The 46,490-nt window shown below is 48.0% G+C and carries 43 protein-coding genes and 1 pseudogene; 17 read left to right on the forward strand and 27 right to left on the reverse strand.

Annotated features, from left to right (window positions below):
- Positions 1 to 293 precede the first annotated feature (293 nt).
- The 8 genes from NG792_RS25100 to NG792_RS25135 all read right to left on the reverse strand — a co-directional run bounded on the left by NG792_RS25100 (position 294) and on the right by NG792_RS25135 (position 8,289).
- Positions 294 to 710 carry a GPW/gp25 family protein gene (locus tag NG792_RS25100; protein ID WP_261201447.1) on the reverse strand — a complete coding sequence of 139 codons (417 nt, stop codon included), beginning with the start codon at positions 708 to 710 and terminating at the stop codon, positions 294 to 296.
- A 136-nt stretch (positions 711 to 846) separates the two neighbouring features.
- Positions 847 to 1,146 (reverse strand): PAAR domain-containing protein, encoded by a 300-nt coding sequence (locus NG792_RS25105; RefSeq protein ID WP_261237198.1) that lies wholly within the window; start codon positions 1,144 to 1,146, stop codon positions 847 to 849.
- A 96-nt stretch (positions 1,147 to 1,242) separates the two neighbouring features.
- Positions 1,243 to 3,402 carry a VgrG-related protein gene (locus tag NG792_RS25110; protein ID WP_261237199.1) on the reverse strand — a complete coding sequence of 720 codons (2,160 nt, stop codon included), beginning with the start codon at positions 3,400 to 3,402 and terminating at the stop codon, positions 1,243 to 1,245.
- Positions 3,403 to 3,468: 66 nt separating this feature from the next.
- A complete protein-coding gene (locus NG792_RS25115; protein ID WP_261237200.1) occupies positions 3,469 to 3,747 on the reverse strand; it encodes a hypothetical protein in 279 nt (92 codons plus the stop codon).
- 13 nt (positions 3,748 to 3,760) lie between these two features.
- Positions 3,761 to 4,240 (reverse strand): CIS tube protein, encoded by a 480-nt coding sequence (locus NG792_RS25120; RefSeq protein ID WP_261201450.1) that lies wholly within the window; start codon positions 4,238 to 4,240, stop codon positions 3,761 to 3,763.
- Positions 4,241 to 4,270: 30 nt separating this feature from the next.
- The gene (locus NG792_RS25125) at positions 4,271 to 5,086 is read right to left on the reverse strand and encodes a hypothetical protein (RefSeq protein ID WP_261237201.1); all 816 of its coding nucleotides are present in this window, start codon (positions 5,084 to 5,086) and stop codon (positions 4,271 to 4,273) included.
- 10 nt (positions 5,087 to 5,096) lie between these two features.
- Entirely contained in the window at positions 5,097 to 5,657 is a 561-nt protein-coding gene (locus NG792_RS25130) for a phage tail protein (protein WP_261201452.1), read from the reverse strand.
- Between the two features lie 130 nt (positions 5,658 to 5,787).
- Positions 5,788 to 8,289 (reverse strand): substrate-binding domain-containing protein, encoded by a 2,502-nt coding sequence (locus NG792_RS25135; RefSeq protein ID WP_261201453.1) that lies wholly within the window; start codon positions 8,287 to 8,289, stop codon positions 5,788 to 5,790.
- A gap of 87 nt (positions 8,290 to 8,376) precedes the next feature.
- Between NG792_RS25135 and NG792_RS25140 the strand changes: the two genes are divergently transcribed.
- Positions 8,377 to 8,586: a Nif11-like leader peptide family natural product precursor gene (locus NG792_RS25140; RefSeq protein ID WP_261201454.1), complete on the forward strand. Its 210-nt coding sequence runs from the start codon at positions 8,377 to 8,379 to the stop codon at positions 8,584 to 8,586.
- Between the two features lie 36 nt (positions 8,587 to 8,622).
- Here the strand turns inward: NG792_RS25140 and NG792_RS25145 are convergent, their stop codons facing one another.
- Entirely contained in the window at positions 8,623 to 9,444 is an 822-nt protein-coding gene (locus NG792_RS25145) for a hypothetical protein (protein ID WP_261201455.1), read from the reverse strand.
- Between the two features lie 119 nt (positions 9,445 to 9,563).
- Entirely contained in the window at positions 9,564 to 10,313 is a 750-nt protein-coding gene (locus NG792_RS25150; protein WP_261237203.1) for a pentapeptide repeat-containing protein, read from the reverse strand.
- A 184-nt stretch (positions 10,314 to 10,497) separates the two neighbouring features.
- Between NG792_RS25150 and NG792_RS25155 the strand changes: the two genes are divergently transcribed.
- Together NG792_RS25155 and NG792_RS25160 are read left to right on the forward strand one after the other, a co-directional pair.
- Positions 10,498 to 11,400: an ADP-ribosylglycohydrolase family protein gene (locus tag NG792_RS25155; protein ID WP_261237205.1), complete on the forward strand. Its 903-nt coding sequence runs from the start codon at positions 10,498 to 10,500 to the stop codon at positions 11,398 to 11,400.
- Positions 11,401 to 11,701: 301 nt separating this feature from the next.
- Positions 11,702 to 14,242 (forward strand): HD family phosphohydrolase, encoded by a 2,541-nt coding sequence (locus NG792_RS25160; protein ID WP_261237207.1) that lies wholly within the window; start codon positions 11,702 to 11,704, stop codon positions 14,240 to 14,242.
- A 32-nt stretch (positions 14,243 to 14,274) separates the two neighbouring features.
- Here the strand turns inward: NG792_RS25160 and NG792_RS25165 are convergent, their stop codons facing one another.
- The gene (locus NG792_RS25165; RefSeq protein WP_261237209.1) at positions 14,275 to 15,135 is read right to left on the reverse strand and encodes a carbohydrate ABC transporter permease; all 861 of its coding nucleotides are present in this window, start codon (positions 15,133 to 15,135) and stop codon (positions 14,275 to 14,277) included.
- Positions 15,136 to 15,315: 180 nt separating this feature from the next.
- Entirely contained in the window at positions 15,316 to 17,223 is a 1,908-nt protein-coding gene (locus tag NG792_RS25170; RefSeq protein ID WP_261201460.1) for a SpoIIE family protein phosphatase, read from the reverse strand.
- Positions 17,224 to 17,360: 137 nt separating this feature from the next.
- Between NG792_RS25170 and NG792_RS25175 the strand changes: the two genes are divergently transcribed.
- Positions 17,361 to 17,486, forward strand: a complete 126-nt coding sequence (locus tag NG792_RS25175; protein ID WP_261237210.1) for a hypothetical protein — start codon at positions 17,361 to 17,363, stop codon at positions 17,484 to 17,486.
- 266 nt (positions 17,487 to 17,752) lie between these two features.
- Here NG792_RS25175 and NG792_RS25180 read toward each other — a convergent pair whose 3' ends face one another.
- The 7 genes and pseudogenes from NG792_RS25180 to NG792_RS25210 form a co-directional block, all read right to left on the reverse strand.
- The gene (locus tag NG792_RS25180) at positions 17,753 to 18,349 is read right to left on the reverse strand and encodes a 5-formyltetrahydrofolate cyclo-ligase (protein ID WP_261201462.1); all 597 of its coding nucleotides are present in this window, start codon (positions 18,347 to 18,349) and stop codon (positions 17,753 to 17,755) included.
- Positions 18,350 to 18,426: 77 nt separating this feature from the next.
- Positions 18,427 to 19,371, reverse strand: coding sequence for a GDP-L-fucose synthase family protein (locus tag NG792_RS25185; RefSeq protein WP_261201463.1), 945 nt, complete (start codon positions 19,369 to 19,371; stop codon positions 18,427 to 18,429).
- 171 nt (positions 19,372 to 19,542) lie between these two features.
- A complete protein-coding gene (locus NG792_RS29105; RefSeq protein WP_353961576.1) occupies positions 19,543 to 20,844 on the reverse strand; it encodes a GDP-mannose 4,6-dehydratase in 1,302 nt (433 codons plus the stop codon).
- Between the two features lie 180 nt (positions 20,845 to 21,024).
- Positions 21,025 to 21,603, reverse strand: a pseudogene (locus NG792_RS25195) (GDP-mannose 4,6-dehydratase); the annotation flags it as partial.
- A gap of 453 nt (positions 21,604 to 22,056) precedes the next feature.
- Positions 22,057 to 22,761: an undecaprenyl-phosphate galactose phosphotransferase family protein gene (locus NG792_RS25200; protein WP_261201464.1), complete on the reverse strand. Its 705-nt coding sequence runs from the start codon at positions 22,759 to 22,761 to the stop codon at positions 22,057 to 22,059.
- 335 nt (positions 22,762 to 23,096) lie between these two features.
- Entirely contained in the window at positions 23,097 to 24,239 is a 1,143-nt protein-coding gene (locus NG792_RS25205) for a glycosyltransferase (protein ID WP_261237213.1), read from the reverse strand.
- A 195-nt stretch (positions 24,240 to 24,434) separates the two neighbouring features.
- Positions 24,435 to 25,541: a TRAP transporter substrate-binding protein gene (locus NG792_RS25210; protein ID WP_261237215.1), complete on the reverse strand. Its 1,107-nt coding sequence runs from the start codon at positions 25,539 to 25,541 to the stop codon at positions 24,435 to 24,437.
- 126 nt (positions 25,542 to 25,667) lie between these two features.
- Here NG792_RS25210 and NG792_RS25215 point away from each other — a divergent pair, with 126 nt between their 5' ends.
- A complete protein-coding gene (locus NG792_RS25215; RefSeq protein ID WP_261237217.1) occupies positions 25,668 to 26,531 on the forward strand; it encodes a DMT family transporter in 864 nt (287 codons plus the stop codon).
- Positions 26,532 to 26,776: 245 nt separating this feature from the next.
- Entirely contained in the window at positions 26,777 to 27,175 is a 399-nt protein-coding gene (locus NG792_RS25220; RefSeq protein WP_261201468.1) for a response regulator, read from the forward strand.
- 28 nt (positions 27,176 to 27,203) lie between these two features.
- Here NG792_RS25220 and NG792_RS25225 read toward each other — a convergent pair whose 3' ends face one another.
- Positions 27,204 to 27,431 (reverse strand): hypothetical protein, encoded by a 228-nt coding sequence (locus NG792_RS25225; RefSeq protein WP_261201469.1) that lies wholly within the window; start codon positions 27,429 to 27,431, stop codon positions 27,204 to 27,206.
- A 240-nt stretch (positions 27,432 to 27,671) separates the two neighbouring features.
- Between NG792_RS25225 and NG792_RS25230 the strand changes: the two genes are divergently transcribed.
- Positions 27,672 to 28,877, forward strand: a complete 1,206-nt coding sequence (locus NG792_RS25230) for an argininosuccinate synthase (protein WP_261201470.1) — start codon at positions 27,672 to 27,674, stop codon at positions 28,875 to 28,877.
- Between the two features lie 568 nt (positions 28,878 to 29,445).
- Positions 29,446 to 29,817 carry an STAS domain-containing protein gene (locus NG792_RS25235; protein WP_261201471.1) on the forward strand — a complete coding sequence of 124 codons (372 nt, stop codon included), beginning with the start codon at positions 29,446 to 29,448 and terminating at the stop codon, positions 29,815 to 29,817.
- A 112-nt stretch (positions 29,818 to 29,929) separates the two neighbouring features.
- Here the strand turns inward: NG792_RS25235 and NG792_RS25240 are convergent, their stop codons facing one another.
- Together NG792_RS25240 and NG792_RS25245 are read right to left on the reverse strand one after the other, a co-directional pair.
- Positions 29,930 to 30,634 carry a hypothetical protein gene (locus NG792_RS25240; RefSeq protein WP_261237218.1) on the reverse strand — a complete coding sequence of 235 codons (705 nt, stop codon included), beginning with the start codon at positions 30,632 to 30,634 and terminating at the stop codon, positions 29,930 to 29,932.
- Positions 30,627 to 31,187 (reverse strand): Npun_F5560 family protein, encoded by a 561-nt coding sequence (locus NG792_RS25245; RefSeq protein WP_261201473.1) that lies wholly within the window; start codon positions 31,185 to 31,187, stop codon positions 30,627 to 30,629. The genes NG792_RS25240 and NG792_RS25245 overlap by 8 nt, the downstream gene beginning before the upstream one ends.
- A 799-nt stretch (positions 31,188 to 31,986) precedes the next feature.
- Between NG792_RS25245 and NG792_RS25250 the strand changes: the two genes are divergently transcribed.
- The gene (locus NG792_RS25250) at positions 31,987 to 32,760 is read left to right on the forward strand and encodes an RNA polymerase sigma factor SigF (RefSeq protein WP_261237219.1); all 774 of its coding nucleotides are present in this window, start codon (positions 31,987 to 31,989) and stop codon (positions 32,758 to 32,760) included.
- 68 nt (positions 32,761 to 32,828) lie between these two features.
- On the opposite strand, the gene NG792_RS25255 is transcribed toward NG792_RS25250, so the two are convergent.
- Positions 32,829 to 32,954: a hypothetical protein gene (locus NG792_RS25255; protein ID WP_261237220.1), complete on the reverse strand. Its 126-nt coding sequence runs from the start codon at positions 32,952 to 32,954 to the stop codon at positions 32,829 to 32,831.
- 6 nt (positions 32,955 to 32,960) lie between these two features.
- The gene (locus NG792_RS25260; RefSeq protein ID WP_261237221.1) at positions 32,961 to 33,419 is read right to left on the reverse strand and encodes a pentapeptide repeat-containing protein; all 459 of its coding nucleotides are present in this window, start codon (positions 33,417 to 33,419) and stop codon (positions 32,961 to 32,963) included.
- 281 nt (positions 33,420 to 33,700) lie between these two features.
- On the opposite strand from NG792_RS25260, the gene NG792_RS25265 reads away from it, so the two are divergent.
- Both NG792_RS25265 and NG792_RS25270 read left to right on the forward strand, forming a co-directional pair.
- Entirely contained in the window at positions 33,701 to 34,552 is an 852-nt protein-coding gene (locus NG792_RS25265) for a hypothetical protein (RefSeq protein ID WP_261237222.1), read from the forward strand.
- 112 nt (positions 34,553 to 34,664) lie between these two features.
- Complete coding sequence (locus NG792_RS25270) at positions 34,665 to 35,189, forward strand: hypothetical protein (RefSeq protein WP_261237223.1); 525 nt, start codon at positions 34,665 to 34,667, stop codon at positions 35,187 to 35,189.
- A gap of 211 nt (positions 35,190 to 35,400) precedes the next feature.
- Here NG792_RS25270 and NG792_RS25275 read toward each other — a convergent pair whose 3' ends face one another.
- Positions 35,401 to 37,095 (reverse strand): ABC-F family ATP-binding cassette domain-containing protein, encoded by a 1,695-nt coding sequence (locus tag NG792_RS25275; RefSeq protein ID WP_261237224.1) that lies wholly within the window; start codon positions 37,093 to 37,095, stop codon positions 35,401 to 35,403.
- A gap of 218 nt (positions 37,096 to 37,313) precedes the next feature.
- Here NG792_RS25275 and NG792_RS25280 point away from each other — a divergent pair, with 218 nt between their 5' ends.
- The 4 genes from NG792_RS25280 (at position 37,314) to NG792_RS25295 (ending at position 42,302) form a co-directional block, all read left to right on the forward strand.
- Positions 37,314 to 38,576 (forward strand): glycoside hydrolase family 10-like protein, encoded by a 1,263-nt coding sequence (locus tag NG792_RS25280; RefSeq protein WP_261237225.1) that lies wholly within the window; start codon positions 37,314 to 37,316, stop codon positions 38,574 to 38,576.
- Between the two features lie 255 nt (positions 38,577 to 38,831).
- A complete protein-coding gene (locus tag NG792_RS25285; RefSeq protein ID WP_261237226.1) occupies positions 38,832 to 40,085 on the forward strand; it encodes a glycoside hydrolase family 10-like protein in 1,254 nt (417 codons plus the stop codon).
- Positions 40,086 to 40,104: 19 nt separating this feature from the next.
- The gene (locus NG792_RS25290; RefSeq protein WP_261237227.1) at positions 40,105 to 40,737 is read left to right on the forward strand and encodes a hypothetical protein; all 633 of its coding nucleotides are present in this window, start codon (positions 40,105 to 40,107) and stop codon (positions 40,735 to 40,737) included.
- Positions 40,738 to 41,363: 626 nt separating this feature from the next.
- Positions 41,364 to 42,302 (forward strand): glycosyltransferase family 2 protein, encoded by a 939-nt coding sequence (locus NG792_RS25295; RefSeq protein ID WP_261237228.1) that lies wholly within the window; start codon positions 41,364 to 41,366, stop codon positions 42,300 to 42,302.
- Between the two features lie 38 nt (positions 42,303 to 42,340).
- Here NG792_RS25295 and NG792_RS25300 read toward each other — a convergent pair whose 3' ends face one another.
- Positions 42,341 to 42,997 carry a hypothetical protein gene (locus NG792_RS25300; RefSeq protein ID WP_261201484.1) on the reverse strand — a complete coding sequence of 219 codons (657 nt, stop codon included), beginning with the start codon at positions 42,995 to 42,997 and terminating at the stop codon, positions 42,341 to 42,343.
- A 111-nt stretch (positions 42,998 to 43,108) separates the two neighbouring features.
- Positions 43,109 to 43,726 carry a PEP-CTERM sorting domain-containing protein gene (locus NG792_RS25305; protein WP_261237229.1) on the reverse strand — a complete coding sequence of 206 codons (618 nt, stop codon included), beginning with the start codon at positions 43,724 to 43,726 and terminating at the stop codon, positions 43,109 to 43,111.
- 821 nt (positions 43,727 to 44,547) lie between these two features.
- Between NG792_RS25305 and rpsB the strand changes: the two genes are divergently transcribed.
- On the forward strand, positions 44,548 to 45,354 hold the full coding sequence (rpsB, locus tag NG792_RS25310; RefSeq protein ID WP_261237231.1) for a 30S ribosomal protein S2: 807 nt from the start codon (positions 44,548 to 44,550) through the stop codon (positions 45,352 to 45,354).
- Between the two features lie 226 nt (positions 45,355 to 45,580).
- Positions 45,581 to 46,240: a translation elongation factor Ts gene (gene tsf / locus NG792_RS25315; RefSeq protein ID WP_261201487.1), complete on the forward strand. Its 660-nt coding sequence runs from the start codon at positions 45,581 to 45,583 to the stop codon at positions 46,238 to 46,240.
- Positions 46,241 to 46,490: the final 250 nt, after the last annotated feature.

Here is a 46,490-nt window from a genome sequence, read left to right on the forward strand (position 1 = left end):
TTGTCCTTTGTCCTTTGTCCTTTGTCCTTTGTCCTTTGTCCTTTGTCCTTTGTCCTTTGTCCTTTGTCCTTTGTCCTTTGTCCTTTGTCCTTTGTCCTTTGTCCTTTGTCCTTTGTCCTTTGTCCTTTGTCCTTTGTCCTTTGTCCTTTGTCCTTTGTCCTTTGTCCTTTGTCTTATGTCTTATGTCTTATGTCTTATGTCTTATGTCTTATGTCTTATGTCTTATGTCTTATGTCTTATGTCCTGATTATTCAGGAATCCAAATGACAAAGGACAAAGGACAAATGACCCCTTTAAGATGACGGCATTAAATAAAACGGATAGACCATGCTACGCGACTCGTAACTGTCTGTAAGACGATATTCAATCCGAACCTCAACCCGACCTCGAACCGGATCCGGTTCGGTGTAAATTCCCTCAATGATAATCCTCGGTTCCCACAATTCCAGAGCCTCTTCAATGTAGACTCGGATGAGTAAAAGGGTTTGAGTATTCATCGGCGCAAACACCAACTCCGACAGGCGCGACCCAAAATTGGGGCGGTAAACGCGCTCTCCGAATTTGGTATTGAGGATAATCCGAATGGATTCCTCCACATTGCGAACATCGGAACTCAGTTGCATTTTGCCCTGGACATTGATCCGTAACGGAAATGAACATCCCGTTCCGATGTAATCCCGAGGCGGTTGGGGGTTGTAATCGTTTGCCATGAAACAGTGAGTCCACAGACTTTAGTCGCTAGTTTACTAAAGTCTACAGACTTAGGAATATTCGCCAAAAGTCGAGTCTAAAGGAATTGTAGCCACTCTGTGAACGCTGACTCCTTCAGGGGTCAGCGTTCCTAATTTACGGAGGCCCAACCAACACCGTCACCCCGGTGGCAACCACAGGTAACGCCAAGGGAACTGGAATCGGTGCCGGGACACTCATCCCTACGGCCATTGTCATCATGTGAGCTACGGGACGGCCCATTGCCAACACCGTCACGGAAGCTGGCATCACCAAGGTCCCGGCTGCCATCGGGGCACCGGCAACCGCATCCCCCATACAAGCAATGGGACGACCCATCACTAAAACCGTGGGTGCTCCGGGTCCTATAATCGGACTCCCCCCCGCTACATCTCCTAATACTGCTACCGGAAACATAATTTTCCTCTGATTATGGCCTGGATCATTTAGCCCCCATTTTTAACGGCCTCACCAGGGACTGACCATTAGCCATAAGTCGCATTCTCGGATATCTCAACAGTTGAGACGAATCAGGGGTGCTAAAATCCCTGCACTGGCACCGGCAGTCACTTGGAATGCAGCACCGGCGGTAATACTCGCGGCACCCCCACTGGTGAAACTCACCGAACCCGCTGCCTGTCCACTTAAGGACCCGCCCGCTTGCAGACCCAAGGAACCCCCCGCTTGAGCGGTCAGGGAGGCCCCGGCTTTAATCCCCACCTGTGCCGCCGATTGCACATTAACTTGTGTTGCGCCACTAATCTCAACTTTAAGTGGGGATTTAATCTCGACTCCGGTTTTTCCCAAAACGTCCACTTTCAGGGCATCAATTTTAATCCCCGAATTGGATATTTCAATACTATTCGGGCCAACTTTCAGCAGGATTTTAGTCATTCCTGTGACTTGAATTTCCCCGGCATCGACTTTGAGGGTGCGGGTTTTTCCCGAACTCCCCGTTTTCACGTTCATGTCCCCGACGGAGGTCACATCTATCTTTTTACTGCCATTATCATCCATTAAGACGGTATGCCCGCCATTGGTTTTGGCTTCCAGTTTCTTTTTTTTATCATCTAACAGCAGGTAATGCGCCCCGCTGGTTTTCATTTCTATTTTTTTGTCTGTATCATTCAGATGCAGTTTATGTTTATCTCCGTCAACGGTCTCAATATAAATCCCTTTTTTACTGCTGCCTTTATCTTCTTCTACAAATTGCAATTTATGGCCGAGGCGAGTTTTAATTGTTCTGAGACGCACTTTTCCACCGACGACGGATTCGGCCACTTTTTCTGGGGGTTTATCTTTGCCATTCCACACGCCCCCGATGATATAAGGTCGATGAATATCTCCATGTTCAAAGGCTACCAGCACTTCATCATTAACTTCTGGCAAGCAGTCAAATCCGCGATTGAGTCCGGCCCCGATCGCCACTACCCGGGCCCAGTTACTTTCATGCTCTTCCGTCAGGGTGGGAAATTTCACCCGCACTCGTCCTAATCCGTCGGGGTCGTTATTATTAGATACTACTCCCACCATCATGGTTTGTCCCGGTTCGAGTCGGCTTTCCGGTGCAACGGTGGTGGAAATATCATCCGATCGCAACCCTCGAACACTAAATTCTGTGGTGTAAATCCCCTGTTGATAAAGGTGGCGGGCTTCGGTAATATAGTATTTTCCGCTATATTTTCCCATGTCGGCAAATTGGACAACTTTGCCGGTGCGGATATCTGGATTTCCTTCGGCTACGCCATCCGCTTGAACGAATTCTCCGCCTAATTCATTACATAAAGATTGGGCGATCGTATCAGCTTCTTTATTACTAAAAACAGGTTTATCCACGACTATCATGGTAGCTTTCGCGGGTTGCCCATTGAATGCAGAACTGGTTTTTTCACCCTCTTGATAGTCGGTTTTCGTTAAGACTGTAGCCGAATTAGCCTTGGAAACAATCGGCTTTTTTAGTTTATAATCCCACCCGCGCACCTCCACGGCGCTCACTTGTTCGGTACTGGAAACTCGCACTCGAAAACTATGGATATCCTGTAACCATTTTAACTCTAAAGTGCTGCCTGCTTTGGGTTTTCTAAAATTAAGTTTTCCATCCTGAACAAACAGTTCAAATCCATTGCGGGTTGCTCGTTCCCGCAAAAATTCCATGTTGGTTTGGTTCTCTTGAAACACATAATCATGGGGAGAACCACTGGAATCAACAGTACCACTGGAAATTCCCACTTCCTTAATCACTTTTTTAAGGATATCGGTATCGCTCATATTTTGAAAGGACCGATTATATCTCCCGCGATGCAGCCGATGTCCGACGTCATAGCCTCGAATCAGCATGGTAGCTTCCGAGGTTTGGGTAAAGCTACATTCAATGGAGGTAATCTCTCCTTTAAACAGGTTGGCAGTGGTTTGACCTTTGGAAAATTCCGGCGCTTCCGTGGTACTGGAACTAAACCCAATTTCGATGGGTTTACCAATGGCAAATAATTTTTCATGTCCCCAGGGTTTTCCGATCCCGGGAAAATAGTCATTGTTAATCATCAGGGTAAACATTCCCGGCTGATGAAGGCTTTCCTCTACGGAAATTTCTATAATATCTGCCCTTAATTTTTCCGATGCCTCGGTTCCATCTATTGTTAAGCTAGGTTGAGCTAAATAAGAGATTGCTGTCATGGTTCCTAATGTAGATTTGGTATAAATTTCTGATGATAATTAAGCAATGAAAAGTCATCTTGAGTTCTAATCAACCCCAATTAAATCTCCCCCATCCTCCCCATCTCCCCCATCTCCCCCATCTTCCCCATCTTCCCCATCCTCCCCATCTCCCCCATCCTCCCCATCTCCCCCATCCTCCCCATCTCCCCCATCCTCCCCATCTCCCCCATCTCCCCCATCTTCCCCATCTCCCCCATCTCCCCCATCTCCCCCATCTTCCCCATCCTCCCCATCTCCCCCATCTCCCCCATCTCCCCCATCTCCCCATCTCCCCCATCTCCCCATCTCCCCCATCTCCCCCATCTCCCCCATCTCCCTACTTCCCAGTTGCTTTTGCTTTATCCACTTCCGTGAGGGTCAAATCGACTCGCGCTTGCACGGGGGTTCCATCGGGTAAAAAGCGGGTTAATCGATAGCTGAGTCGGGTGACGAAACAGCGCATATATTGTTGTTGTCCCCAGGCAAAAATATAGGTGGGAGGACGTTTTTTTGCGCCCGATCCTTTGGTGGCAAAACTGACAGCTTGTTTGAGAAGATTGATAGAGGGTAGGATGCTGGTGCCGGTTTCGTAGGTATCAAAGATGATGTTACTAATGGTGAGGGTGCAGGGTTCGGGATGGGCAAAACTGACTTTGGATAATCCGGAACTGGTTCGCGCACCTCGACTGGGATTGATGCTAACGGATTGATCGAATACCAGTTCGGTGGGGTTGAACATGAATTCGATGGTGTCACTTTCTTGGGAAATCAATTTAGCTTTTTCCAGTTTCCCTGATGCAACGTTGTTACCTGGCATGGCGGTTTTTCCTCATGGTTAAGTCTGAATTTACCAGGGCGATCGCCGAGAATAGCGACCCCCATTTCGTTCGCGCTCAATTGTTAGGCGCTGTTTAACCAAATCGTAAACTTTTCGCGCTAAAATCTCTAGGTCTTCCGGTTCCGGTGTGGGTCCATATCCCGGGGCGGTGATGGTGACTTCTCGACTTCTAGGATCGGAATAGTCGGGAGGATTTTGGACGGGGACGGGGGAGCGATCGCGGTTGGGTTCTGGGGGGTTATCTCGTTGTACTCCCCAGGGCGTTAACACAAATTCCCCTTCGGTATCGATTTCGGCGGTTTGGGTGAGTAAGTCTTCCAGATTCGCCCAAGCGGTTGGCATCGACTCGGTTGTAGTAGCAATTCCCAGATCCAGGGGAGGAGTCGCGAATGGGGTTAAGGCGGACAATTCAGCAAAATTCGGGGAAATTTCTTCTACCGAGAGGGTAAGAGGGAGTTGAAAAGATGGGTTAGCAGATAGGGTAAGTTGGGTTTGCCGATCGCCGATGGAATGCCACTGTCCCAGCGGTTGTCCCCCTCGGGTGGCGATCGCAATTCCCCTGAGTTCCTGAATCTCTTCTCGGGGTTCCTCCTGAAATTGCTCCCGTTCCTCAACCGTTTCCTCGTGACTGGATGCGATCGCCGGTTCTAACTCAAAACTCGTTAAAGTTTTCCTAGCAATCGGGGTTAAAAATTGAGGTTTAAAGGGTTTTTGTCCCAGGGGTTGATGGGGCAAAAAAGGCTTGTTAATTCCCAGGGGTTTCAACGCCGCCACACGACTGCGATCGCCCGGTTCCTCCCCATAATTCTCCACAGTTTCTACCATAATTTAACCCCTAGATAAAGAACCCACCGGCACCCCTGCCACTCTGGTGAATCTTGCCACCACCGCCGAGAGCATTGCCACCGGAGTTGCTATTCACCTCAACATTTAACCCTTCATAAGCCAAAGATAACTCTTCAATGGCTACCGTTGCCGCATCTGCCCTTAATGCTGGTGCTCTCCAGGCGACGGGAACTGCCCCAATTAGAGTCCAACACTGAATCGTTTCTCCCGCTGGATTAAACAGTAAAATATTAATATTCCGACGCTGGGGACTCCCGGCACTATCCGGGCTAATTTTAGTCAGCATTCGCGATGCCCAGCCCCAAAATGCGGCATCATTGGTTAGTCCTCGTTTGAGGGTAACTTCTGAAAATTGGGTATTTCCCAGGATGATTCGCTGTTGGTTGTTGACTCCCCCTTCAAAATAGGTGTCATAGTTCACCGTAACGCTCAAGCCCGAACATTCGCTAAAACAAGCGGCGATGGAGTTGCTTTCCTGCATCTCCACATAAAAGCGATTTGCCGTAATATAATTCAGTCCGTGGGTTTCCGGCTGATTTTGTTTCGTCATGAATAATGACTCCCCTTGGATTGGGTGACGCATTGAGGCCCCCAAACTATAGCTTAGTTTAGGTTTTTTGGAGTGTTGTGGATACTAGACAAAGGTCGAACTTGACCCCTTTTCCCTGGACTGATTTGGATTAGGGGGGAGATTGTCGGTAAATCGGAATGAGTCCGGTGCGATCGAGGAGGTTTTGAACTTCTAGGGTGGTTAGAATTTCGGCAAATTTTTCTCCCACGGAGGGAAGACGATTGTCCCGGGGATAAATCACCACCAAAGGATAGGCTAAGGGGTAGTGATTTTGGGAAAATGCGGTTACATTCGGGCTATAACTGCCTTTATTATTACACAAATCGGTGAGAGGAGAAATCGGTTGGTTATCCAGATTTCTAACTAAGGGAGAAACTGGAGATTTGTTCCCTTCACTTAAGGCAAGAGGATAAACGGAACATTGTCCAAAGACTTTACTCAAAGTGCCAAATCCAATACTGCCGATATTTCTATCTTCAAAATCTCGGATGACGGTTCGCAGCATTGAGAAGGTAGAAAGCGGGGTAATTGGGGCAGGAATTCTGACGAGGGTATTGGCGGTAGTTGGGGTTTTGAGGAGGTTGTGAAATTCAGCGATCGCCCGTTCATCTTTGAGCACTCGCTGTTCAAAAATTCGCAATGCTTCTTCTTCATTGGGAATATACAGTTTAACGGGAAGATTGGGACCGCCTAATTCTTGCCAATTTCTAATTTTACCCGTATAAAGTTGCCGTAATTGGTCGAATGTAATGCTCCCATTTAAACGCTGGGGAAGTCCATTTTCTCGGCGAGAATAGCTAAACGGCACAAAAACCACGATGCCATCATAGGCAAATTCTCGATAGCCAATTTGAGTGTGAATTAAATTATCATAGGCTGTGCGAGCATTGAGCAAATTTGTAATGGCAAAGTCAGTTTCTCCCGATAAAACTTTGGCGATCGCCTCGTTTGAAGAGGGCTCAGGTAAATAGCGAAATGTATATTTCGGAGGTTCTGCGGGGTCTTCGGGTTGGAGGCGTTGTTGCAAATCTTGCTCTAAAGTTCTGCCTGGGGCAATTAAATTCGGTTGCTGGAGTAAAAAACTCCAAGTGCCATTTACCGATGCCGTATAAGTAAAGTTTCCTAGGGGAATACCGGCTAATTTGTCAATACAGCAAACCGGGTCTTTTGCCACAGCTTTTTGCTGCCGACTCACCATTGCCCACCAAATTAATAGGGCCAATAAAATTAACCCAGCAGTTCCTAATAAAAAGGCTAAAAGTCGCCTGCGTAGACGGCGTTTTTTTTCCACGGTTTCCAGAATAATTGTTTCTGGTACTCCCAAGGGAATTACGCTGCCATCACCGATCCACCATTCCCCAGATAATTTTAGCAGGGTTTGCCGCGCTACTTGAGCCGTTTCAAATTTTTGAGTTCCCAGTCCAATTAAGTTTAAAATAAAGTCTTTCAGTGCAGGATGGACGCCCAAGGGCCAATCATCTTCTACCCTCGGGTCAATTTCCTGTTCAGTTTGAGGGTTAAATGTGCGTCCAGCTAACAAATAAAATGCCACATATCCTAATGCTTTTAAATCTTGTCCAGGGGAGGAATAGGCCGAGTCAGATAGAATAGGTTTTCCAAAATTTTCCCAGAGGGCTAAATCACATAAATAGATAAAAAATCCTTGGGTATTGGGAACAAAAATTAGGCTATCTAAGCTGAGGTTTCCATGAATAATTCCCTGTTTTAATGCACCAGAGCGCAACCGAAATTTCTGCTCGTGGAGAAACTCTAAGCTTTGTAATACTTGGTCCAGGACTTGACGAACTTGAGCGTTAGTAAATGCCCCCGTTTCTAAGAGGTAGCTGGACAGATTTGGGAAAGCGTCGATTTGTCCTTTAGTGACGAGATAGCAGCGTTCTTCCCGCAAGGGTGCGACTGCCTCCCAGGGGGAAATCAGCCTCTGGTCCTGAATGCGCCCATCGGCTAAATTAATCCCCCCCACTAACCGAAATAAGTCCTTGCGCTGGCGAATTTCTTCCGAGTTAAAATAGCGGTGAGGTAAGATATATTCTTTGAGGATGACAGGTTGGCGATCGCTGAGTTGGATGGCTGCATATAACCGTCCCATTCCCCGATGGCGCAATAATCTTTCAATTTGATAAGTTGCGCGATCGCCTCGAATTTTAGTTTCCGGCGCTAAGGGAACAGGAAACCCACATTGTCGGCAATATTTGGCTTGGGGGTTTGCCTCCAGGGTCTGTTGAGCCTCTTCGCAGCTTAAGGGATTTCCTCGGGCGCAATCATACTTTAAATAAAGGGGTTGAACGGGTTGAAAAACTTCCGGTAGCGTCCCTATTTCGATTTCTGGGGCGAGTTGCTGTGAATTTTTTGCCAAGTCTTGGTTTTGGCGCAATCTTCCCGGTAGCTGGAATTTTAATGCCGACAGTTTCGGCGGTTCAATCTTTAAGTTTTGCTGTATGAAGGGAATTACCCATTGGAACCGCGCGGGAACGAATCGGAACAGGCGATTCTTCATGCCCAGTTTTATAGACGAACCCCGCATGATGATGCGACTGAGTTCGCGGCTACCGGCTTCTTGGGCTAATTTTTTGCCAATGTCTTTAGACATAATCTGGTTAAATTTAAAAACTTGTTTTAGAATTTAAGGGAATGTTTCAGTTTACAGCCTGATATTGAATGTTTGGAGGAATCTCAAATGGCGCTACCCGAGGTTGTTCGACTGTTTAGAGCAGTTCAAGCCGATCCTTCGCTTAAAGAAAAATATAATTCTGCTCCGAGTTTAGATAAATTAGTCGCGATGGCTCGTCAAGATGGATATGATTTTACAACCGCAGAATGGATGGAAGCGACCCAGTTTAAGGTAGAAGAATTAGAGTCAAAGTTATCGGAAATTCCGGGAATTTAACCCCCGAAAAAAGGCACGGCATTGCCGTGCCTTCGCTTAGACGGGCTTGCCATCAACTTTGACCTGACCCTGATCACATTCGAGATAAAGGTCGGAGGCAAGAGGCGCAAAAGTAACCCCAAATTTGGCAAAATCAAATTCTGCCGCTTTGGCGCTGGCAATCAGGGAATTTCGCAAGGTATTTAAGGCGGTTGTATATTGCACAACTTCTGCCCCCGTTTGACCTTCTAACTTGCGCCGATTGCGGTCTGAAATTAGCCGGTTGATTTCAATTTGGATCTGTTGAACATGACCGTCTAATCCGCCCGGGGTGCGGAATAAATCCGAGACTCGTTCTCGTTTGAGGGTTTCCAACCAGCGCGTCGGGTCGATGTAGGGGTCACTGATACTATGGCGATCGTCTACTTGAGCGTGTCTATCTTTGCCCTTTCCCTTTCGCTGAATGGCTGTAGCCGGTGCAGCATTGATGGTTAATTCCTCCTCGGGAGTTTGAGCGGTGGCGTGGGTTTGGAGTTCTTCGTCTTCCTTGAGTTGCACTGTTTCACGGGTTTGAGCAGTCGCCTGAGCATCGGGCTTTATAGACTCTTCCTCGGATTCGCGGCGATCGCCTCCTTGACGCTGAACCGTTGGGTGGACCCCCGGGGTTTCCGATTCCTCCGGTGGAAAGATATCAATCTTGGCAAAGTTGAAACCCTGACGCTTTTTCCCCTCGGATTCCCCTTGGACCCCCGGGGTCTGTTCCGGTGATGCCTCGGTTGGTGAGGGGAAAGGACGCGACTCAAATTGACCCTCTACTGTAGAAGCTTGAGGATATTTTTTCTGACTTTTGCGCTGAACTAGGGTTCTGATTTTTTTCATAAAGACTCGTCCTGCCGCAACTTGCGCGGTACCGCATCAATCGCCTGAGATGGAATCCACCTATTTTACGGGACTCGCTTGGGGAGTCACATTCGACTTATGGCTAGTTCTCCCCACGGCTACCGGGTGACAGGTGGTGGCGGTGGTGGCGGTGGTGGAAGAGGTGCAGGCGCGGGTTCAGGTGCGGGTTCAGGTGCGGGTTCAGGTGCGGGTGTGGGTTCAGGTTCAGGTGCGGGTGTGGGTTCAGGTTCCGGTGCGGGTTCCGGTGCGGGTTCCGGCGCGGGACAACCGATTTCCGAGACAGAACCATCAGGCATGATGGCGCGACAGAGGGAGGCGTCGATCAGGATGGTATTCCTAAGTTTGGCATCGGTTAAGTCGGCGCGTTCTAGGTTGGCCCCTTCTAGGTTGGCGGTGGAGAGGTCCGCGTCGGTTAAATCGGTGAGATAGAGATTGGCTTTAGGGAGAGAGGCCCCGACGAGGTTCACGAAGTTGAGTTCGGCATGAGCGGCGATCGCCCCATATAAATCCGCATCCCTTAAGTCCGCTTCATGCAAAATTGCACCACTGAGGTTTGTGACGATTAAGGAGGCACTTCTGAGAGTGGCCCCAACCAGGTTGGCGTCGAGAAGAGAGGCCCCGTTCAGGTTGGCTCCGTTCAGGTTGGCCCCGCTGAGGTTGGCCCCGTTCAGGTTGGCCCCGCTGAGGTTGACTCCGCTGAGGTTGGCCCCGCTGAGGTTGATGCCGCTGAGTTCACAGTTGCGACAGTCTCGGGTAGTGAAGAGTTGTTGCAGGTGTAGGGGGTTCTCAGCGCCCAGGGGAATTGCGCTAGTCACCAGGAAGGCGATCGCCAGTAGGATTTGTTTCATGGATCCCTCGAAGTTGCCTCTTCTGTTCTCATTGTCTCCCCCAGGTTTTCCTATTGGCTATTAGACAGAAGTGGAATGCGATCGGCTTGCTCCTACTGCTCAGGGAGTATCAAGGGCAAGCATTTTATATGACAAACTGATGGAGATTCGCTTTATATCATATTCACGGGCAATTGTTATCAGAATGCGATATTCAGTTTTAAGTCGGTTTCAGGGAACCCTACTCGGTGCTAATATAGGCTATAGCATAGGAAACGGTGTGATTTCCTTGAGCGGACCTCTGCTGGAGGTGCGCCCGAGGCCAGGGGACGAGGAATACCTGGTGGCGAGTGCGAAAAATTTAATTCAAAATGGCGGATTTGACTCCTCTAGCTGGTGTGAGGCAGTCGCCTCGGTGTCTCAACAGTCCGAGGGAATGGACGTTCCGGTAATCTTAGGGGCCGATCGCCTGATGGCTGTGGTTCCGGTTCTCCTCTTCTATCACGAACACTTAGAATTTTTGCGAACGAACTTATATCAGATTAGTGAGCTTTTGTCAATCCCCGTGGCTGAAAGAGATGGACTCTTGGCCCTGGGGTATGCGATCGCCGCCACTCTGACAGAACGGCTAAACCCGCACAGTTTGATTGGAGAAACCATTGCCTATCTTCAGGACACTTCATCCCCTCTGATTCCCCAACTGGCAACCGTCGAAACCCTCCTCGCCCAAGGTGTCAGTTTAGAGCGGGTTCGAGAACAAGTAGCCCAGACTGAGGGTCCCGGCAGCCTCCCCTTTGCCCTAGGCTTTTACTGCCTTCTGAGTACCCTAGAAGACTTCCGATTATCCATCAGTCGTGCCACTCGCACAGGGAGCCAAGCCCCTGTGACCACTGTAATCACGGGAATCTTGTCCGGGGCTTATAACAGCATTCCAGGCATCCCTTGGACCGGGCAACAGGGTCCCTTGCAAACCGATAAAATGTTCCACCTGGGCGATCGCCTGCTGGCCACCTGGTCGGGGGTCTATGATGTCCAGTATCAACCACAAGAAGCGATTCATTTTCGCGCTGTCGCCGCACCTAATGTGATTCGTCCCTGGCGACTCTAGGGCCTCAGTGGGGGGATGGGGGAGAATTGGGAGAAGAAAAATTTAGATTGTTCTTACCAAATTTCCGGTCTTTAACCCCAGATTAGGGCCAGAAAGCCCCTATCGCCTGCCCTTTACCTCATCCTAAACAGACGTTCTAGGCAAACCAACGGCTTGCAATCCCCCTGAGCTGATTTACCCCACCGATCCCCGCCTTTGGGGGTGAAGATTTAGGCCGAGGAAGAGTGCCTCTATAATAGTGCATAACGCCTTGCCTTCTACTCCTAGCAATCCTCTAATTTAGAACAGGCACGAGAGATCCATGAGATCAATTCAGATGCTGACTCGGCAACTCGAACAATGGGGGAGAGATTGCGCCAACATTTACTCGCGCAATCTCTCCGATCGCAATGGGCGGAAGAGAGGGACCCTCCCTCAAGGGTCCCCTCCGTCTTTGCCCCACGAGTTACCCGCCTCTCCCGCTCAAGGTTCGACGGAACCGAGGGCTTGGACAAAGGGACTCCCATCGCGGATGAATACCACCGTCCATTCCCCTGTAGCGGTTCTACTGGCGGTGACTTGCCTCACCGCAACCATCGGACAGCGCTTTTACAATCAGCCGCAACTGGGTGTAGGCACTATTGCCCCAGAAACCTTTATCGCGCCTGAAGATGCTAGGGTAGAGGACACCAAAACCACGGAAGACAATCGCAGGGCGGCCCGCATTGGGTCCAGTCCGGTTTTAATGATCGATCGCCCCGTCTCTCAGCAGATTGAGAAAGTCCTGCAACGAGTGTTAGACGAGGGGACTCAATTGCGCCAAGTCGGGGGGCAATTTCCCTTTGTGGATACCACCATCTTGTCTACTTCCACCCAGCTTTATCTACGACAGGCGCAAGAGTGGGAATATAGCGGGGTGGTGAGGGCGGCGGGAGAAGATGCGCCAATGGTGGAGATTCCCGACAATTCCCTCCCGGGCGCCGATAGCTCATCTCCGGCAGATTGGGCGGTGGAACGGGGTCTGTTAACTGACTCCGGACAGCAAGCGGTGATGGAACTGCAAGGCTACCGCAAACGCGGGGGGTCCGTGGCGTTTTCGACCTTGATTGAGGAAATTTCCCAGGCGCGTCAAACCTACGGTTTAGCGGTAGCGGCGATCGCAGATACGACCAGTATCGCCTCAACCCATATTTATAGTCTCAATTTATTTGAACTCTCGGACGAAGAGTGGATTCAAACTCAATTGGGTCTCCACAATGCCTTAAAGCGGATGTTGTCCCAAGGGATTCCACCCGGACTTCCCAAAAATATTCTGCAAATGGCGGTGATGATTCAGTTGGAAGGCCAGGTCCCACAGGAGGCAGTGGAACTCTCTGAGAATTTGCTATTGGAGGTCCTACAGCCTAATTTAATCAAAGATTTAGAACGCACCCGAGTCCGCGCGGAACAAGCGGCCCTAGAAGTTAAGCCGGTTTTTGTCAGTGTGGAACAAGGGGAGGTGATTATTGAACAAGGGGAAACAATTTCTCAGTCCCAATTTGTGCTCCTCGATCGCTTTGATATGAGTCGTCGGGAAATTAATTGGGTGGGACTATTTGGGTTTGGGGGAACGGTGACGATCGCCGTGGGGATTTTTTGGGTGGCGCAAGGGCTTGTACATCCGAAGTTACGACGGCGCGATCGTACTCTGGTGTTACTCCTCTCCTTGACGGCACCCCTGCTAATTTCTTTGGGAATTCCTTACACCACCTTACCGGCAGTCGGGTTATTACTTGGCAGTTTCTACGGGTCCCTCCTCTCGGGGACTGTTGTAGGACTGCTGAGTGTACTCTTACCCCTGGGTATTGAAATCGAGTGGACTTATTTGCTGGCGAATGCGGCAGCCGGGTTAATCAGCGGTATCCTCGCCGGACGGATGCGATCGCGAGAAGAACTGGCAATGGTTGGGGGTGTGGCGGGTTTAACCCAAGGTGGAGTTTACCTGATTGGCAGCCTGATTCCCAGTGCCACGGCAGGGACGATTTGGTACACGATTCTCGGGGCTGCTGGGATTCAGGCGATCGCTGGCGTCTCCTGGAGTATTGTCGCCCTCGGTTTGAGTCCTTATCTGGAACATCTGTTTGACCTAGTGACTCCCATCCGTCTGGCGGAACTGGCGAACCCCAATCGCCCCCTCTTAAAACGTTTGGCTTCCGAAGCGCCGGGGACCTTTCAACATACCCTGTTTGTCGCCACCCTTGCCGAAGCGGCGGCGAAGGAACTTGGCTGCAATGTAGAACTGATTCGCACAGGCACACTGTATCATGACATCGGTAAAATGCACGACCCCCAAGGGTTTATCGAAAACCAAATGGGGGGACCGAATAAACATGACGAAATTGATGACCCTTGGGAAAGTGCGGCAATTATTAAAAAGCACGTCAGCGAAGGGCTGGTAATGGCGCGGAAATTCCGTTTACCGAAAGCGATTCAAGCCTTTATTCCGGAACATCAAGGCACGATGTTGATTGCTTATTTTTATCATCAAGCGCAACAACGTGCGAAACAAGAAGGGCGAGAAGTCCGGGACGAAGAGTTTCGCTATGATGGTCCGATTCCCCAATCCCGGGAAACAGCGATCGTCATGTTGGCAGACTCTTGTGAGGCAGCTTTACGCAGTCTCAAGGATGTCAGCCCAGAGGAAGCCTTGAATATGGTGAATAAAATTCTCAAAGCCCGGTGGCAAGATAATCAACTGGGTGAGTCCGGTCTGAAACGGGAAGAAATGCCGAAAATTGCCGAAATTTTTGTGAGAGTTTGGCAACAGTTCAATCACAAACGGATTGCCTATCCCAAAGCTGCGCTTTCTCTCCAGTCGAAGTAAGAAGAGGGGGAACTCATCCCCCCTGCTGATACTTAACCTTTGACTCCGGTCCCGGCATCTGTGGGGACAATGTATTGCTGCAAGAGGAGAAATAAGAGTAAGACTGGGGCAATGGCGATCGTTGACCCCGCAGCAATCAACCGCCAATCTAAGGAAAATGTCCCTTCTAATCGCGCCACTCCTAGGGGTAATGTATAAAATTCCGTGCGATCAATCACCAGTAACGGCCATAGAAAATCACTCCAAGACCCAATAAAGACAAATAGCGCTAACGTCACTAGGGCGGGTCTCACCGCAGGAATCATCACGTTCCACCAAATCCCTAATTCTGAACAACCATCCATGCGTCCCGCTTCTTCTAATTCCTTCGGTACTCCTTGAAAGGCTTGGCGCAATAAAAAGATGCCAAAAGCCGAGGCAAGAGAGGGCAAAATAATTCCTAAATAAGTGTTTTTTAACCCCAATTGTACGGTTAAGATATACAAGGGAATCATGACAATTTGAAAGGGAATCATAATCGTAGAGACTATCCCCGAAAAAATCAAATTCCTGCCGGGAAATTCTAAGCGGGCTAAGGGATAAGCCGCTAAGGCACAAAATATCACATTAAAGCTCACTGTTAGGAGCGCAATCAGGGTACTATTAAATAAATATTGTCCGAAGGGACTGGCTTGCCATACCCGGACAAAGTTCTCGAAGGTGGGTTCGGCGGGTAGGAATTGCGGAGGAACTTGAAAGATGTTTTCACTCGGGGATTTGAAGGCGGTACTCACCAGCCAAATTAAGGGAAGTAGGGTGAGGAAGGCGATCGCACTTAACAGGGCATAGAGGGCCAAGCGTTTCAATCGGGAGTGGGTTTGACGCGCAACGGTCAGCTTGAGGGAATCTTTCATAGAGGTTAGCCTTGAAAGTTGAAAATAAAGACAATCAAAGGGATTTAAACCGGAGCATTATAACACAAAATTCCATATTTTTCTAAAAAAATTCGGTTTTACTCTTTCTAAATTTTGGCCCAACCCCCTGAATTAAATTCAATTTTAGTCTTATTTAAACTCTCCTTTTCTATAGAACCTTTAACACTTAAAAATTACCAAAGTAATATCATCATGTAAGGCATTTTCTCCAAGGAATTGATTAAAATCTACTAAAATTGCCTGCTTAATTTCTTCCGCAGGCTGAGACCAAAATTGCCTCACCACTTCACATAATCTCTCAATTCCATACATTTGTTTGGCCTTGTTCCGGGCTTCGGTAATGCCATCAGTATAAAGTACGACTCCATCCCCCGGTGCAAGGTCAAGGGTTAGATAATTTAAAAATGGGGTGATATCCTCTTCTAGTCCGATGGGTAAGCCTAAATCCATCGTATCAATGCGCTCAAGCGTACCATTGGCCCGACCAATAATCACCTCTTCATGTTGACCGCTAATGATTAATTTGTAATTGGCATAATTAACCAGGGATAAAGTGATATTTTTATCACTCTCCATTCGTTGAATACTCTTATATAGAGTTTGATTTAAAGTATTTAATATCTCGATGAAATCATGGCTTTTTGACTCAATTAAGGTTCGGACAGCGGCTTGAGTCATCACCATTAAAATTCCGCTCTCTAAGCCATGTCCAGTGACATCGCCAATGCAAAACGCAATCCCTCCTGGATGGGGTAGAATATCGTAATAATCTCCCCCCACTTCTGTGGCAGACTGCATATAAGTTGCGATATCCAGTTCTTCAATGCCTTGGAGTTCTTTTGGTTTAGGTAAAACCATGTTCTGCATTTCCGCGAGAATGAGTAGTTCGGCTCCCATTCGGCCATTTTCAAGAGTGAGTTTGTGATTTAAAGCGGTGATGAGTTGATTGGCTTTGGCTAATTCCCCCGTGCGTTCTTTGACCTTTTCTTCTAACTGGTCAAACAAATCTTTGAGTTGATGAGCCATTGCATTAAAAGACTGGGCCAGTAGGCCAATTTCATCGGGCTTTTTAGCAATAACAGATTGGCTTAAATCCCCTTGGGCTGTTAATTGAACTGCCCGGTTTAATTGGCGCAGGGGTTGGATGGTTTGGGTAGAGATGACCCAGGTGATTCCCCCAACAGCGATTAAAACACCAACAGCAAGGACGGTGGAAAATTGCCAAAATTGGTAAACTTGATTTAAAATTTCTGACTTTTGTTGTTGAACGATCGCCCCCCATCCGTTTGCTAAAACGATGCTGTAAGAAACCCATTTATTCTGGTCACTATCCTCAAAAATTAATAAACCAGAACGCCCGTTAATCAGAGATTTGACCGGGGGATATTCATGAAAGTCTTGTAAGGCTTTGAATTGAGGAGAGTGAGGATGAGCGAGGATTTTACCCTGGGAATCTACAACAAAAGCATACCCGGTTTTACCCACCTTAATGGCTTGGACTTGTTCCGTGACTTCCGTGAGGGTAATTGCTAAGGCGAGAACCCCCACGATTTCCGGGTCCTCGGCATAAAGTGTCTGGTTAATGGGAGTGGAAAAAACAATAGCGGGTTTGTCTAAGGTTCGTCCTAAAAGAATTTCTCGGGATACTTCTTGTCCGGCGATCGCTTGTTTAAAATAGTTGCGATCGCCATAGTATTTGAGGGGGTTGCGATCGCTGCGGGCCACATTGAATCCATCGGTATCCAGGGTATTAATCAGATAAATATCTGGATACACGGCAATCCCTGCTTTTAAAACGGGTTCTTGTTCCTCCCCATCCATATCCCTAATAGCCGGTTGCAAACTCAAATTTTGAATAATTTGAACGACTTTCTGATCCCATTGGGTAACTTTATGGGCGAGAGACTCAGCTTGCAATATCAGTTTGTCTTCTGCCTCCTTCCGGAGAATTTGACTCCCTTGATAGCTGGCAATCAGCAAGGTTCCAAACATGGGAAGAACAACAGATCCAGAAATTAACAGGGTCAACCGCCAACGCAGACTGGTTTTGCATAATAACGCGACCATGTTTTATACTTTCGAGGGGTAGAGGAGATTAGAAGTTAAAGGGGAGAGGGTTTAATCCCCCTGTTGATCGGGATGAAGCATTCCATCCGATTTTCCCTTCAAATTCTCGGGAATGAAATTCTGCACCTGCTGCAGAAATGGGCCAAACTGTGGGGGGATATCTCTCCTTTGCCGCTGCGATCGCTTATCCCTTAATTTGGCAGTTTCATCAGGTTTGCACCCTGCTTGAGAACCGTTTAGCTTGCTCGTTCTCCGATTTGTAGAGTAATTTACACCTAATTATTTATTTTATCCTCCTCCCTCCCACCGGGTCAAGAGTTTTGACCCATGCTGTAGGGGGTCCGGGAAAATAGGAGAAGGTTTTACAGATCCACCCAGGACTAACGAGTGCGATCGCCAAGGGTTTTTGAACTAGAAAAAGGGGTTGCGGTTCACCCAGGGCATTGTGCCATTTCCCGGGACAAATTGTCATAAAACCTTAAATTTTCTACAAAAAAAACCTGGGGTTTTCTCTCTCGTCCCCTCCAACTCATTCCGATGGGATTTGTCGCCACCCAACTTCGGTACAAACTGCCTGCAAGGGTTTATCCCACAACGCGATGGGTAACTGAAGTAAATCGCCAAAACCGAATAGAATACCCACCGTGGGTTTAGACTGCCATTGCGGAAGAGACAGCAGGCGATCGTAAAATCCACCGCCATATCCCAGACGATATCCCTGGCGATCGCATCCCACCGATGGGACTAAAATTAAATCCACTTCATCCGCTTGCAACAAGGGTGCATCAGACATGGGTTCTAAAATTCCATACTTCCCTGATTTTAAAGTATCCCCGCTACTGTAGCGATGCCAAACTAACTGTTTATTCACGCAACGGGGAAGTCCCCACTGATGAGTTTTATCACTAAATAAAGGACTTAAATCCGGTTCTTGGCGAAAACTAATATAAGCTAAAATAGTTAGGGAGTTTTGATATAAATCCGTACATTGTAAATTGCCACAAATGCGATGACTTTTCTCCTGCCATTCTGCTGGAGAAAGAGCCTTACGCTTTTGGAGTAACTTGAGTCTGAGTTCCGCTTTCTCCAGTTGAGGGTCGAGAAACATTCGGGAATTGTCAACCATAAAATTGTGTTATAAACTTGGAGTAAGGACAAGGAATTCCCCGGTCCTTACCCGGTTCTTGCCACTTCACTTGCCGCCTAAGCTGCGTTTTCCCGATACCAAGCAATCGTTTTTTGCAATCCTTCTTTAAACCCAACCTCTGCCGTAAATCCAAACTCTTTTTTAGCCAGTTCCGTATCTAAACAACGGCGAGGTTGACCATTTGGCTTGTCTGTATCCCAGACCAGTTTGCCCTCAAATCCCATCAATTCGCAAATCAGTTCAATTAAATTGCGAATGGTGATTTCATAGCCCGTTCCCAGATTAACCGGGTCAGATTTATGATAGGATTGGGTAGCCATCACAATCCCTCGGGCAGCATCAGTGGAGTATAGAAATTCCCGAGAAGGAGTACCATCGCCCCAGACTACTAATTCTTGATCGGCCCGTTTTTGGGCTTCATGAACTTTACGAATTAAGGCCGGAATGACATGAGAACTGCTGGGGTCAAAGTTATCTTCCGGTCCATATAAGTTAACCGGAAGTAAATAAATGCCGTTAAAATTATATTGTTGCCGATAAGATTGCAGTTGGACTAATAAGGCTTTTTTTGCAACCCCATAAGGCGCATTTGTTTCTTCCGGATATCCGTTCCAAAGGTCATCTTCTTTGAAAGGGACGGGGGTGAATTTGGGATAGGCGCAGATTGTGCCAACACAGACAAATTTTTGCACGCCTGCTTGATAGGCGGCGTGAATTAGTTGTGTCCCCATCATTAAGTTGTCATAAAATAGTTCGGCTGGTTTTTCTTGATTCAAGCCGATTCCCCCGACATGGGCGGCGAGGTGAATGATAATATCTTGTTGTTGAACAACCTGCTGACAAACTTCCATGATTCGTAGGTCAGAATCACGCGATCGCGGGACGGTAATTTTAGCGGGATCTGCCCCATTATGGGTTAATTGGTCGATGACTTGCCGACCTAAAAATCCGGCCCCTCCGGTGACGAGAATACGTTTGTCTTTTAAGTCTAATGATTCCATTTAGCTTAACCTCTGATACTTAATACTTGAACGAGGCGGCGATCGCACCTGATGGTCCCCTCCCCAAGACACCGGGAAGGGGACCATCAGGTGCAGTTAAAGCGTAAAAAACCTACCCTTGTAAGTACCCCTCCCCAGTGTCTTGGGGAGGAAACGGGATTGGGTTGTGAATTAGTCCACCATGTGACCACTGTCTTGGCGGATAAAGGCGCGATCGATAATCGATTGTCCCGTGGGAGATTCTACCCCGATCGCCTTGAGGTCGGAATCCACCATTAAGGCCACCAATTGTTCAAAGGTAATCGACGGTTCCCATCCTAATTTTTCCTTCGCTTTACTAGGGTCACCAATTAATAAATCAACTTCGGCAGGACGTAGATAGCGGGGGTCGAATTCCACATAATCCTCCCAATTCAGGTTAACAAAATTAAAGGCTAAATCCAAAAATTTCCGAATCGAGTGGGTTTCATTAGTGGCAATGACATAATCATCCGGTTCGTCTTGTTGCAGCATCAACCACATGGCGCGAACGTAGTCTTTGGCATAGCCCCAGTCCCGTTGGGAATCCAGGTTACCGAGAAAGAGTTTTTTCTGCTTTCCGGCGACGATCCGGGCGATCGCCCGAGTAATTTTGCGGGTGACAAAGGTTTCGCCTCGTCGGGGAGAGTTATGGATCCAACCTTGGCCGACTCCAGCATGGAAGGTCCCGCTAGTGGTTGCTAAATCAAACAACCATCCTTGATAGTTAATCGCTTCAGCGGTGATCACTTCTGCGCGGGAGGTGCCTTGGGGTGGGGTGGCGTTGACGTGAATTTGATACTGTAGGCAGTCGCCTTGGGGTTCGGTGGCAATCCAGGCGGGTTGTTGCAGGGTGGTGATGGACATCCAATAGAGTCCAGCAGCAAGGAGGGCGGAGGGAGTTTGGACGGTGAAAGAGTCCCCAGCAAGGGGAGAAACCGCTTTAAATCCGTCTAAAAAGGCTAACCGTTCGCGATCGCCTGCATTGAGAATCCGCTTGGGAATGCGTTTGTCTTGGGATTTGCTGTACAGTTCGGACTGCAAGTAGTCCCCGTAAGCGGAATTGCCAGATAACTGGAGACGGGATGCGCCCAGGCGATCGCAACTTCCACCAGAGACTTTTCGCCAAGATGCAGCGAGGCGACTGGTTAAAGTTGGATCGGGAATTGTCAAGGTTACCTGACCTTTGCTGTCAATTTCTGCAGCAGCAACGAACACTCCTAGCAACCATGCCTCAGTTTCGGTGAGGTCAATTTGTTCAGGCGATCGCGGCAAGTCAATCAATGCCAAGGAATCCCCAACTTTGACCTCACCGGCAGGTTTTTCGACGGCCAATTCTCCTTGTTCCACAAACACAACGTGATCGCTTGTGGCATGGTAAACCGCACCCTCCGCAGCAATCCGATGTACAGTTTTGTTAGCTTGTTCTGGGTCACCATTCCAAGTTGCCGTCATGCAAGTCACTTGCGCCCACCCTTTGGCATCCCAGACTTCCAACCCGTTACCGTCCCTAATGTCCGTGGTATATCGAGTTTTATGGCCTGGATCCTGGTTATGGGGGACAATTTCCGCAATGGACACCAGGTCAATTAATCCATCCTGACGAATGAACACCGGAGTATTGTCAATCACGCATTCATGGTTGAACAGAATGCCATTACAGGCAAATAAATCATAAGATTCCCGATAATTGACCGTTTGCCAGTGCGCGTAAACCTTGGCGCAGGAATAGGGACTCCGGGGATAAAAGGGGGTCGTTTCCTTCTGCGGGACTTCCACAACCTTACCAAACATTTCCGAGGAACCCGCTTGATAAAACCGGACTTGGATCCCGGTGCGATGTTGGTAGTCGCGGATTGCTTCTAACAGACGCAGGGTTCCCATTGCCACAGTATCCACGGTGTACTCTGGGGAGTCGAAGCTGACTCGGACATGGGATTGAGCGCCCAGGTTGTAAATTTCAACGGGTTTGACTTCTTCGAGAATGCGGCGGAGAGTGACCCCATCGGTCAAATCGCCGTAATGGAGAAATAATCGGGCGGCTTCACTATGGGGATCCACATAAAGATGGTCGATCCGGTCGGTATTAAAGGTGGAAGTCCGGCGAATAATCCCGTGGACTTCATAGCCTTTTTCTAGTAATAATTCGCTTAAGTAAGAACCGTCTTGGCCGGTGATGCCGGTGATTAATGCCCGCTTACGTTGCTGCGTCATTTTTTATTTTTCCTCTCAATCTCTAGTTAAGTCTTTTGACTCAAAGTGGCGATCGCCTGAGTCTGTACTGAACCGCACCCTAATGATTATTTGCCGTGACCCCCATCCTGGGAATTTTTCCATCAGGGAGGGATTTATCAAATCAGTCTTTCACTTTATCGTGAATTTTGCCAGTTAATGTGAAAGAACCCTATAGTTTTGGCGTAGTTTTGGCGAACTTTTTGTAAATCGAGTCGTCCGGTTTCCGTTACGGGATGTTACAGGATTGTACTTCCTCCGGGTATCAACTGTCACCGTTTTCTTTAAATTTTCCCCGGGGTTTGGGGTGGGTAAGGCAAAAAAAATTTGCTGAAGCCTTGCGTCCTCAGCATAATTCCCGATCGCAGTCGGTGGGTTAAAGCGGGTGAACTGCACCAGCAAGAACACTGATGCAGTTCAGAGCAACAAGGCCCGTTAATAAGCCCCATTATTTTTAGGGAACAGCACCACTTTAAGGGTTTTTAAGACAATCCACAGGTCCATCCACAAGTTTTTAAAATTGACATAATAAACGTCAATTTGGATGCGCTTGGGATAGGGAATGTCATTTCGACCGGAGACCTGCCATAATCCGGTAATTCCGGGTTTAATGGTAAGGACTTTATCGATATATCGGCCATATTTGGGCAATTCTTCAACCACTAAGGGTCGAGGGCCGACAACGCTCATTTCACCTTTCAAAACATTCCAAAATTGGGGGAATTCATCCAGGCTTGTGATTCTTAGAAAATGGCCGATCCAAGTAATTCTTGGGTCTTGCTTGAGTTTGAAATTATCCTCAAATTCTTGACGCAGATGAGGGGAAGTTTCCATGATATCCAGCAAAACTTCGTCGGCATTGAGCACCATTGTCCTGAATTTAATGCATCCGAATTTTTTGCGGTTCTTGCCAACGCGCTCCTGCACATAAAAAATTGGGCCGGGGGAGCTAATGTAAATCAGCAGACCCAAAATCGCGTAAACCGGGGAAAACACGATTAGAACGCACAGGGAAAACACAACGTCGAACAGCCGCTTGGAAAATTCTCCGTTGATACCACTCAGGACGAAAGGCCAAAAAGTCCGTCTGGCAACCGCCCGAATCACTTTGCCGGAGATGAGTTGGCTATCGGCAGTCATCTTACTCCTTTAATTCACACCACACACAGTCCTGATTGTAAAGCCTTCAGACGTTTTGCACCGCGTCTGGAGAGTTCAGGTCACAGACACCCAGACAAAACTGACTCTTTCAAAGTGCCTGTCTTTCTGAGTCTGAGCGATTCATGCCGATTTACTTCCCGTCAGGAGGAGTTGATTACACCCTGCTCGCCTCAATCCTTTCAAATTGCAGATTATTTGTACAGGGGATGGAAAGAAAGCATTGCAGATTTTTTGGCTGATTTGGTGGTGCGATCGCTCAACTTAAGGGTCCCAGCAAGGTCTGTTTACCCATATACCATAAAACTAGCTTTTTATCAAGCCTTCGCCAGAAATTTCTGATAACACTCATTGATAAAATTGCGATAACGCTCCTGAAACACCTGGGGAGTGAACAGGGCCGCTTGTTCCCGCCCCGCTTGGGGATTAAACTGCGATCGCAACTGTTCAAAGCTCACCACCGCCTCCATTAAGGACCCTTCCGTTTGCTCACCAAAAAATAATCCCGTCCCCTCCGAGGGATGGTTGCGGATATCCAAAACCGTCTCTAACGCCCCACCCGCCCTGTATGCAATCACCGGCGTCCCACAAGCTTGAGCCTCCACTAAGGCAATCCCAAAATCCTCACAGGCAGCATACACAAACGCCTTCGCTCGTGCCATATAATCCTCCACCACCGGATCGGGTTGTTCCCCCAGCACCTCCACATTTGGCCCTGCGATCGCCCGAATTTCTGCCAACTCTGGACCCGTCCCAATCACCACCAACCGTTTTCCCAACTGATTAAACCCCCGCACAATGGTCCCCACCTTCTTATAAGGCACCAACCGCGCCACAGTTAAATAAAAATCCTCCTTCTGAGGTTCAAACCGAAAACGCTCCACATTCACCGGCGGATAAATCACCTCTGCTTCCCGCCGATAACACCGCCAAATCCTGCGCGCAGTATGCTGGGAATTGGCAATAAAATAATCCACCCGATTCGCCGAAATCACATCCCACTGTCGCAATCGATGCAGCAAATACCGCGTCAAAATTCCCGCCAATCCTCGCCCCGCCCCACTATTCTGTAAATAATCAAACGTTAAATCCCAGGCATAGCGCATCGGCGTATGGCAGTAACAGACGTGCATCTGATGCGGTGCCGCCAGCACCCCCTTCGCCACTGCATGAGACGAGGATAAAATTACCGGATATTCCCGCAAATCTAACTGTTCGATCGCTAGAGGTAACAAGGGCAAATACTTTTGAACTCCCTTTTTAGCACCCGGAAACTGTTGCAAAAACGTCGAACCAATCTGTTTTTTAAATAAATAACTCTCCGGATTTTTCGATTCAAAATCAATCAAGGCATACAGATCCGCATCCACTGCATTGAGAATTTCTTTAACCACCAGTTCTGACCCCCCAGTTGCATAAGGCGTCAGCCATTCATGCACCAGAGCATAATTTTTTACCATCAAATCCGCCGTCTCTAAATCTCTTCTCGTTCCCAGGCTCTGCCTGGGAATGCCATAAGGGAGGCTCTGCCTCCTCTTTTACGCCTACCAAATCCGGTATTCATAGGCTTTAGGTCTAAAAAACCCGCACCCTAAAGGGTGGGGCTATACTAACAAAGCCTGCCTACGCAGGCTACAGAATAAACCCGAGTTTCTTTAGGGTTTGGGAATCACCAAGTTGCCATAACTCAACTCCGTAATCGCCGTCCATTGGTGCATTTCTTCGCGAAATTTATTCCATTGTTCATAAATCCCGCGAAAAGTTGCATCTTTACTGGCACTTTCTGCATACAAGTCAAAAGTGACTTTTTTCGCTGCGTCGATAATTTCTTGACTGTAGGGCAGTAACTGAGTCCCCCCCGCTTTTAAGGTGGCTAGGGCTTCGCGATTGAGCACTTCATACTGGGCCAGCATATTCAAATTTGCCTCATAAGCTGCCGTTTTAAAGATTTCTTGATAATCCTTGGGCAGTTGAGCCCACTGGGACAGGTTCACCAACACATCCAAGGTCGGCCCTGGTTCCCACCACCCGGGATAATAGTAAAATTGCGCTGCTTTATTTAAGCCCAATTTGAGGTCATCATAAGGACCAACCCACTCTGCTGCGTCGATCGCCCCGCGTTCCAAGGCGAGAAAAATCTCACCTCCGGGCAACACCTGGACGTTGACCCCCAGTTTTTCCATCACCTGCCCCCCCAATCCCGGAATCCGCATTTTCAACCCATTCAGGTCCCGGACGCTCTTGATTTGACGCTTGAACCAGCCCCCCATCTGCACCCCGGTATTGCCTGCGGGAAAATTAATAATATTGAAATCGCTATACAGTTTCTGCATGGCCTCTAGTCCCCCGCCATGATACAGCCACGCATTCTGCTGTTGGGCATTTAATCCGAAGGGAACAGCGGTGGCAAAGGCGAGGGCTGGATTTTTGCCAATGTAATAATAGCTGGCAGTATGTCCGCATTGGACGGTTCCACTTTGCACGGCATCAAGAACCTGTAATCCCGGAACCAGTTCTCCAGCAGGATAGGGGCGAATCTCGAATCGGTTATCGGTCATTTCGGCGACGCGTTTGGCGATGGTTTGCGCGCCTCCATAGATGGTATCCAGGGAGGCGGGCCAACTGGTCGCCATATTCCAACGAATTCTGGGCAAGCTATCCCGAGAGGCGGCAGGACCTTTGGCCGCAGGACGACAGGCCGTGGCGGCAGCGGCACTCAGCGCACCTATGGCCCCATGACCGATGAGTTTTCTACGTTTCATAGTGTGTTTTTACCTTGCAGGAGGGTTGAGGGTTTTGCGGTGGCAAACACCGGATGATCTGCGTCCGAAGGTTTGTTCGGGATACTGATTTTATCACCCCTTTAAACTCTAAACTCTAAATTCCCCATGCTCTGGTTTTTTTTAGCAATTTCAACGGCTATTTTTACTTCGCTCCAAGATGTTTTAGGGAAAAGAACCCTACAAAATATCGACGCAACGATTGTGGCTTGGTCTTGGTCATTTTTTACGGCGTTGGTGTTACTGCCGGTGCAAGTTTTGGTAGGAATTCCTGATTTGGGCAGTCAATTTGGGGTCGCCCTGGCGGTGGGCAGTGTGCTGAATGCGATCGCCTCTGTGTTATATATCCAGGCGATTAGTACCTCGGATTTATCCCTCTGTTTGCCCCTGATTGCCTTTTCTCCCCTGTTTATGGCAATTTCTTCTCCGATTATTGTGGGGGAATGGCTCAGTTGGATGGATGGGTTGGGCATTGGGTTGATTGTCGGTGGGTCTTATTTGTTAAATCTCAAAGACCGCAGTCGGGGATATTTTGCGCCGTTTCAGGCCCTGGTGAGAGAACGGGGGCCGAAATTAATGTTGGTGGTGGCGTTGCTGTGGAGCATTACGGCGAATGTGGATAAGGTGGGTGTCCAAAATTCTTCGCCATTATTTTGGAGTTGGGCAGGGTTTTCGGCGATCGCCTTGTTGCAATTTCCCTTATTATTCTCCCGATCCCCAAATCCGGGGCGTCAGATTTCCCAACATTGGCTAGGGTTGAGTCTGATGGGACTCTGTACGGCGATCGCGGTCTTGTTTCAAATGCTGGCCCTGAAATTAACCCTGGTGGTTCAGGTGATCGCCATTAAACGCACAAGCGTTCTCTTCGGGGTGTTGTGGGGTAAGTTCCTGTTTCATGAGTCCGGAATTCGCGATCGCTTCTGGGGAGCAACTACCATGCTGATAGGGGTTGTCTTGATGACTCTGTTTTAACCCATTTGCGCTGCCTCTTTGGGGGAACCGAAGAAGCTGGCGGGTTTTTCGGCCCTTTCTCCACGGGGTGACATTCCCCAGTAAAATTAAGAACAATAGAAGATAAACCCGTAGTGCTATTCTGAGATGCCAAGGGGAGGGTGCTGCACTCAAGCTGTGGTCTCTCGTTCGCGATCGGTTCGGCGAGAGTTTCTCCGAATCCGAATAAAATGGGAAAGTAGAGATGCCTGGAGCAACTTTAATCTATGTCTAAACTTAGACTCATGGTAGTGGATGATGAGCGAGACAACCTGGATTTACTGTACAGGACGTTTCGGCGTGACTTTCAGGTACACAGAGCAGAAAGCCCTCTCGATGCGATCGGCCTGCTGGATACCGAAGGGGAAATGGCGGTGATTATTACGGATCAGAGTATGCCGGAAATGACGGGTCTGGAATTGTTGAGCAAGGCGAGAGTCCGTTTCCCCCATACCATCGGCATTCTGTTAACGGGGTACAGTGAGGATGCCCTAGAAGCCTCAGAAGATATGATGAATAAAGCTAATGTTTTTAAATGCATCAGTAAGCCCTTTGATACTCAGGACCTCAAGGCACTTGTTCAAACGGCGGCTGAAATATACCAAACTAATAAGCAAAGCGCGTAATTTTCACAAAGAAGCTCTTTTTCCCCATTCAGGGTGAATGGGGATTCTCCGATGAGTGGATTGTCCCTAACACACCGATGAGCCAAATCGGGTAGGGATGGCTCAAAGCACTCATGATGAGAAAATCAGGCGATCGCCGTTTGAACAATCCCCCATGATTGCCCTTTCCCTCAAAGCCTCCTCCTGGTGCAACCGGGCGGGTTGTTGCTACTTTTGATCCGGTTTCTCCTCCTGGCGATCGCAGCGGTTCTTTCAATTCCAGGGTCAGTCCCCTCCAAACCCTCTCCCCTGGAGATCCCACCCCTTGAGTCACCCCCTCTCCACCATCTCTCAATCGCTTTTATAAAACTTAAACCCTCCACCCTAAAATCTCCTCTCTAAACTTCCAAATCCCTCCCCTACAAATCTAGGGAATCCCTGACAAAAAGGCTATGAAATCCGCAGAATTTAGTTAATAATGAACAGTTGATCGGTATTGCAGTAGAGGCAAAAAGTAATGGGTCGCGCTACCAAAGTCGTCCTGGCATATTCTGGAGGAGTTGATACCTCCGTTTGCATTCCCTACTTAAAAGAAGAGTGGGGCGTTGAAGACGTAATTACCCTAGCGGCAGATTTGGGACAAGGTGAAGAACTTGGCCCGATTAAGGAAAAGGCTCTAACCTCCGGTGCCAGTATCTCCCTGGTGGAAGACGTGACGGAAATCTTTGTCAAAGATTATGCTTTTCCCGCCATCCAAGCAAATGCTCTGTATGAAAACCGTTATCCCCTGGGAACGGCCCTAGCTAGACCCTTAATTGCCAAAATCCTGGTGGAGGCGGCGGAAAAATATGGTGCCGATGCCGTCGCCCACGGTTGTACGGGCAAGGGCAATGACCAGGTGCGGTTCGATGTGTCGATCGCCGCGCTCAATCCCAATATTAAGGTCCTCGCACCAGCCCGGGAATGGGGCATGAGTCGGGAAGAAACCATTGCCTATGGTGAAAAGTTTGGCATCCCCACTCCCGTTAAAAAGTCCTCTCCCTACAGTATTGACCGCAATCTGTTGGGACGGAGTGTGGAAGCAGGTCCCCTGGAAGACCCCTGGACTGAACCGGAAGAAGAAATCTATGTGATGACGAAGGCGATCGCCGATACTCCGAATGAACCGGAATATGTGGAAATCACCTTTGAAGAAGGTCTCCCCACCCATATTAATGGCAAGGCCCTCTCTCCCGTGGCACTGATTACAGAGTTGAATGAGGTGGTGGGTCGTCATGGGGTCGGACGCATCGACATGATCGAAAATCGTCTGGTAGGCATTAAATCTCGGGAAATCTACGAGTCCCCGGCCCTCCTGGTCCTGATTCAGGCTCACCGAGATATCGAAAGTCTCACCTTAACCAAAGATGTCACCCAATACAAGCGCGGCATCGAGGAAACCTACAGCCAATTGGTTTACAACGGTCAGTGGTACAGTCCACTCAAAATGGCCCTGGATGCGTTTATCCAAAAGACGCAAGAGCGGGTCTCGGGCACGGTCCGGATTAAACTGTTCAAGGGCACGGCAAATATTGTCGGGCGCAAGTCGAATGAGTCTCTCTATGCGCCGGATCTGGCGACTTATGGGGCGGAGGATACCTTCGACCATAAAGCAGCAGAAGGGTTTATCTATGTCTGGGGTCTGCCGACTCGGATTTGGTCTGAGAAGGTTAGAGGCAATTAATCTCACCCTTTAATCAATGGTAATAAGGCAAAAGAATTGCGTTATCTTTTGCCTTTTGCCATCGGTGTTATCTAATTATTCTGTAATTCAATATTGGGTTATTCAATATATAGCGCGTCTACATGGATTGGATAATTTCTTAAAAAAATGGGTGCAATTGTAGGGTGGGCATTGCCCACCCTACTCCTATGGTTAGACTGTTGCAAGAGGCGCTATATAAGAGAGGATTTCCCCTACAACTGGTGTCCTGCCGATATCGCCATCGCTGCGGGTGATTCGGGTCAATGTTCCATGTTGTTAAGTTATCAAAACACAGGTTAATTATATTAAATTTTAAAAGAGTGTGCTAGGCTACCTCCGATGAGTGAGTAGAGTGCTTACAATCGGACTAATAAGAGCCAGCATCGGTTACTTTCGAGTTCGGGGTGATTGAATTCACAACGGAGCGGTGATGGGTGACAACCCTCCTGGGCCAAATTGGATGGATGCTGGAACAAATACCGTGCTGCTCTCTTCAGTGCGTTTTTATTATCAAGTTCTGATTAAGATATTTTTTGAGGTGAACATAATGACGTCCTCACAAGCCATCCGTCAGCCGATCGTATTTCAGCCGCAAACCTGTTTAGATGAGGCCACTCTGGCGACTATCGAACAAGCTGTCGCTCAGTGCGATCGCGGGACGTTCTTCGCGATTGACATGAGTCAGGTGGAGATGATTGACAGTCCTGGATTATTTACCCTGGTTTCGGCCCTGAGAACCGCTAGAGAGCATGGGTCCCGCCTCGCCATCTACCACCTCAAAAGCCCGGTTCGGGTCATTTTTGAAATTACTCAGCTCGATCGCATCTTTGAGATTTTTGATACCCAGGAAGAAGCGATCGCGGCGATCGCCCCAGAGTTGTGCTCCTCTAGTCCCAATTCTGACCTCGCTGCGGCTTAACTCTTCTGCTTTTAAGCATCATGGGTGTTATCTAAATCAATCATTGGAGACGAGTGGGGATTTGTCCCTCTCAACTTGCTCTCGCCTCCGCCTGTTTCTCACTTAAATGGACTCACTTTGCAATCGGAACGATAGTGAGGTCATAAATCGGCTGTCCGGTCAAGCAGTACCAATGACAGGTGACCAAATCCGGGTCTTGAATGCCCAAACTGGCTAGGGCGGGAACTGCTGGAAAGGGCCAGAGGCGATCAAAACAGAGACCCTCCTCACCCCATCCAAACTGAATTAAATAAGTAGCCGGAGGCGCTTCTAGCCAGTGGAGCAGCTTTCGTCCCAAGGCATAAATCGGTTGTCGCCAACGGTCCGGCAGATGCACGGGCTGGATGTATTGGGCCATCTCTTCAAGGCCCGGTTGTTTCTCATCGGCCAGTCCGATCGCCTCCCCATAAATCGGCCCTTTTGCTGTCAGTACCACCGGCAGCCAGAGGTTCCCCGTTCCCGGTGCAATCTGCCACCGTTCAGCTACAATGGTCCGCAACCCTTCCACATCCCGACAAGCGCCATAGAGGGGTTGTAGGTCCCCGATTACCGAGTCGGGGATATTTAAGCTTAAGGGACAAACCCACGCCTCACTATCCGGCACAGAAAGGTTTTTTATGTGAGAAATTGAGGAGACCTTCACCTCACAATGAGGATGAGTTTGAGCGATCGCCCCTTGGAAGGCTTCTACCATCCGGGCGATCGCCTCGGAGTCAGCACCGGGGAACCCCATTGCTGACGCCTCATCTTCGACAACAATCCAGACGAGACTAGGCATTGCCCAAGGACGGTAAACTGATATCGCCGCCATCGCCGCCGGAAATGCTGGGTAACTCCAGATGTCCGTTCTTGCGCTTGCTTCTAACCGCCAAGCGATAGCTGACACTTTGGAGTTCGGCATGGAGTTGCCGGTTTTCCCGTTGTAGCCGTTCCACCTTGTCTTTAACCTCTTCCATGCGATCGGCAAACTTCTGCCGATAAATTTCCGGTAACTCCTGGACCACCTGTTCCAGCATCCGGGCGCGATCGGTCAATTCCTGAACCGATTGGCGCAGATGATAAACCTCCCCATCTTTTTGAGCAATCTGCTCTTGGTAAAAGGACACCTGTTCCTCAACCCCTTGCAGTTGTTGGCGCAAGGACCGCATTTGAGCCAGGTATTCCTCGGGGACATCTTGAGACGTGGGTAGTAGGGAGTTATTGCCCTTGACTAACCGAAATAGTTCTTGGGAGAGTTGTTCAACAAGCTGGTCCCGCATCTGCAACTCTTCGCGCAGTTGAGACACTTCCGCCTGTAGGGAATGTAGGCTTTGGGCTTCTGATTGGCTCACGATGGTTCGCAGCTCCTTAATTAACTAAATATCGGTTTATGTAATTGTTAGCGGAAGCGGGGGCGATCGTCATCCTCCCCCAATCGGTGTTCTGTGTTAATTTACCATTTCACTTCGAGATTGGCACTAATTTTCAACATTCTGTTAAGAAACTTCAGCATTTCATCACGACTTGGGTGGCTCCAGGCTCCCGGTAAGTAGGAGGCCCTAACCCCAAATCCCTAGTCTGGGAGGACAACCTAGATTAGAAAACGGGTTTCTGGAGACAATCTGTGCGCTTACCATCCCATTTAGGCTAGAAACCCCATTTCTGCTCCCGACCCGAAAGCCCCAGGGGGCCTCAAACCCTGCCTCCCTAAATCTTTACACAAATTTTACCCGAGCTTGACCGATAGATTAGGTAGAGTTATGATTGTAGCTATTGCGATGAAGCAAAAAAAAGTTAAAATAGTTCGTAGCCGGAAACAAAAACAGCAGCAGTCCAGTTGTCTAGCACGGGTCCTCACCGACTCGATGAGTAAAAGGGCTCGCCTGGTTTAAAAGGATGTAGAAAATGCTGAATCTTGGATGACCACCTCTAAGGGGAATTATCAATCCATCGGCAGTTCTTCTGCCTCTTGAAAACCCCCTCATTTTTTCCCTCGTCATCCCTGGGATTTTCCGAGGTTTAGGTATAACTAAGGGGGAGCCAAAACCAGGCCAGGTCATCAATTCGGTAAAAATTCTGTGTTAGAGATCACTGCGGCTACCACCAACCTGTAAGATACTAGGCTAGGGAGCAACCTACCGGGGTGTCAAAATGCTTACAACAGTCAACAAAGAACTCAAGAGTGAGAGTTTGGAACTCCTACGAGCCTACCAAACCTCTCCCACGACCCATCTGCGGAATCAAATTGTCCAACTGAATATTGGGCTAGTTCGCAAAGAAGTCCATCACTGGATGCAACAGTGTACGGAAACTTATGACGATCTCCTGCAAGTGGGCTGTTTGGGCTTGATTCGGGCGATCGAACGGTTTGATATGTCGAAGGGGCACGCATTCAGTTCCTTTGCGGTTCCCTACATTCGTGGGGAAATTCAACATTATTTGCGGGATAAAAGTCCATCGGTGCGGATTCCGCGCCATTGGTTAACCCTGCAACGACAGGCAACTAAGGAAATTCAGAAACTGCAAGAAAGTCTAAATCGCCATCCCTCCGATATGGAAGTGGCGTCTGCTTTAAAGATTTCTGTTACGGAATGGCAAGAAATCAAGCTCGCCTGTCGCAACCGAGCTCCCCTGAGTTTGGATGCTCCAGTGCAGGATGATGACGAAGGCGCAGCATCCCTGGGGGAATTGGTGCCGGATGCCGGGTATCGCAGTTTCCAGTTAGCGCAGGAAGACCAAATTCGCCTGCAATTGGCCCTAGGCAAACTAGAGGATGGGACTCGCAAGGTCCTAGAGTTTGTATTTCTGCATGATTTGACTCAGAAAGAAACAGCGGAACGGATGGGGATTAGTTCGGTAACCGTTTCTCGCCGCGTGAAGAAAGGTCTAACTTCCCTCAAAAAAATGATGGGAGGAGCGGAATAGCTCAAAAACTGCTTATGGTGTAGAAAATAGAATAATAAATAGAAGTAGTGCCAAGCGCGATCGCCACCTCAGCGGCGATCGCGCAATGTTTGTTGAAATTTGGCATTCGGTGGAGAGGGGGGTGCGAATAACTGCGGTAAGGGGAGCATTTGAATGGACAAACCGCAGCTATTGTTGAGGTCTCTTACCATCATTCCCATTTATTGAACTAATCCTAACATCTCTTTCGGCATGACCGTATCTTGGAGATTGGCCCCTATTAAATTAATATTGGCCAAATTGGCAGCACTTAAGTTGGCATCGGTGAGATCGGCAAAGGAGAGATTGGCATCGGTGAGATTGACTCCTTCGAGATTGGTTCGGGTTAAGGTGGCGCTGTTGATATAGGCCCCTTGGAGATTGGCCCCTTCCAAATTGGCGCCGGTTAAATCCGCACCTTCGAGGTTGACATCTTGCAGGTTTGCACCGGAGAGGTCCGCATTTCGCAAGTCGGCACCAATCAGATGGGCTCCGCTTAAGTCTGCACCGGCGAGGTTACAAGCGGCACAGAGATTGGTTTCGATTAATTGGTTGATGTGGGTGGGATTTTCTGCGAAGGCAGGGGTGGCAGATAAGAGGGTGATGGAGAGTGCAGCGATTTTTAAAAGGGTGGTTTTCATTGGAGTTTTCTCCTTTAATGCTATATTTATATTTTCGCTGGTTTGGGGAGATAATGCAGCGATCGCTCACCCCAAATAGGAGTGAGATATTTGCAATATTTAGGCGATCGGCGTCCTTGCCAAAAATCCCCACTCTGGTATAATTAGCAAAGATATTTCGCGGTTTACGGGTAATTAATGCGGCGGGGATGAGGTGTCTCACCCCTCACTTAGCTAGAAATTGGGGTAAATTGGGGTAGATTTAGGTATAATTTACTGGGAAAACTGCGGATATCAAAAACATGAGTCCCATGACCCCGGATGAATCGGAGAAAATTGCCCAGTTAATCGCGAGTTTACCGAGCGATCGCCTCTTAGAACAGTGTCAAACCCCGCAACAACAGGTAGAATGGCATAACTCCAGGACCAATCAGCAGATGATTGCCGAGGGTTGGCAAGCGAAATTTAGCGGGCGATTATTGGATGACTCTATTGCTGATGCCTGCGATCGGGGCAAAATTTCCCCACATAAACATGATTTAATTAACTTAAGAGTCAATCTTTATCGAGAACAATGGCAACTGATTAAAATTGCTCACCCCCATATCCAAGCATGGCATCAGGCAATTTATCAACAGACTCAAAAACATCCCAAATTCTTCCACGTTTTACCCTTCTGGCATAAATTGTTCTCCCCCGGGTTTAAAGCGCCCTATCCCTTTGTCACACCCTGGGAATTGTTTTCAAAAACCCTCGAAGAAGAGGTTAATGCACCCATTGAATGGTCATTAGAACCCTATTATGTCGTTCCGGTGAAGAAATGGCGAACTGCAACCGGACTGCTAAAAGAGCAATTTGAGAATTTGAACGAAGATGGCAGTTATCCGGAACAGAAACCCTCCACAGGGGATAAACTCAAAAATCAGATTGTTTATGACAAAGTGACCTTTTCCTGGTTTGGGTTCACCCTATTTGTCTGCCAATTTGTCACACTCAAAAATCCCACGATTCGGCAGCAATACATCGCCTTTAATCGCACCCTTGCCGAATATTACAAAATGGGTATCCGTGCCAGTCGCTCCGTGCGCGGGTTTGCTTGGCAGAAGGGAGAGCAAGTCCCGACTACCCAGCATGGTGGAACATATCGTAAATAGGGCTAAAACACAAGTTTTTTTAATAAAAGTTCACATCAGGTCAAAAAAATTCGCCTCCCCGAGAACCCTGATATGATCAACCTATCAACTTTGGTGTTCTCGGAGAATGATTGTGAGATTCAATTCATTAAAATCCCTTGGCATTTTTTCCAGTTTGGGATTCCTGTTGGTTGCCGGTATCCTGAGTGCGGATGCCGGAGATTTGGGGATGAAATCCTTGCCGCCACAGCAGTCTGTCCAAATTAGCCAAAACAATTTAGGTCCCGTGAGTGGACAATGGAGGATTGCTATTGAGGTGACTGCACATACGAACCCAGAAGTGAGTACCCAACCCAATTACTGGCTACTCACTTCCCTGGAACAAAACGGGATAGAATTATCGGGGCAAATTCTTGATGCGAGTCAAAGTGCTTGTACAGATGCGGAAATATCGGGGACTGTTGAGGGAAATCAAGTCAATTGGATAATGCATTATACGGGTTCTTGTTGTCGAGGTGGCATGATGAAATTTGAGGGGGTGATGGTTTCACCAACTACGATTGAAGGGACTTTAGTTCCAGTGGGGAGTTCACCGCCCAATTGTACGTTATGGTCGGCGAATGTGGTGGCCAGTTATGGGAATTATTATTATAAATGATTTTTGGGGATTTTAACCACTGATTTCACGGATTTTCACAGAAGAGGATTTCGCGGAAAATTGGGGAATGTTAGCCCGCGCAGGCGTGTCCTGAGCCCAGCCTGCCCTGAGCTAGTCGAAGGGTCGAAGGGCGGGCTATAGCCCTAACGGGCATGGCTTCGCTAGTGTCCGTTTAGCCCCACCCTTTAGGGTGCGGGTGGGGCGAACAATCCTACTTGCCTTTGGCAGTAGCTTTGGATTGTTTGGCTGATTTTTTAGCTGCTTTTTCTGCGGTTATTTTGGCTTGGCGTTCTTGTTCTTTTTCTTCGGCTATTTTATCGAGATAGTAGTGATAGTCTCCGAGGTAGGGACGAAATTCACCGTCACGGATTTCGACTATTTTATTGGCGACTTTGGAGATAAAATAACGGTCGTGGGAGACGATAATCACCGTGCCATCGTAGTTTTGGAGGGCTTCTTCTAGCATCTCTTTGGCTGGGATGTCTAGATGGTTTGTGGGTTCGTCTAGGAGTAGCAAGTTTGCGGGACGTAGGAGCATTTTTGCTAAGGCTAAACGGGCTTTTTCTCCTCCACTAAGGGCTTCTACGGGTTTGAATACGGTGTCTCCACTGAAGAGAAATCGCCCGAGTAAGGTGCGAACTTCTTCGTTTTTCCATTCGGGTACTTCGTCATGAATGGTGTCCATGACGCTTTTGGTGAGTTCTAAGGCTTCGGCTTGGTTTTGTTCAAAATAGCCGGGAATGACGTTATGTTGTCCGAGTTGGATGCTGCCTTCTTTGGCTGTTTCCATTCCCATGATCATTCGCAGCAGGGTGGATTTGCCGCAACCGTTGGGTCCTAAGAAGGCGATGCGATCGCCTCGTTCAACGAACAAATCAGTGCCTAAAAACAAGATTTTGTCGTCGTAGGTATGCACCAAGTTTTTGATATCTACGACTTCTCGTCCACTGCGAGGGGCTGGGGGAAATTGGAAGCGGAGGGTTTTTAATGTGCCTTCCGGTGCTTCGATGCGTTCGATTTTTTCGAGTTGTTTTTCCCGGCTTTTCGCTTGGGTACTGCGGGTGGCACTAGCCCGGAAGCGATCGACGAAGACTTGTTGCTTTTCTAGTTCTTTCTGTTGGCGTTCGTAGGCGCTCAGTTGTGCTTCGCGGTTGAAGGCTTTTTGTTCTAAATAGGAGGAATAGTTGCCGAGGTAGGTGGTGGAGACGCCTCGTTCGGTTTCAACTATTTGGGTGCAGAGGCGATCGAGGAATTCCCGGTCATGGGAAACGATGACCATTGGGGTGATTAATCCCTTGAGGTAGGTTTCTAACCATTCGATGGTTTCTAGGTCTAGGTGGTTTGTCGGTTCATCCAGCAGCAACAAGTCAGGACTTTGTAACAAAATTTTGCCTAAGCTCATCCGCATCTGCCAGCCACCGCTAAAGGCACTGACGAGGCGATCGCCATCTTCCTGGAGGAATCCCATTTCAGGCAGGATTTTCTCGATTTGCGCTTCTAGGGTATAACCATCTAAGGCTTCAAATTTGCGGTGCAGTTTATCTAGTTTGTGGATGAGTTTGTCCAGTTCTGCTTCGTCAGCGCTTTCCATTGCGTGTTGGACGTGCAACAGGTCATGCTGGACTTGGTTTGCCTCGGTAAAGACGGTCCAAAATTCTTCCCGGACTGTACGGGTGGGGTCTACCTCGAATTCTTGGGTGAGGTAGGCGATATGGAGGTTGGACGGACGGATAATTTCTCCGGCAGTGGGTTCGATTTCCCCGGCAACGATTTTGAGTTGGGTAGATTTTCCGGCCCCGTTGACGCCGACTAAACCAATGCGATCGCCCGGTTTGACTTCCCAGTTAATATCTTTGAGAACTTCGCCAGTCGGGTAAATTTTACTAATATGTTCGAGTCGTAGCATCCAATATCTCCAAGGCAGAGGGAACAAAGGCAAGTTCAGCGACGGATTCCGGAAAAAACAGACGCGATCGGGGCATCTGGGGGCCGCACTATCCGTCCGGTGTAGGCTGTGTTGGGTTAATCTTAACAAAAATTAACGACTAGAGATCGCAGTTAGATGGGTGTTTTCATAAAGTTTGGCAGGGTAGGTCCAGATCAACGGTTAAGTGTGGCTACGAAATGAACCGCAAAGTTCGCAGATGCTTAAATGTCGCCTTGGGGTTACTGGTTGCAGTCGCCTGGTCCATAGGGTTTATCCCTAATATGGCTACATCTGAAACTCCAGTGCGGGAAGAAATTCGTGGGGTCTGGTTGACGAATGTGGGGAGTGATGTCTTATTCGTGCCTGGGGCGGTTCATCATGCTTTGCAGGAACTCTCCGACCTTAATTTTAATACAGTTTATCCTGTGGTTTGGAATCGGGGGCAGACTTTTTATCCCAGTGTAGCATCCCACCAGGTGACGGGGCGATCGCAGGATTGGTTACTCTCCCTGATGCGGGGCAGTACCGATGTCCTCGGGGAAATTATCGCCGATGGGCAGTCTTTGGGTTTGCGAGTGGTTCCCTGGTTTGAGTATGGATTTATGGCACCGGCTAACTCCGAATTAGTGAAACGGCATCCAGACTGGGTAACTCGACATCAGGATAATAGCGAGAATCTGCGAGAGGAAGAATTAGCCCCAATTCTCAATGAAAATCCCTTAACGATTCAGCAGGTTTGGTTAAATCCCCTCCATCCCGAGGTGCAAAATTTTCTCCTGCGGTTAATTGTGGAAGTTGTCGCTAATTATCCCATTGATGCGATTCAATTTGATGATAATTTTGGCTTGCCGGTTGAATTGGGATATGACCCTTACACCATCGCCCTGTATCAAGCAGAACATTGGGGAGATTCTCCTCCCAGTAATCCTTATAATGCTGAGTGGGTACGCTGGCGGGCGAATAAGATTAATGATTTTATGGAACGCATCTATCAAACGGTGCAATTTGTCAATGTTGATTGTTCAATTTCCCTAGCAGCGAATTCTCAAAGTTTTGCCTATCACCACTATTTACAAGATTGGTTAACCTGGGTAGAATCAGGATGGATTGATGAGTTATTTTTACAGGTTTACCATTCAGAATTGAGTCGATTTGAGACAGAGTTAGATATTTCTACGGTGTGGTATGCCCGCAATTTAACTCGGGTGGGAGTAGGGATTTTAACGGGAACAATGAAACGTCCGATTGCCTTTGCCGAGATAGAAGAGCGGGTCAAAGTTGCTCGCGATCGCCAATTTGCAGGATTTGCCTTTTTCTATTGGGAAAGCCTCTGGGGAAAGGTGGCATCCGAATCTCCCGAACAGCGGCGCAACAGTTTTCAAGCCCTCTTGAAAGAACCTGCTATTTCCCCCGTCCCGGTGCGATCGCCACCCCAGAAAAAAGACAATTCTCAAACTTAACTCCACACTATCCTAATTACAACAACCTCGTTCCCAGGCTCTGCCTGGGAATGCCAATAGGAGGCTCTGCCTCCTGCCTACTCCAACATCTTAATAAAAAAATAACTTATCCCAACCTTTCTAAAATCACCTCTACCCCAAGAGTGATAAAATACTGTCCAAAAATCCTTCAATTTTTAGACCAATCGAGAAAAATGGTCATTTCATGATATCATTAACCGTTGGCTAATCTAAAATCGGGTATCCTTGAGATTGATGGACGAAAAAACTTGGATCCGATGGGCATACGGAGTAATCCTAGGCGTACTAATTGCCTGGTTCCTATTTCCTTCCTTATCCTTAGAAGCAACCAAACCTCAAACTCCTGCCTCCACAGAAATTAGAGGCGTGTGGTTAACAAATGTCGCCAGTGGGGTACTCTTTACCCCTTGGGGAGTGCATCTGGCAATGCACCAACTTGCCGAACAAAACTTTAATACCATTTACCCAGTCGTCTGGAATCGAGGCAACACCTTTTATGAAAGTGCCGTTGCTAAACGAGAAACCGGAAGATCTCAAGCACCCTTCTTGCGCCTGTTTCATTTAGGTGCAGATGTTTTGGATGAAATGATTAAACTCGGCGATCGCCATAACATCCGAATCATTCCTTGGTTTGAATATGGATTCATGACCCCCCGCAACTCCAACTTAGCTAAATTGCACCCTCAATGGCTCAGCGCCACCCAACAAGGTGAACCGACACAAACCGAAATCCCCGATGAGCTTAATCCCGCTGATATTCCCAACCCTCCCCCTTCAAAACAAACCTGGCAACAATTTTTCGTCCCTGAAAATGTTTGGCTAAACCCCTTACATCCAGATGTCCAAGACTTCATCCTCGAACTCATTGTCGAATTAGTCAGCCACTATAATATCGATGGCATCCAACTGGATGACCATTTCGGAATGCCTGTGGAATCTGGCTATGACAGTTTTACCGTCCAACTGTATCGGCAAGAACATCAAGGTTCACCCCCACCCGATAACCCCTTCGATGCACAATGGATGCGCTGGCGTGCAGATAAAATCTCTAGCTTTATGGAAACCCTTTATCAAGCCATTAAATCCGTCAATCCCAATTGCATTGTCTCCCTTTCTCCCAACTCCCAAGACTTTGCCTATCGTAAATATCTCCAAGATTGGGGAACCTGGGTAAAACGCGGTTGGGTGGATGAACTGCTTGTTCAGATCTATCGCAATGATTTAAACGTTTTTAAAACTGAGTTAGCCCAACCGACAATCCAGGCAGCTCAAGAGAAAATTCCCGTCGGCATCGGCATCCTCACCGGCACTTTGGGGCGGTCTATCCCCATCCAACAAATCCAGGAACAGGTCCAAGTAGTGCGCGATCGCCGCTTAAATGGGGTATCCTTTTTCTATTGGGAAACCCTATGGAGTTATCTCACCCCAGAGTCACCCCCAGAACGTCGAAAAGCATTCCGGGAGCTATTTTCTCAACCCATCCCCTAAGCGTTCCCGGTTTCAATTCATGACGCCCCGTCTCCCGAGTCCTCAACAACTGAAAGTTCCTCCAACTCCCCAGAGTCCTATCCTGTTTGGATGGAGTTTTTGGGTTCAATGGGTGTTAGCCACCGGGCTAGGTTTTCTGGTCAGTTTGCTGTGGGTAGAAATCGGCGTCAGACCCCATCTAGGAGCAATTTCTGCGGCAGTGGGGAGCAGTTTCATCGCGATCGCTCAATGGTTCGTCCTCCGGCAACGCCTCTCCCACATTTCTTGGTGGATTATTGCCACTATCACCGCCTGGGTCCTGATTGGCAGTAGCAGTCTTGGTGCATTAGGTTGGATCGCACCGCGCACCGAACTCATTACTATGCGCCTGCTCTATGGCTTCATCGATGGCGCGATCGTCGGCATCGTCCTAGGCTTAGGTCAATGGTTTGTCCTGAATCGCTACTTCCCTAACGCCGCCTGGTGGTTACCCATCTCCTCCCTCAGTTGGGCAGTCTCCTTACCCTCTGGATGGGTCATCGGGGGCATCCTCCGCTCTATCACCGGCCTATTTTTTGCGGAAGTCATCGGTTTAACCATCACCTGGCTGGCGATCGCTGCCCTCTCCGGTTTTGGATTCCTCCGCCTCCTCCATCACAATGGCATCCAATAATCCATAATCCCCCCAAAAACCAACCCTTAGACAGTCACCACAAAAAAACCCCCGTTTCTACCCTTGATATTATTGTCAATCTGCAATATTATCCAGATTTCCCCAAGAAAACGTCAATTTTTCGAGTCTTTATACTGTTGTTAACATACAATCGCAAATCTCAAGCTTGCAACAAAAGACTTACCCCAATGGGGTGAATTATTAGCCAAATTGCGCAAATATTTGAAAATTTATTAAATATTTAAATAGAAAACCCCTAAATTTCCCTAAAAATTGCCAAAATTGATGAACGCAGGAGCAAGGGTTCTAGGCTATAATTGAGGAGGAAACCAAGGGGTTACTGTGTCTAATTTCAGAAAGACACCGATCGCCACAGCCAAAACCCTTGAAAAATCGTTATCTCTTCCCCGGTAAACCCAAAAATCCGACTAACTGCCATCACCCTTCTTGCACCAATTTTTTGAGCAGTGCAAATACTGCCCTTGACAAAAACGCAGAATTATGATATGGGAAGAACCTCCAACCTGGGATAACCCTTTCCAGGAAAGAGACAAGCCTTTAAAATAGAGGAGATTGGCGCATCACAGCGATCGCGAAAGTCGAGACTTGTTGTTTGAGGGGAACCCGTGTTTTTTAGCATCATTATTCCAACCTATAATCGCCGACCGATTTTAGAGAAATGCCTCAGAGCATTAGAAGGGCAAAAACTCCGAGCCCCGAGTCAAATTAGCGGCTATGAAGTCATCGTCATCGATGATGGTTCCACCGATGGAACCTTAGAATGGTTAGCTGAAAATCGCCCAGACTTTCCCCATGTGCAGTGGCTGGAACAAGCGCATCAAGGACCGGCAACCGCTCGAAACCGAGGGATAGAAGCCGCCCAAGGGGAGATGATTATTTTTATTGATAGTGATTTAGTGGTGACTGAGAATTTCATCCAAGCTCATGCCGATGGGTTGAAGGAGGGAGAGGAAAGATTTAAAAGCGATCGGCTGTTTACTTATGGTCATGTGATTAATACCTGCAACTTTGAGAATCCGACGGCAGAACCGTATAAAATAACTGATTTTTCTGCTGCTTATTTTGCTACAGGTAACGTGGCGATCGCCCGCAAATGGTTGGAACAAGCAGGAGGATTTGACCCTTCTTTTTCCTTGTATGGATGGGAAGACTTAGAACTGGGAGTGCGACTAAAAAAATTAGACTTAAAATTGATAAAATGTCCCCAAGCAGCCGGATATCATTGGCATCCGTCCTTTACCTTGGATGATTTACCTCGGGCGATTAACCGAGAGATTGAACGGGGAAAAATGGGAGTAGTTTTTTACAAAAAACATCCGACTTTGGAAGTACGGATGATGATTCAGATGACAGTATTACATCGAATATTGTGGGGAATGCTGTCCCTGGGAGGGAGATTGAATGAACGGACAATGGCTGGATTTTTGCAGTGGTTGATAGACCAAGGAAAATCACAAATTGCCTTAGAAGTTGCCCGAATTTTCTTAAACTGGTACAATGTCAAAGCAGTGTATGCGGCAGCGAATGGAGAGGGTCAAGAGTAAGGGATGAAGAGGCGATCGGCTCTTTCAAATTTCCTGACTTATTCCCCTGCTTTTATCCGCGTTTTCCGCAATAGTCCAGCGAGACTTACGACAGATAAGGCACCCAGCATAGAGGGTTCAGGAACCGAAGTAGGTGTTACTTCTAAAAGAGAAAAATCAACAGATCCATAGTTAGAGATGGGAGTCGTTTTGTCATAAAATTCATTCCAAATTGCTTCAACTCGATAGCTGCCGGTTTCAAACCCAAAGTCTTCCGTTTCCCATCCTTCTAAAACATCTCCAAATTTTTCCCCATCTATGTAGTCATTACGCCAATAAACGGGATAAAAAGAATCAGCTAGAGTATAAACCCGATCCCGGAATAAAAATTCCATTGTATCTACCTGGTAGCGGTAGTTATCATAGGTCAAAAATCCCCAGGGAGATTGATTTATATCATCCAGGGTATAGCCAGACTTCTCTTCTGTTGCCTCATCATAACCAAACCATCCGGAAAAGGTTTCATTTCCAATTGTTTTATAGGTTCTTGAAAATTGACCATTTATAATAGAGTCTATCTGTTCATAGTAAGTGGCTGAAACATCAAACTTATAAGTTATCCGGGCGGCATTGGCGGAATTAATGGCGACTGTACCCAAACTGAAGACGGCCCCAGTGATAGCCAAAGTGGATCGGGTCAAAAGATTTAAAGTCATTATTCTCTCCTTAAATTAGTGAATTAGTTAAGGGGAGGTACAGCCATTGGATATACATGAAATGAAATGTTGCCATCCAAAACCAACTGCCTTCCCCTAAAAAACTGAGTTTTAATCAGGCAATTGAGCTTTTATTCGCTTTTTCCGCAAGAGTCCGGCGAGACCTACAACGGAGAAGGCAGCGAGGATGCTGGGTTCAGGAACGGATGTCGGTTCTTCTGGGACTGGGAAAAAATTAACCGTTTGCTCAAAAATCAATCCGTCAGAAGTTTTCCGGTAGAATGCAGTCCCAATTGCTTCCATTCTATAGCCCCAGCCTCTAAACACAAAATCTTCAGTTTCCCAATATAAACCAGTTCCAATTTTTTCATTATTTGCATAGTCCATCCAGAATGAAATCGGTGATATGGCATCTGCTTGGGTATAAACTTTATCGAGGAAAGAAAATTCTATAACATCGACCTTGTAGCCTTTCGATTCATAAAGAAACACACCCCACTGTGGTTCACCTTCGCCTTCAATATATTCATATAAAATATGTTTAGATTCCGTTGCATCATCGTAACTAAACCGTCCTGTTAAGGGGGTATATCCGTCGGGACCGTAGGTCTTTATTGAGAAATCATAAGTAATGCGGGCAGCATTGGCGGGATTAATGGCGACTGCGCCTAAACTGAAGACTGCCCCAGTGATAGCCAAAGTGGATCGGGTGAAAAGATTTGCGCTCATGATTTTATTCCTAAATTGGGAAATAGTTTTTATACACAGCGAACAAAATTATTTAAAGTCAACTCCCTAAACAAGGAATGATTTCCGGCGTTCCCCTTTTACGGAAATACACCAACGGTCTGGATTTAATAACGAAGTTGCATCGTATTGGAAAATTTTAGAATTTTCCGCTTCCTCTGCCCAGTGTTTTTACGGAACTTTACTGAAGCAACATCATTATTCCCCTAAGTGCTTTTGCTTAAAATGCCTCAAACACCAGACGGCACAAGGGATTGATGTGCGTGGTATTACGGATTTAACTGTAAAGTTTAGGTAAAGTATCTGTTAATAAGTTGGGTGATTAGCCAGTGAGTTATTAACAGGCTCCATTCCAATTTGTAGTCAAAATTGCCAATAATATTTCTTTAGATAGAGGAGAATTTACGTTAAATACACCCTCAGATAGAGGTGTTTAAATTAGTTTAATTTTCCTACTTCCCTAGAGAGAGAAAGAGAGAAAATCCGGCAGAGGCCGTAGAACAAATAGAACCGATCGCCCGATGAAGGAGACTCAAGGACGGGACTCATCCGGGATTGGGGCCGCCAATCGGTAAAACCCTGGGGCCAAATCAGGGGCCGGAAGAGATAAAGGGATGAGGAGAGCAGGCCGAGAGATAGACCTCGGAAAACCGTAAAAATTAAAGCGTTAGAAGTAACGACATCGTGCTATCCTAGTAAAGTTGTCTAATCTCACACATCCGGGGTTTCGGGTGTTTCCAGGGCGCGATCGCGACCTTAGAAATCCGCTCGGATGGAGGATTAACCCGAATCAGGAGAAAAAAATGGCAGTAGTTTCGCTGGCTCAACTGTTAGAGTCAGGGGTTCACTTTGGGCATCAAACCCGACGCTGGAACCCCAAAATGTCGCCGTATATCTTTACCGAACGCAACGGCGTCCATATCATTGACCTGGTGCAGACCGCCCAGTTAATGGAAGAAGCCTACGACTATATGAGATCCGCCTCTGAGCGTGGGGAAAAAGTCCTATTTGTAGGAACCAAGCGCCAAGCTGCGGGAATTATTGCTCAAGAAGCCTCCCGCTGTGGGGCTTACTACGTTAACCAGCGGTGGTTGGGCGGAATGTTGACCAACTGGACGACGATCAAAAGCCGCGCCGATCGCCTCAAAGAATTAGAACGCATGGAAGACACCGGCGCAATGGACCGGCGTCCCAAAAAAGAAGCCTCCATGTTGCGGCGAGAACTGAGCAAGCTGCAAAAATATCTCGGCGGCATCAAAAACATGAGAAAGATCCCCGACATCGTAGTGATCGTGGATCAGCGCCGAGAATATAACGCAGTCCAGGAATGTCAGAAACTGGATATTCCCATCGTCTCCCTGTTGGACACCAACTGCGACCCCGATTTTACAGATATTCCGATTCCCGGTAACGATGATGCCATTCGGTCGATTAAATTAATCGTCGGAAAACTTGCCGATGCCATCTACGAAGGCCGTCATGGAGAAGTCGATTCGAGTGGTCAAGACGAAGAATATGACTACGACGGCGTAGAGGGCGAGTACGACTATGACGAAGAAGGGGAAGACGCCTATCCAGTCGATGGCGACGAAGAAAGCGACGAAGCATAAAGGCGATCGCCCTGAACAACTTCGCTAAGTAAGCAGCAACTTCACCGATAGGCGCAAGAGTAGAACCGGGACATTCCCCCGCAATACCTTCCTATCGCTGAAGTTGCACTAAAAAGCTGAAAATAAAGTGTTCTGGCGATACTTCAATCGTCTATTCTTAGGCTGAAGGCAGATGGCGAAACCCCAGAATTCTGGGACAGTGTAAATCGAGAAAAACGAAGAGAAAATGGCGGACATATCTGCAAAAGTGGTCAAAGAACTGCGCGAAAAAACCGGCGCAGGCATGATGGACTGCAAAAAAGCGCTCAAAGAAAATGATGGGGACATGACCAAAGCCGTAGAATGGCTACGGCAAAAAGGGATCACCTCTGCGGAGAAAAAAGCAGGACGCTTGGCAGCCGAGGGACTCGTGGATAGCTACATTCATACCGGGGGTCGAATTGGCGTCCTGGTAGAAGTCAACTGTGAAACCGACTTCGTAGCGCGTCGTGAAGAATTCCACGCTTTGGTTCGCAATATTGCCATGCAAATTGCAGCCTGTCCCAACGTCGAATACGTCAGCGTAGAAGACATCCCCCAAACCTTAGTCGAAAGCGAAACGGCGATCGAGATGGGACGGGACGATTTAGGCAACAAGCCGGATAATATCAAAGAAAAAATCGTTCAAGGACGGATTGATAAGCGTCTGAAAGAACTGACCCTGCTGGATCAGCCTTACATTCGCGATCAGAACATTACCGTCGCTGAGTTAATCAAGCAAGTGATCGCCCAATTGGGTGAAAACATTCGCGTTCGTCGCTTTACCCGCTTCGTTTTGGGTGAAGGGATTGAAAAAGAAGAAACCAACTTTGCCGACGAAGTAGCGGCGCAAACCGGGGCAAAATAGACTTGGTTTAGAGTAGGGGCATTCAACCCTATAGCGGTTCCCACAGTGATGAGGTACGTTTTTGGAGTGCGAGCATCTTGCTCGCTATTAAAGAAAGCGAGCAAGATGTGATGCCTCCGGCACGCTACGCGAACGCACTCCTATAAATATCTGTACCTCATGAGTCCAGGAACTGCTATAGCCCTCTTCTGTCACTCTAGGTAGAGTATAATAAAAAAAAACGGCTGAAAGCCAGAGCAGGACCATGATT

This window comes from Laspinema olomoucense D3b, from assembly GCF_025370785.1.
GTDB lineage: Bacteria > Cyanobacteriota > Cyanobacteriia > Cyanobacteriales > Laspinemataceae > Laspinema > Laspinema olomoucense.

Excerpts from the sequence above, each read along its gene's own strand:
- NG792_RS25305 (WP_261237229.1), bottom strand. The coding sequence starts at position 43,726 with ATGAGCGCAAATCTTTTCACCCGATCCACTTTGGCTATCACTGGGGCA.
- NG792_RS25145 (WP_261201455.1), bottom strand. The coding sequence starts at position 9,444 with ATGAAAAAAATCAGAACCCTAGTTCAGCGCAAAAGTCAGAAAAAATAT.
- NG792_RS25240 (WP_261237218.1), bottom strand. The coding sequence starts at position 30,634 with ATGCCTAGTCTCGTCTGGATTGTTGTCGAAGATGAGGCGTCAGCAATG.
- NG792_RS25110 (WP_261237199.1), bottom strand. The coding sequence starts at position 3,402 with ATGACAGCAATCTCTTATTTAGCTCAACCTAGCTTAACAATAGATGGA.
- NG792_RS25300 (WP_261201484.1), bottom strand. The coding sequence starts at position 42,997 with ATGACTTTAAATCTTTTGACCCGATCCACTTTGGCTATCACTGGGGCC.
- NG792_RS25180 (WP_261201462.1), bottom strand. The coding sequence starts at position 18,349 with ATGGTTGACAATTCCCGAATGTTTCTCGACCCTCAACTGGAGAAAGCG.
- NG792_RS25285 (WP_261237226.1), top strand. The coding sequence starts at position 38,832 with ATGGACGAAAAAACTTGGATCCGATGGGCATACGGAGTAATCCTAGGC.
- NG792_RS25210 (WP_261237215.1), bottom strand. The coding sequence starts at position 25,541 with ATGAAACGTAGAAAACTCATCGGTCATGGGGCCATAGGTGCGCTGAGT.
- NG792_RS29105 (WP_353961576.1), bottom strand. The coding sequence starts at position 20,844 with ATGACGGCAACTTGGAATGGTGACCCAGAACAAGCTAACAAAACTGTA.
- NG792_RS25265 (WP_261237222.1), top strand. The coding sequence starts at position 33,701 with ATGAGTCCCATGACCCCGGATGAATCGGAGAAAATTGCCCAGTTAATC.
- NG792_RS25235 (WP_261201471.1), top strand. The coding sequence starts at position 29,446 with ATGACGTCCTCACAAGCCATCCGTCAGCCGATCGTATTTCAGCCGCAA.
- NG792_RS25290 (WP_261237227.1), top strand. The coding sequence starts at position 40,105 with ATGACGCCCCGTCTCCCGAGTCCTCAACAACTGAAAGTTCCTCCAACT.
- NG792_RS25185 (WP_261201463.1), bottom strand. The coding sequence starts at position 19,371 with ATGGAATCATTAGACTTAAAAGACAAACGTATTCTCGTCACCGGAGGG.
- rpsB (WP_261237231.1), top strand. The coding sequence starts at position 44,548 with ATGGCAGTAGTTTCGCTGGCTCAACTGTTAGAGTCAGGGGTTCACTTT.
- NG792_RS25260 (WP_261237221.1), bottom strand. The coding sequence starts at position 33,419 with ATGAAAACCACCCTTTTAAAAATCGCTGCACTCTCCATCACCCTCTTA.
- NG792_RS25230 (WP_261201470.1), top strand. The coding sequence starts at position 27,672 with ATGGGTCGCGCTACCAAAGTCGTCCTGGCATATTCTGGAGGAGTTGAT.
- NG792_RS25130 (WP_261201452.1), bottom strand. The coding sequence starts at position 5,657 with ATGACGAAACAAAATCAGCCGGAAACCCACGGACTGAATTATATTACG.
- NG792_RS25250 (WP_261237219.1), top strand. The coding sequence starts at position 31,987 with ATGCTTACAACAGTCAACAAAGAACTCAAGAGTGAGAGTTTGGAACTC.
- NG792_RS25275 (WP_261237224.1), bottom strand. The coding sequence starts at position 37,095 with ATGCTACGACTCGAACATATTAGTAAAATTTACCCGACTGGCGAAGTT.
- NG792_RS25140 (WP_261201454.1), top strand. The coding sequence starts at position 8,377 with ATGGCGCTACCCGAGGTTGTTCGACTGTTTAGAGCAGTTCAAGCCGAT.
- NG792_RS25125 (WP_261237201.1), bottom strand. The coding sequence starts at position 5,086 with ATGGTAGAAACTGTGGAGAATTATGGGGAGGAACCGGGCGATCGCAGT.
- NG792_RS25115 (WP_261237200.1), bottom strand. The coding sequence starts at position 3,747 with ATGGGGGAGATGGGGGAGATGGGGAGATGGGGGAGATGGGGAGATGGG.
- NG792_RS25220 (WP_261201468.1), top strand. The coding sequence starts at position 26,777 with ATGTCTAAACTTAGACTCATGGTAGTGGATGATGAGCGAGACAACCTG.
- NG792_RS25135 (WP_261201453.1), bottom strand. The coding sequence starts at position 8,289 with ATGTCTAAAGACATTGGCAAAAAATTAGCCCAAGAAGCCGGTAGCCGC.
- NG792_RS25150 (WP_261237203.1), bottom strand. The coding sequence starts at position 10,313 with ATGAAACAAATCCTACTGGCGATCGCCTTCCTGGTGACTAGCGCAATT.
- tsf (WP_261201487.1), top strand. The coding sequence starts at position 45,581 with ATGGCGGACATATCTGCAAAAGTGGTCAAAGAACTGCGCGAAAAAACC.
- NG792_RS25120 (WP_261201450.1), bottom strand. The coding sequence starts at position 4,240 with ATGCCAGGTAACAACGTTGCATCAGGGAAACTGGAAAAAGCTAAATTG.
- NG792_RS25280 (WP_261237225.1), top strand. The coding sequence starts at position 37,314 with ATGAACCGCAAAGTTCGCAGATGCTTAAATGTCGCCTTGGGGTTACTG.
- NG792_RS25255 (WP_261237220.1), bottom strand. The coding sequence starts at position 32,954 with ATGATGGTAAGAGACCTCAACAATAGCTGCGGTTTGTCCATTCAAATG.
- NG792_RS25205 (WP_261237213.1), bottom strand. The coding sequence starts at position 24,239 with ATGGTAAAAAATTATGCTCTGGTGCATGAATGGCTGACGCCTTATGCA.
- NG792_RS25100 (WP_261201447.1), bottom strand. The coding sequence starts at position 710 with ATGGCAAACGATTACAACCCCCAACCGCCTCGGGATTACATCGGAACG.
- NG792_RS25160 (WP_261237207.1), top strand. The coding sequence starts at position 11,702 with ATGAGATCAATTCAGATGCTGACTCGGCAACTCGAACAATGGGGGAGA.
- NG792_RS25175 (WP_261237210.1), top strand. The coding sequence starts at position 17,361 with ATGGGCCAAACTGTGGGGGGATATCTCTCCTTTGCCGCTGCGATCGCT.
- NG792_RS25155 (WP_261237205.1), top strand. The coding sequence starts at position 10,498 with ATGCGATATTCAGTTTTAAGTCGGTTTCAGGGAACCCTACTCGGTGCT.
- NG792_RS25170 (WP_261201460.1), bottom strand. The coding sequence starts at position 17,223 with ATGGTCGCGTTATTATGCAAAACCAGTCTGCGTTGGCGGTTGACCCTG.
- NG792_RS25200 (WP_261201464.1), bottom strand. The coding sequence starts at position 22,761 with ATGACTGCCGATAGCCAACTCATCTCCGGCAAAGTGATTCGGGCGGTT.
- NG792_RS25105 (WP_261237198.1), bottom strand. The coding sequence starts at position 1,146 with ATGTTTCCGGTAGCAGTATTAGGAGATGTAGCGGGGGGGAGTCCGATT.
- NG792_RS25165 (WP_261237209.1), bottom strand. The coding sequence starts at position 15,135 with ATGAAAGATTCCCTCAAGCTGACCGTTGCGCGTCAAACCCACTCCCGA.
- NG792_RS25215 (WP_261237217.1), top strand. The coding sequence starts at position 25,668 with ATGCTCTGGTTTTTTTTAGCAATTTCAACGGCTATTTTTACTTCGCTC.